This is a genomic window from Jeotgalibacillus proteolyticus (assembly GCF_002926065.1).
Taxonomy (GTDB): domain Bacteria; phylum Bacillota; class Bacilli; order Bacillales; family Jeotgalibacillaceae; genus Jeotgalibacillus; species Jeotgalibacillus proteolyticus.
Genome location: NZ_PREZ01000008.1, coordinates 1 through 57671 on the forward strand (window position 1 = coordinate 1; position 57671 = coordinate 57671).

Sequence of the window (57671 nt, forward strand, 5' to 3'; positions counted from 1 at the left end):
AGCCATCGGCCATTTCCTTAGAAAGGAGGTGATCCAGCCGCACCTTCCGATACGGCTACCTTGTTACGACTTCACCCCAATCATCTGTCCCACCTTAGGCGGCTGGCTCCATAAAGGTTACCTCACCGACTTCGGGTGTTACAAACTCTCGTGGTGTGACGGGCGGTGTGTACAAGGCCCGGGAACGTATTCACCGCGGCATGCTGATCCGCGATTACTAGCGATTCCAGCTTCATGTAGGCGAGTTGCAGCCTACAATCCGAACTGAGAACGATTTTATGGGATTAGCTCCACCTCGCGGTCTCGCTGCCCTTTGTATCGTCCATTGTAGCACGTGTGTAGCCCAGGTCATAAGGGGCATGATGATTTGACGTCATCCCCACCTTCCTCCGGTTTGTCACCGGCAGTCACCTTAGAGTGCCCAACTGAATGCTGGCAACTAAGATCAAGGGTTGCGCTCGTTGCGGGACTTAACCCAACATCTCACGACACGAGCTGACGACAACCATGCACCACCTGTCACCACTGTCCCCGAAGGGAAAAGTCTATCTCTAGACCGGGCAGTGGGATGTCAAGACCTGGTAAGGTTCTTCGCGTTGCTTCGAATTAAACCACATGCTCCACCGCTTGTGCGGGCCCCCGTCAATTCCTTTGAGTTTCAGCCTTGCGGCCGTACTCCCCAGGCGGAGTGCTTAATGCGTTAGCTGCAGCACTGAGGGGCGGAAACCCCCCAACACTTAGCACTCATCGTTTACGGCGTGGACTACCAGGGTATCTAATCCTGTTTGCTCCCCACGCTTTCGCGCCTCAGTGTCAGTTACAGGCCAGAAAGTCGCCTTCGCCACTGGTGTTCCTCCACATATCTACGCATTTCACCGCTACACGTGGAATTCCACTTTCCTCTCCTGCACTCAAGTTCCCCAGTTTCCAATGACCCTCCCCGGTTGAGCCGGGGGCTTTCACATCAGACTTAAGGAACCACCTGCGCGCGCTTTACGCCCAATAATTCCGGACAACGCTTGCCACCTACGTATTACCGCGGCTGCTGGCACGTAGTTAGCCGTGGCTTTCTGGTTAGGTACCGTCAAGGTACGAGCAGTTACTCTCGTACGTGTTCTTCCCTAACAACAGAGTTTTACGATCCGAAAACCTTCTTCACTCACGCGGCGTTGCTCCGTCAGACTTTCGTCCATTGCGGAAGATTCCCTACTGCTGCCTCCCGTAGGAGTCTGGGCCGTGTCTCAGTCCCAGTGTGGCCGATCACCCTCTCAGGTCGGCTACGCATCGTCGCCTTGGTGAGCCGTTACCTCACCAACTAGCTAATGCGCCGCGGGCTCATCCGTAAGTGATAGCCGAAACCATCTTTCAGCCGGCTCTCAGGAGAGAGCCGGAATTATCCGGTATTAGCCCCGGTTTCCCGGAGTTATCCCAGTCTTACGGGCAGATTGCCCACGTGTTACTCACCCGTCCGCCGCTAATCGTTTGGAGCAAGCTCCAAACGATCCGCTCGACTTGCATGTATTAGGCACGCCGCCAGCGTTCGTCCTGAGCCAGGATCAAACTCTCCGTAAAGTGTTTGAAAAGCTCATTTGTTTCATTTAAATCAAGAATTAACGTTGACGTTTTTGGTTGTTTAGTTTTCAAGGTTCAATTATTCGTTTGCCGCTCTTTTCGTTTGGGCGACTTTCTTATATTAACATAACTTTTAATTATGTGTCAATACTTTTTTTCGCCGCTGCACTTTCACTTCGAAGCTCTCTGCAGCGACGATTAATATCATAACAAGAATATTGATAAAGAGCAATAGTTTTTTAAACTTTTTTCACAGAATAATATCGGTGATAAATCCCTTTACCTTTTGTCTCTATTTCATTCGTGTAAATAACGTTTTTCTCTATTAGGAATTCAATCATAACCGACAAGTCCACAGAGTAAAATTGCAGCTCTTCATGAGATTGAAGTTCCTGAAAGCTCCATGTTTCTTTTTGTCCTATTATTTCTGTCAGATGGCTTGACCCTACCTGGATGCGTGAATGAATTAAAAACTCACTTGCAAGAAAAAGCAGCTCCAGCCTTTTTTCAAGGGTTTCTTCACTGTTAACCAATTCTTCGTAAAGCTTAAAGATCTCCGGCTCAATTTGCTTTACCTGATTCCATACCGTCACCTCAGGATGAAAACCATTTTCGATTACAGCAAGCCTGGCCAGGTGATGTAAAGAATGCACTACATGATTATAGGCATCAAGAAAATGACGCGATGCAAAGAATGCTTTACCGTCCATATACCGCCGGATCAGCTTTGCAAATTCAATCCCCATCTTGATCTTTCTGCCGTAGAAAGGAAAGTCCCTTAGCTCCGTTCTCATGTTATCCACATACTCGTTTCGATCAAAAATAATTCTTCCTGTTAACAGCCATTCCGTAATTTTACGGTTGCTCCCAAGCAGGAGCCAGTCTTTAATCTGGGCTTCCGTTACGATGTGCATAGCAGCTTTATTGCCTTGATATGTATAGTGTTTTATAAAAACCGGAAGCTCCGCCTGCTTAACGATGATGAGCAAAACAGTATCAAACGTATCTGTAAGAGGGCTTTTACGGTCTTTTTTTTCTACAATCAGAATGCCAAGTGTATTAGGCTGGCTTGCTCTTTCCTGATAGATCGGGCGTAAAATGTCTTCCATAATAGAGTGAACTCCTTCTCAATTTAATCTGCGTTTTTATAACATTCGACAAAGAATGTCATTTACCTTCTCAGATTTCGTAATTAATCCGTCACCATTTCTTTCTTTTACTGCTAAATTTCTATGATATAGTAAAAGCTCAGGGGGGACAATAATGGCTAAAACATATTCAAATAAAATTAATAAAATCAGATCTTTTGCGCTTGCTCTTATATTTATAGGGTTTGTCATCATGTATGGAGGAATCTTCTTTAGGGAGAGTCCGGTTATCATGTTGATTTTCATTGCACTTGGCATGATTGCCCTGCTCTTTAGCATGGTGGTGTATTTCTGGATCGGTATGCTTTCTACTAAAGCAGTCGTAGTTAACTGTCCAAATTGTGAAAAGCCAACAAAAATTCTCGGACGCGTTGATATGTGCATGCATTGCCGGGAGCCTCTGACCCTTGACCCTGATCTTGAAGGTGAAGAGTTCAATGAGGATTACAACAAGAAAAAGAAAATTTCTGCAGTTAAGTCTGATTAATTTTCTCCAAATAAAAAGAAGCCCTTAATGGGCTTCTTTTTTTTCTGAGCAGTCCTGACAGGAACCGTAGACTTCCATCCGGTGATTATTCACTTTAAAGCCTGTCACGTGGGAAGCAAGATGCTCTACCTCATCCAGTCCAGGATAGTGAAAATCGACAATCTTGCCGCAGTCCTGGCAAATCGCATGGTAATGATCAGTCGTCACAAAATCAAAGCGACTAGAAGAATCTCCATAGGTTAGTTCCTTCACCAGACCAACTTCTCTAAAAACACGCAAGTTGTTATATACTGTGGCCACACTCATATTAGGAAATTTCCCTTCAAGCGCTTTATAAATATCATCAGCTGTCGGGTGTGACATTGATCCTACCAGAAATTCTAAAATCGCATGACGTTGTGGAGTGATACGCACTCCAGTCCCTTTAAGTGAATCTAATGCGTCTCGCAGCTGCATTTCTGACACTGTCATGCACCTCTTTCTATAAAAAGTCTTTCTTTATAATCTTTATAAATAGTGTACTCGCCTTGGAATCATTTTGTCAAATAGTTGAATAATTCATGCTTAAATAAAAACTCCTGCCACTGATAGGCAGGAGTAGAGTCGTTATCTTGAATAAAACACATTCGCCCCAGGACCAAGGTCGATTCCTGTGTACATAAAGATAAGCAGCATGATCGTCCATACGATTGAAAAAACAATAGAGTATGGAATCATGGTAGAAATTAATGTACCAATACCAACTTTTTTATCATACTTCTGCGCAAAAGCTATAACGATGGCGAAGTATGGCATTAAAGGTGAAATAATATTTGTAGTGGAATCAGCGATTCGGTACAGCACTTGTGTGAGTTCCGGAGCATATCCCAGCTCCATCATAATAGGAACAAATACAGGAGCCATAAATGCCCACTTTGCTGATGAACTGCCAATGAATATATTAATCACACCTACCACAAACATAAAGCCAAGCACCAGCAGCATACCTTCAAGACCGGCATTACCTAGCCAGCCCGCTGCATTATAAGCAAAGATTTGTCCCAGATTGCTCGTATTAAAATACGCAACAAATTGCCCGGCAGCAAATGCCAAAACAATATACATCCCCATTGTCGCCATGGTATCAGACATTTGATTGGCAACATCTTTGTCGTTTCTTATTGTTTTCGTTACCAGGCCGTATACAAAGCCCGGGATTAAAAAGAAGATGAACAAGATCGGAACAAGGGTCTGGAAGAACGGCGCTGATAAAATTTCATCATTTGGGAGTCCCGCACGTAAAGGTCCCCAGCTTGGAACAACAAGCAGAGAAATAAGACCGCTTGTTACAATAATTGAAAGCAATGCCATCCAAAGACCTTTTTTCTCTGCAGGAGTAACTTCCTTCATGTTTTCTCCTTCAGCGTCACTTCCCTCCCCTTTATACGTTCCAAGACGAGGCTCTACAATTTTTTCGGTTACAAGGGTTCCTACAATGGTAAGAACAATAACAGAAGCAATCATAAAGTAGTAATTCATCAGGATATTCATACCTTCTGCATAAGAAGCATCATAAGTAGAAGCGGCTTCAATCGTTAATGCACCGAGCAATGGATCAAGTGAAGTTACCAGCAAGTTGGCACTAAAGCCGGCTGATACCCCTGCAAATGCTGCTGCAAGACCAGCAAGAGGGTGACGGCCGAGACCAGCGAATAATACAGCTCCAAGCGGGGTTAATACAACATAACCTGCATCAGCAGCCATGGAAGACATAATGCCTCCAAACACTAAAGCAGCTGTTAACAGCTGTTTAGGCACAGATGTTACCAGCGCTTTAAGCGCAGCCGAGATTAATCCTGAGCGCTCAGCGATCCCGATGCCAAGCATCGTAACAAGTACGGTTCCGAGCGGCGCGAACCCTGTAAAGTTTGTTACAGCGGATTCAAACATGTATAAAATACCTTCAGAGCTGAGAAGGTTAAATACACCAATCGTTTCTCCTTCAGCATTTTCAACAGACCAGCCTAACGCTGAACCTAAAGCTGAAGCCAGTACAACCATGGCAGCAAATAGGAAAAACAGCGTGACCGGGTGAGGAAGCTTGTTTCCAACGCGCTCGATTCCATCAAGTCCTTTGGAAAAAACTCCTCGCTTTTTTGTAGTGTCCATAAAATCCTCCTAAACTAAGATAATAGTAAATTTTCTAACAATTCTTTTACCCAGAGGTAGTGCAAGTATAATGATTTACTGATCTGAAAAAAAGGGGTTTTAAAAAATCCGAAATTTAGACAATTTTCGCATGATTAAAAAAATAAATGTATGCAGGTGATGAGCTGCATACATTTTATTTTCTGTTTAAGTTAAATGGTCCTGGATAAATTTGAGCGTTTCCTCTACGTGCCCTTTTACACGGACACCTCTCCACTCCTTGGCGATCCGTCCCTCTTTATCAATGGCAAAGGTTGATCTTTCGATTCCCATATACTCTTTGCCGAAGGTGTTTTTAAGCTTCCAAACGCCATATCTCTCTGCTGCTGCATGATTTTCATCTACCAGCAGTTCAAATGGCAGGTCATGCTTGTCAATAAATTTCACATGCTTTTCCTTCGGATCGGGACTAACGCCCAAAATAACCGCATCTACTCCTTCAAATGAAGAATGGTGATCGCGAAAATCGCAGGCTTGAGTTGTACAGCCCGGCGTCATATCTTTAGGATAAAAATACAAAACAACGTTCTTCTTTCCTTTGTAATCACTCAATGACACCTTTTCACCCGACTGAGTTTCAAGAGTGAACTCCGGTGCCTGATCTCCTGGATTAAATCCCATAAAAACGCCTCCGTAACTGAAGTTATGATAATAGCTTACTTAATTAAAAAGACAATATCAACGATAAACCTTCATTATTCAGAAGGCGGACGGTTGAAGATTAACGTCCAGACAACCGTTACAGGTAAAGCATGCCCTAAATAGCTTGCCATTAATGACACCCAGCGCCCCAACCCTAAAGGGATTATTTCCCCATTTCCAATAGAGAAAAGCATCATCCCGCTAAGATAAATAGAAGTGGAAAACAATGACCAGAAGGAATGATTTGTTGTGTCAATTTCCATTACCTCTACTCCCTCAAGTGTCATGACGGTATAAACGGTAGCAAACCCTGTTAATAAAACGCCGTATGTAACGGTTAAAAGAAGAAAATTCTTAAAAGAGAAGACTTGTCCCTCCCAGGAGGTGGTTAGAAGTCTTTTAATCCCATACCCTGTCATAATTACGATGCATACCAGCACCAGCCATCCCATAAGCCAGTCCTCCTTATTTGCGCATTAAAGTACATCATATTACAATACCTATGATGCCATGACTTGGAGGAGACATAATGAATTTTTCTAAATCTGAACAGCTACATACAGAAGCTCTTGAACATATTGTAGGCGGTGTAAATAGCCCATCCCGCTCATTTAAAGCCGTTGGGGGAGGCTCCCCTGTTGCAATGGAGCGGGCAAAGGGAGCATATTTTTGGGACGTGGACGGCAATCAGTATATTGATTACCTTGCTGCATACGGTCCCATCATCACCGGCCATGCCCACCCTCATATTACAAAAGCCATTCAGCACGCTGCTGAAACTGGAATATTATACGGGACACCTACTAAGCACGAAGTTACATTTGCAAAAATGCTTAAAGAGGCGATGCCTGCAATGGAAAAGGTACGGTTTACCAACTCAGGAACAGAAGCCGTTATGACAACCATCCGTGTTGCCCGGGCGTTTACCGGCAGAGATAAAATTATTAAATTTGCCGGCTGCTACCACGGTCACTCTGATCTGGTACTTGTTGCAGCAGGCTCCGGTCCGGCTACACTCGGCACACCTGATTCGGCAGGAGTAACGAAAAACATTGCAAGCGAGGTTATCACTGTTCCATTTAATGAAATTGAGCCATTTAAAGAGGCGCTAGCTAAATGGGGAGATGAAATTGCCGGGGTGCTTGTGGAGCCGATCGTAGGTAATTTCGGAATCGTTGAGCCCGTTCCTGGCTTCCTTGAAGAAATCAATAAGCATGCTCACGACGCCGGCGCTCTTGTTATTTACGATGAGGTTATTACTGCCTTCCGCTTTATGTATGGCGGAGCTCAGGACTTACTGAATGTTAAGCCTGACCTTACTGCAATGGGTAAAATCATTGGCGGCGGCCTGCCGATTGGCGCTTATGGCGGCCGCGTTGATATTATGGAGAAGATTGCGCCGCTTGGACCAGCTTACCAGGCCGGAACAATGGCCGGTAATCCAGCCTCCATCCAGGCAGGAATCGCCTGCTTAGAGGTTCTCAAAGAAGAAGGCGTTTATGACGAAATGGACCGCCTAGGTGAAATTCTTGAAAGAGGGATATTGGAAGCTGCCGCTAAACATGGCGTGACCATTACCATTAACCGCTTAAAAGGTGCTCTTACCATTTATTTTACAGATCAAAAGGTAGTTAACTATGATCAGGCTGAAGCCACCGACGGAGAAATCTTCGCAAAATTCTTTAAGCTGATGCTTGAGCAGGGAATTAATTTAGCTCCATCAAAATATGAGGCCTGGTTCCTGACAACCGCTCATACAGAGGATGATATAACAAAAACACTGGAAGCTGTCGATCACGCATTCAAGCAGCTATAAACCAGTTTCAAAGGGACAAAACCAATTAACTTGGTTTTGTCCCTTTTTTATTTGTTTATATTTTCAGGATATTTAAGACAGGAAGATTTCTTCTTCATTTCCCTTGCAGTCCCTATCCAACCAATGTATATTACTACTGTTGCCTAATTATTTTACCTATTAAAGGCAATGAATAACGTACTTAAAACGTCAAGAAAGGAAACCTTTTATTTATGAAACTCGGAGCCCGAGTTCTTAAAACAGGAATTGCCATTGTTTTAGCCTTGTATTTAGCTGAATTCCTGCAGCTCCCATCACCCATTTTTGCAGGTATTGCCGCTGCATTTGTGGTGCAGCCAACCATTTACCGGTCCTTTGTTTCTATTTTGGAGCATATTCAGGCAAATATAATTGGTGCTGTCGTAGCTGTGTTATTCGTATTAATATTTGGAAATCATGTAGTGGTTATTGGATTTGCTGCTGTCATTACGATAACGATCATACTAAAGCTTAAAATTGAATCGACCATTGGCTTAGCTCTTGTTACATTAATCGCCATTATGGAGGTTCAACAGGTAGAATTTGTCACTTTTGCTTTATTGCGTTTTACAACCATCATGCTTGGAGTCTTGTCCTCATTTGTTGTTAATCTGATTTTTCTTCCTCCAAAGTATGAAACGAAGCTTTATTACAAGATCTCCACTACTACCGATGATTTGGTTAAGTGGGTTCGCCTGAGCACACGTCATGCTACTGAGCATCAGCTGCTGAAAAAAGATATTGAGAAATTTAAAGAACGTCTAATTAAAATAGACCAAATCTATTTAATGTATAAAGAAGAGCGTGGATACCTGAAGCGTAACTCTGTTTCAAAAACAAGAAAGCTTGTTGTCTACCGCCAAATGATTTCAACTGCAAGAAGAAACTTTGAAATTTTAAAAAGACTTCACCGTTTTGAAAATGAACTTAATCATGTTCCTGAATCGCTCCAGCTCCTAATTCAGGAACAGCTTGACTGCTTAATGAGCTACCATGAGCAGCTGCTTTTACGGTTTGTCCGGAAAGTGAAAGCTACGAATGAGGACGAACAGCTGAATCATACATGCTTAAATCATAAAGAAGTCACAGACATCTTTATGAAGGAGGTAAATAAAGCGCGTGATGAAGAGGAAAACAATGCTTATCACCTGCTTCATGTACTCTCTGCAATGCTTGAATATGAAGAACATCTCAATCATCTAGATACATTAATTGCAAGCCTTCAGTCCTATCATAAAGAAGACAATGACATGTTTTTGCCAGACAGAGATTTTGATTAATGGATTAAAAAGAGCCTCCAGGGTTTATCCCCGGAGGCTCTTTTCATGTTAATCATCAAGCTGCTGAACCTGGAAAAGATTATAATAAAGACCCTTTTCCTTCATAAGCTGCTGATGGGATCCGCTTTCTGCAATATTACCGTGATCGATTACGACAATACGGTCTGCATGAGTAATCGTTGAAAGGCGGTGCGCGACAATAAAGGTCGTTCTCTCTTTTGCAAGGAGCTCGATTGATTCCTGAATTAAATGCTCGCTTTCAAGATCAAGAGCAGAAGTGGCTTCGTCTAGTATCAAGATAGGAGGATTTTTCAAGAAGACACGCGCAATGGCGACCCTCTGCTTTTGTCCGCCAGACAGCTTAACGCCTCTTTCCCCTACTTTTGTATCATAGCCCTCAGGAAGCTCCATGATAAAGTCATGTGCATTCGCTGCTTTTGCTGCAGCGATTGCCGCTTCATCAGAAGCCTCAGGATCACCCATTTTAATATTCATCATGACGGATTCACTAAATAAAATATTATCCTGCAGCACCATACCAATCTGGTTTCTTAAACTTCTCACTTTAAAGTCCCGCAGGTCTGTTCCATCCAGTGTAATTCTGCCTTTTGTCACATCATAAAATCTTGGAATTAAACTAACAATTGTTGATTTCCCACCGCCGCTCATCCCGACAAATGCAATCGTTTCTCCCTCTTTCACATGCAGATGGACATCATCGAGCACATTGGCTTCTTCTTCATCATACGAAAAAGAAACATGGTCAAAGACAATTTCTCCTCTAACGTTTTGCACATCCTTAGCTCCCGGCTTATCGTCTACATCGTACTTTTCATCCACCAGCTCAAACACCCGGTCCATGGAGGCGATTGACTGAGTTAGCGTGGTGGAGCTGTTAACAAGTCTTCTTAATGGATTGTAAAGCCGCTCGACATAAGCAATGAATGCAACCATGATCCCGAGGGAAAGATCATTTTCAATCACCCGGTACCCGGCATATCCAATAACCATAAGCGGCGCTATATCTGTGATCGTATTAACTACAGCAAAGGCTTTCGCATTCCATTTTGTCTGGTCAATGGCTTTTGTAAGGAAATTTCCGTTTTTCCCGTCAAATTGATTTTGTTCATGATCTTCAATAGCAAAGCTCTTAATCACACTCATCCCCTGAACCCGCTCATGCAAATAGCCCTGCACTTCTGCAAGCGCCTGAGAGCGATTTCGGGTAAGCATACGGAGACGGCCGAAGAAATAGCTCACAGAAAAAGCATATAATGGAAATACCGCGATCGCAACAAGGGTTAATTTAACATCATAAGTAAGCATAATAGCAATAGCGATTAGAATTGTTGCAACGTCCAGCCATAAATTCATAAGACCTGTCATAACAAAATTTTTCGTTTGTTCCACGTCATTAATCACCCGGGAAATGACTTCACCCGCTCTTGTATTCGCATAATACTTAAAGCTCAGCTTCTGCATATGCGAAAACAGCTGGTCACGTATGTCAAATAGAATTTTATTGCTCGTCCACTGGGCAAAATACTGGCGATAATACTCTACAGGCGGCCTGACGATCACAAAAAGAACCACCGCAATGCCTATTAACCAAAAAAGCTGGGACATCTGTTCAGCAGCACTCATATCACCGCCTATAATGTCATCAATTACATATTGAATTAACACCGGGATCAAAAGAGGAATAGCAAACTTAACAATCCCAATAAGCAGCGTCCAAATAATCTGCCACTTATACGGCTTAACAAACGACATATAACGCTTAATACTATCCAAAACCAATCAACTTCTTTCTATTTATTAAAAGCGGAAGCAGGCGTTTAGGGGCGACAAGCATAAGGCAGCCCGCACAGATAGGCGCTTTTTGCCTATTGGGCGGGATGACTTATGACTCGAGCCCCTGCCTGCTGCAGCTGGATACCATTAAAAGCGGAAGCAGGCGTTTAGGGGCGACAAGTTTAAGGCGCGCTGGCATAATGGCGCTTTTTGCCATTAAGTCAGCGTGACCTTAAAACCTCGAGCCCCTGCCCGCTGCAGCTGGATACCATTAAAAGCGGAAGCAGGCGTTTAGGGGCGACAAGCATAAGGCAGCCCGCACAGATAGGCGCTTTTTGCCTATTGGGCGGGATGACTTATGACTCGAGCCCCTGCCTGCTGCAGCTGGATACCATTAAAAGCGGAAGCAGGCGTTTAGGGGTGACAAGCATAAGACGCGGTGGCCAAGTGGATGCTCTTTATCCACTGAGGCAGCGTGGCTTATGACCTCGCGAGGCTATTTCTCTACCCCGTCCTGAACATGAAAAAACCTGTTGAAACACCAACAGGGAAAAAGAATAGACTATTCTTTTTGACGATATCGCTTCTGAAATAAATAACGGCTGTACCACACATCGATAAAGTCAGGGGCAAACGGACCTCTTCTCTGCTTGATCCACCGGATTAATTTGTCTACATTACGCTTCAGGATCTGATCGATTACATTCGGGTACCCCATCTGCCTTCGATGCTCTTCGTACTCATCCTCATCAAGAAGGGTATAAGACATATCAGGATATACTTTAATATCTAAATCATAATCGATGTATTTTAGTGCCTGCTCATCATAAACAAATGGTGAGCTCAAATTACAATAATAATAAACGCCATCTTCTCTTAGCATACAAATAATATTGAACCAGTGCTCAGCATGAAAATAACAAATAGCCGGCTCTCTCGTCAGCCAGGTTCTTCCGTCTGATTCAGTGACGATTGTTCGATCATTTCCGCCAATAACGATATTTCTTGTTCCTTTAAGAACAGTCGTTTCCTGCCAGACCCGATGAATCAAGCCATCATGCTTATAACTATGTATTTGTATACTCTGCCCTTCAACTGGTAGCGTCATTGACAATCGCCTGCCTTTATCATGCTTGATTAGACTTTTTTCATCAAATTTCATGTTCCGTTCCTGTGTGTATTTTACCATTATACCCTTTTATACGAAAAAGAGCCACCAAGAGACATGGCGGCTCAATCAATCGGCTATTGACATATATACCCTGCTTTACGAATGTTCATGCGTGAAAGGCTGCGATTACATCGGTCATCTGCTGATCAAACTGTTCCTGGACCGATTTTAAGCGCTCCTGTAGTTCTTCCAGCTGAAGAGCCAGCTGTTCTGCAGATTCTGATATTGCCAGTGTTTGCATGAGACTCTGCATTTTCTTCTTTTTCTCTACCTCAGCATGCAGCCAGAGCAATTCCTCAGCAATCTCCATCTGATCAAGCACTCGTCTTTTAAATCCATTCATGATGGAATCCCTCCTCACCTCTAATAAATTCCCCCTTTACCTAAAATGTCCTTTAAGTTTATTTGTCACATTCTATGTACTTTTAGCGAATTCAAAATTTCCTTTTTACATATTGAAAAAGCCGCCCCAAAAAGGAGCGGCTTTAAAAAATTAACGGTTTTGCTGGTTGTTTTTAGAAGCGTTGTTTTTGTTAGCTTCTGATTGTTGATTTTGACGCTTTACTTCGTTTACATCTGTTTCTTGAGCAAATTCATTAGCATACTGGTTTCCAGCTTGAGCATTTTGGTTTTTAACTTTTTGCACGTTAGTGCCAGAAGTTGTTTTATTGTTTTTCATTAGGGTCTCACCTCCACGCTAGTTAATGTAACCAGAGTGGAGAAAGTTTATTCACTTTTTTACACAAGCAAAGAACGGCCGCCATCTACAATAATGGTTTGTCCTCGTATCATCGAAGAGTCCTCTGAAACAAGGAATAACACGGTTTTAACCAGGTCTTCAATTTCAACCATTCTTCCAGCAGGCGTCTTGCTTCTCGCATCCTCAAGCAGCTCCTCGCGATTTGGAAAATGAGTCAAAGCATCGGTATCGATTGCTCCTCCAGATACAGCATTGACTGCAATATTTTTAGGAGAAAGCTCTACAGCCAGATAGCGGGTTAACGCTTCTAATGCCGCTTTTGAAACGCCTACAGTTGTGTAGTTGTCCAAATAGCGGATGGAGCCAAGCGAGGAAATGCTGACAATCTTTCCTCCCTCTTCAGGCATAAGCTTTGTGGCTTCCTGCGCACAGAAAAGGAGCGCTTTACTGTTAATATTCATCGTCCAGTTCCAGTGGGATTCTTCAAGCTCCATTGCAGGGCGCAAAACGCCTGATGCGGCATTATTAATAAAAACATCAAGCCGTCCAAACTGTTCGTTGATTTCCTGGAACATTTTTTTGATTTTCTCTACATCGCCAACATTCGCTCTGACGACGATGGCTTTTTGCCCCATCTTCTCAATCTCTGCTGCTGTATCAAGTGCAGCCTGCTTGCTTCTTGCGTAATTAACGACGATATCATATCCTTTTGAAGCTAATGCCAGCGCAATCGCTTTTCCTACACCTCTGCTGCTTCCTGTTACTAATGCTACTTTATTTGTCATGTTAGTCTCTCCTGTCTAAATAGAATCTCCACTTTATATTGGACGATTGAAATTATGTAGAAAGATAATGATTCCATATCTTTCTGTGGGACACCGGCAGTGCTACTCTTTCAATTGCTTCACGGTTCATCCAGGCGGCTCTATCGCCAATACTTGTTTGATCTTTTGTTTTTGCTTTAAAAATAACCATCTTCCAGGTTAGATGGGAAAACACGTGATCCTGTACCAATACAGGCTCGGCATCAACGACCGCCTCTACATTAAAATCCGTCTTTAAAAACTCCTGGATCTGAACGGCTGACTCCTGTTCCTGCTGTTTTTCGAAGCTTGGAAATTCCCACAGGTTAGCTAAAAGTCCCTGCGCTGGACGCTGATTCATCAGCCAATCACCATCTTGATTTTGTACCATTACAGTTAGAAGATCAATCACTTTTGTTGATTTCTTTTTAGTCTTTACAGGGAGATCGCGCTGAATTCCTTCTGAAAAAGCTAAGCAATGCTCCTGAACCGGACATAATAAACAAGAAGGAGACGTCGGTGTACAAATTAAAGCGCCTAATTCCATCATAGCCTGGTTAAAATAAGAAGGATTCTCTTTATTAATAAGATGACGCACTGCTTCTTCAAATATTTTTCTCGACGATGGTTTGGCTATATCATCCCAAAGAGAAAGTATTCTTGACAGAACACGCATAACATTTCCATCGACAGCAGGCTCCGGAATGTCATAGGCGATACTTAAAATAGCGCCCGCTGTATAGGGACCAACGCCTTTTAAAGCAGAAATTTCTTTTGGATCCTTAGGCACCTGACCTCCGTATTGTTCATGGACCTCTCTTACTGCACTCTGAAGATTGCGTGCACGTGAATAATAGCCCAGTCCTTCCCACGCCTTTAACACTTTTTCTTCAGGGGCAAAGGCGAGCGCTTCAATGGTAGGAAACTGTTCCATAAAACGATTATAGTATGGGATAACCGTATCGACTCTCGTCTGTTGGAGCATGATTTCAGACACCCATACTCTGTATGGGTCCTGGTTTTTTCTCCAGGGCAAATCGCGCATTTCTTTTTCAAACCATTGAATTAAATCTTTTTGAAATTCTTTTTCATTCATTTTTTCCAGCTGATTCTGAAGAGTTTCCTGCATCTTTATACCTCCATGATGTTACTACTTGCTGTAGATTGGGAATAAGTAAGAAGAGCTTTGTTTACGATGAATAGTAACAGACGGTTTAGGGTTGAAATATAAAAGATTACTGATCATACTAAATAAAAGCAAATGACAGTTACTAATGAAATAAGTCGGATTAGAAGGAGGGTTCCATTTGGACACAGGAACGCATATTGTTATGGGTTTTGCAATAGGCGGTCTGGCAGCGATCGACCCTGTGGTGGCAAATGACCCCGTCACCGCTCAAAGTGTTTTAATTGCAGCCGTTATCGGATCACAGGCACCTGACGCAGATACCGTTTTAAAGCTTAGAAATAACGCCGTTTATATACGCCATCATAGAGGGATCACCCATTCCATCCCCGCAGTTATGCTTTGGCCAATCTTAATTACCGCCGCTTTGTTTCCTTTTTACCCTGAAGCAAATGTGCTTCATCTTTGGCTTTGGACCTTTTTAGCTGTTTTCCTGCACGTATTTGTTGATATTTTCAACTCTTATGGCACCCAGGCACTGAGGCCATTTTCAAGGAAATGGGTCGCGCTTGGGGTAATTAATACGTTTGATCCAATCATCTTCGGCATTCATGTAATCGGACTATTGATTTGGGCATTCGGCGCTGATCCGGTCCCTACATTTTTAAGTATGTATGCCATTATTGTGGTTTACTACGTTGTTCGCTTTTTGCTCCAGCAGGCGGTTCGCCATTCAATTAAAAATACAATTCCGCAGGCGGACAGTGTTATTATCGCACCTACCATGCGTTTTTACCAATGGCGGATTGCTGCACAAACAAAAGAGCATTTTTATGTAGGGAGAGCTTACGGAAGATCAATTACCATTTATGATAAGTTCAAACGGATTTCTATACCGGATGATGAGATATTCAAAAAGGCCAAGAAAGATAAAAATGTCTCAGCTTTCTTATCCTTCTCGCCTATTTACAGATGGGAGCTTACAGAAACGGATGATCAGTATGAGGTGCGCTTTATTGACCTCCGCTACCGAAGCAACGATCACTATCCGTTTGTAGCCGTCGTACAAATGGACCAAGACCTGAATACGATCAGCTCCTATACAGGCTGGATCTTCAGTGAGGAAAAACTGAAGAAAAAACTGGATATAATTCCAAACGAATAATTAAAAAAGCTGGAGATCCTAAATAGGTCTCCAGTTTTTAATGCTTCGTATCCTCTTCATCGCTTAAAAGTCCTGCATATTTAGGATTCATCGCAGCCACTTCATGAAGTCTTTCTCCGTAGTTTTGAACCCACTGCCGCACAACACGCTCTGTTAGTTCCTTACCTTTATAATCATGTCCAGCCTTGGCATAAGTAGCTTCAAAATCCTCCCAAAGCAGCTCGACAAGCGTTAATGCTTTTTGATAAGGCAGTGACGAATTTTTTTCCTGAAGCAATTTTGCGAGCTGTTCTTTTTCATTGTTCACTTAAATCCCCGCCCTTTGTATCGTTTTCAAGCATGGCAATCGGCAATGCTTCGAGCTGTTTTTCCCCTTTTAGACGGTAGCCCCATGCAAAAACTCCGTTAATATAATCAATTTTAAAATAGCTTCCCGGAGTGGTTGTAATTCCATATATATTTCCAGGTTTGTATTGCTTTGGGTCGAGCAGATAGCTTTGAGCCATTACAGCCTTACGTTCCAAAACAGCAAACTCATTCACGTAGCCGAGCTGTTCTGCTTTACGGGCTTTTTCCTTAAGTGCAGCAATTTCCTGGTTTAACTCATGCCTTGACATCGTACTGTATCTATTTTCTGTTGACACGATCATCACCTCATCATTATTATACGAAATTCCCTTTAAAACGTCTTATAGAAGTCTTAGTTGACATTCCCTCTTTTACCTTTAACAATGGAAAAGATGAATCTAGATAAGGAGGATATTCGATGGATTTACCAATTGCTCTTATTACAGGCGCCGGCACGGGCCTTGGAAAAGAACTGGCACTGGAGCTCAGTAAAACTTATCATGTTGTTTTAGTAGGAAGAAGACAGAAGCCGATTATTCAGCTTGCAGAGCAGATTAACCATAGCGGCAGCGCTACAGAACTTCCATTTGATGTAACCGATGAAGAACAGATCAGGTCAGCAGTAAAAAAGCTTAAGGAGCTTTCCCTTTGGCCAGTCGATCTCGTTGTTAATAACGCCGGCGTTGGCCACTTTGGATCAGTTGACGCCATGGAGCCAAAGGAATGGCAGGATATGTTTCAGGTTAACACCTTCGCTCCCATGCTTCTGACAAGAGCCTTCGTGCCTGAAATGAAAAAAAGAAAAAGAGGAATCTTCCTCAATATTCTTTCAACTGCAGCGCTTCGCGGTAAGGTCAATGAATCAGGCTACGCTGCAAGCAAATTTGCATTAAAGGGTTTTTCAGAAAGCCTTTCCTTGGAGCTCGAGCCGGACGGCATTAGAGTCATCCGGGCTTATATGGGCGGGATGAATACTCCTTTTTGGGAGCAGTCCGACCATGTAAAGGACCCCACCCGCTTCCGGACTCCAAAGGAAGTTGCGCAAATCATTATTGAAAAAATGAAAACTGAAGACGAAATTGTCATTGAATCAAAAAAATAAAGGCTGCCGGCTATTCCTGCCGGCTTTCCTCTGTTTTTATATGCTCAATTGCCTGATCGATTTCTTCCATTGCAAAGCCTTTTCTAAAAAGCGTCTGCTTCATTCGCTGAATGTATTCATAGTCCTCATACTTTCTGGAAAGCTTTGAGTGAGCTTTTTTTGCCTGAGAGTAGATGGCTGCCCATTTTTCATCAACATCCCGCTCGATATGGAGCTCAGATAACACAGCATTCACGACAGGACCTTCATATCCTTTTCGCGACAAGGTATCCTGACCCTTCTTTTTAATCTGGAGCTTTGATTGCTTCGTATTCTTTTTAATAACCTTTTCCATCACCTGCTGAGCCCGTTCAAGCCATTCCTCTTCGCTTACAGCCTCCAGCGTTTCTTCAATGATAGATGGTGAAATGCCTTTTTCTCTCAGGGCATTGGAGAGATGTCTCGGACCCTTGTCTGAGGTTCTAAGCTGGGTATTAACAAATGCTTTAGCGAATTCGCTGTCGTTTACATAGCCATACTTACGAAGCTTATGCAGCACTTCTTCGATTGAAGCGTCCCCCATCTCCTGCTCTTTTAGATAAACTTGAATTTCATGCTCCGACCGCATTCTGTAGCTTAAATAAACGAGTGCTTTATTGAACCCTTTACGGATTTCATCATCGTATTCAATTTCACCTATATCAAAGTCTGTCAGTTCTTTATTTTTTCCAAGCTGATAGCGGGCTAAGACTTCTTCATCCACGCTAAAAGCGTATTTTCCGTCTAAAAAAATATTATAGCGTTCCTTATTCTTTTGCTGCTGGGTAATTTTTGTTATGATCGGCACATTTAACACCTCTTTCTCCACTCTAACACATTCGTTGCAGGTTTTATCCTATCAAAAGAGGAAATAGTAAGGATAACAAATGTGGAGGGATGTCATATGAACGTTCTTTTAAGCGGCGGAACAGGCTTTCTTGGACAGGCTGTCACCAATTTACTGACGGAAAATAATCACCATGTCTATATTTTAACAAGAAATCCGGACAAGTATAAGAATAAGCCTCTTGTCTCATATATTGAATGGCTTACCGATTCAGCTGCCCCGGAATCGGACCTGCCGGACTTGGATGCAGTAATAAATCTTGCGGGCGAATCTATTAATAACGGCCGCTGGAATGACACACAAAAAAAGAAAATTTATGATAGCCGGATGGAAGCAACTGAGGAGATTCTTCGCATCATCCGTTCGCTCGATTCCACGCCTTCTGTTCTGGTGAATGCCAGTGCAGTCGGCTATTACCCTCCTTCAGAGACGAAAATTTATACAGAACAATCAAGTGAGCGCGGCGAAGGATTTCTTGCGCAAACGTGCGTGGATTGGGAAAAGAAAGCACTTCTTGCCCAGGATGAGGGGGTACGGGTTACCTGTGCACGCTTTGGCATTATTTTAGGCAAGAAAGATGGAGCGCTGCCGAGCATGGCGCTGCCTTATAAGCTGATGGCCGGCGGAACGGTCGCTAGCGGCAGGCAATGGCTTTCCTGGATTCACCATAAGGATGCAGCAAAAGCGATCCTTTTTGCCATTGAAGAAGATTCGCTCGAAGGTCCATTTAACGTAACAGCACCTAACCCAATGAGGATGAAGGAGTTTGGCCAGACACTGGGGAAGGTGTTAAACCGCCCACACTGGATTCCTGCTCCGGGATTTGCCTTAAAGCTGGCGCTTGGTGATAAAAGCGCCCTCGTACTGGAGGGGCAGAAGGTGCTGCCAAAGGTGCTTCAGGAAAAAGGATTTGAGTTTGAGTACCCGGCACTTCATGATGCTTTGTATGCGATTTATTCTTAAGATAAACAGAGCATGGTGAACTATATACCATAGTAAGAATGAATTACCGCTTAGATATCGAAATTTTCTTCTTATACTAATCGGGTGGTGTTATCGGCATGAACGATGTAAAAGACCTGCTTCATTCAAGGGAACCAGGAGTAGATGAATCAGCTATTAAAGAAGCTGAAGAAAAGTTAGGTGCAGCATTCCCTGAACAATACAAAGAGCTTTTTAAGTTGTGTAATCATCCAGAGATCGGTGAGTGGACGCTTTATCCTATTAAAGACCGTGGCAATCTCAAGAAGACGTGGGATGATATTGTCCGGCAAAATACAGAAGTCAGATACGACTATATGGCTGAAGACCTGATTGCAATCGGCGACGATGGTACGGGAGATCAATTATGCTTTAAAGTAACCAACGGAGTAATGGGTAATACCATTTATCTTTGGTACCATGAAGATGCTGAGCTGGAGGAATATGCAACCAATCTGAAAGAATTTATTATTTTGATTTCTGAAGAAGATGATGATGAGGATTATGAGGAAGAATGATCTTTAATAAAAAAAGTGTGGGATACAATAATTTTAGAAACGTGAGGTGAACGGAGCGGAAGGTGGCGACTCCTGCGGGAAGTAGCGGGAGCTTGAGATCCACTTGCTGAAAGCAAGTTAGCTCAAGCCCCGCCCCGCGGAAAGCGTCCGCCTGAAGCGCAGTGAACCGGATAGAGGATGAGACACAGATTAGTCTCATCCTCTTTTATATGGACTATTTCAAGACTTTTTTAATCGTATTTACACTTGTTTTATAAGGAGGAAAGGCAAGTTTAAACTCTCCTTTTGTGCTTTTCTTCATCATGCTTTTCCGGTGTGAAAAAAGCTCAAAGCTGTGCTTTCCATGATAAGCATTAACGCCTGAATGCCCCACTCCCCCAAACGGAAGCTGGTCGTTTGCCACATGGCTTATCGTGTCATTTACACAGCCGCCTCCAAAGGACAGACGATCAAGCACCTTTTCCTCAGTTGCTTTATTTTCCGTAAAAACATAAAGCGCCAAAGGCTTCGGATGAGATTGAATCATAGCAATAGCTTCATCGAGATCATGGTAGGTCAGAATTGGCAGAATCGGACCGAAAATTTCATCCTGCATGGCTTCATTGCTCCACGAAATATTATCAAGAAGCGTCGGAGCGATAAACCGATCCTCGCGATCTCTTTCTCCCCCTGCCACAATATGTGCTTCGTCTTTTTCAAGAATTCCCGCTAACCGATCAAAATGCTTTTCATTTACGATCCGGCCAAACTGATCATTGTTTTGAATACTGTCGCCGTAAAATGACTTGATGGTCGTTTTCAGATGCTCAACAAGTTCATTTTTTACTGACTCATGGACAACCAGGTAATCAGGTGCAATACATGTTTGACCTGCGTTCATCAGTTTGCCCCATAAAATCCGCTGAGCCGCTTTTTTCAGATCAGCCGTTTCATCAACGATTGTAGGGCTTTTCCCGCCGAGCTCAAGCGTATGAGGAACGAGATTTTTTGATGCTGCTTCCATGACAATTTTTCCTACCGGGACACTGCCGGTAAAAAATAAGTAATCAAAAGGTGCATGAATTAAAAGAGAGGTTTCTTCCTTCTCCCCTTCAATCACCTTAATATAAGCAGGATCGTAGTTTTTTGAAATGATCTGGTTAATAACAGAAGCAACATTCGGCGTGCTTTCAGAAGGCTTTATAACAGAACAGTTTCCTGCTGCCATTGAACCAATCAAGGGTTCCATGACCAGCTGAAAGGGATAATTAAAAGGACCGATAATGAGAACACTGCCATAAGGTTCTTTGATAATAAAGCTTTTTGAAGGCATTTGAAAAAGAGGTGTTTTCACTTTTTCTGTTTTCGCCCACTGCTTTACATTTTGAATCATGCTCTGAATGCTTTTTAACACGATCCCGATCTCTGAAACATACGCTTCAAAGGGATTTTTACCAAGATCCTTTTTAAGGGCTGAGAGAATCTCATCCTCATGATCCTTTATAAGCTCCTTCAGCTTGCGAAGCTGCTTTATACGAAAATCAATATTTTTCGTTATTCCGCTATGAAAAAATTCCTTTTGATGCGAGATCACGTCTTTTACGTCTTGTTCTGTTTGAATGGACAATGGTGATCCTCCTTTTACCGGCTCTCCTCTTGTAGCTAAGAAAAGAGTATTAGGTTTTTCTATCCTTCATCTTAGCATTTTTAAACAAAAGATACTGTTCTAAAGGCTCCCTGACAGGCATTCCTAATTCAGGCTGTAAAAGTCTGATACGTTTAGGCAGAGCAGTCATGGGTAGTGATAACTAGAGAGGCTTTTATGACAGATAAAGGCTTCGAAGGTAAATCTTTACTACATAAGAAGGAGCTGAAGCAATGAAGGTAAAAACCCCCATCCCCCGCGCAAAAGGTATTGACAATTCTCTCTCACTAATAAAAGAAGGATTTCACTTTCTTCCTAACCAGCGAAAAGAGGTAGAATCAGATATTTTCAAAACCCGCATCCTTGGTCAAAAGGCAATCTGTATGTGCGGCGAAGAAGCTGCTGAGGTGTTTTATGACCCGGATAAATTCAAACGAAAGGGTGCGCTTCCTAAGCCGTTAAAGATGTCACTTTTTGGTGATGGCAGTTTGCATGCACTTGATGGAGAAGACCACAGAAACAGAAAACGTATGTTTTTGTCCATGTTTACACCAGAGCGTGTCGAGGACCTTAAGAAAATTGCACTTGAGCATTTGGCAGCAAAAGTAGATGTTTGGGAGAAATCAGATCAGGTTATTTTCTTTGGAGAAATGCAGGAAATTTTGACAAGAGCCGGCTGTGAGTGGGCCGGGTTTCCGCTTGAAGAAGAGGAGGTCCACCAAAGAACGGAAGAAATTGTTGCAATGATTGACTCGTTTGGGGGCTCACTTTCACGCTTTCGCGATGGAAAAAAAGCAAGAGACAGCCATGAGGAATGGCTTGAAGGCATCATTAAAGCTGTACGCAAAGGAAAAATGAATCCTCCTGCTTATACGGCTGCTTATATTGTCGCTCATCACCGCGAAAATAATGGCAAACGGCTTGATGTGAGAACGGCAGCCATTGAACTTAGCAATGCGTTTCGCCCGCTTATTGCAACGGCCTATTTCCTCACCTTTGGCGCAGCTGCCATGCATGAGCATCCTGAAACAGCTCATAAGCTTATGGAAAACAAAGATCACTATAGTCATATGTTTTCACAGGAAGTGCGCCGTTATTACCCATTTGTGCCCGCAATGGCAGCGAAGGTTAAAGAAGATTTCGTCTGGCAAGACCATAAATTTAAGAAGAATACACTTGTTATTCTCGACATTTTTGGAACGAATCGTCACCCTGACCTTTGGAGTGATGCTGATTCCTTTATCCCTGAAAGGTTTAGGGACTGGAAAGGCAGTCCGTTTTCTTTTATTCCACAAGGAGGCGGCGATCACCATATCGGCCACCGCTGTGCCGGCGAATGGCTGACCGTCTATGTGATGCGGTCATTCTTTCAATTCCTTGCACAAAACATAACCTATGATGTGCCTGAACAGGATCTTTCCTACAGCCTGGAGCGCATGCCGACATTTCCGGTCAGCGGACTTGTCATCACAAACGTACGCAAACAGGCTGATTTTAATGAAAAATTAAACGAACTTGATAAGAGCTATACCGCAATAAGATAAGAAATCTGGACCGGTCCCAGTTTTTAAGGTACCGGTCCAGATGTTTTTGAAGGCAGACATTCCTACTAGTTTTTGATTCTACTGAACAATCTTCTGATATAGGAGCGTCCATATTTTTGAGACGCTGAAGCTTCTTCTCCGGCATTCTCTTGAAATCCTGCAACGTGATCACAAAGATATTGCTGGCTGTTGACTTCCTCTTCCCCTTCATTTCTTTTTACATAATGATAGTCACCATTAGGATCCTGCTCTCTCGCCTTCACATTGTCCTTTAGCATTATTTTTAAGTTTTCATGAACTCTTTTCTTATGATGATTTTTTAAAAGCGGAAACAAGATTTCCACCCGGTTTTCCATATTCCTTGTCATTAAATCTGCAGAGGATAGATAGACCTTTTCTTTTCCATTATGGTGAAAGCAATAGATACGGGTATGTTCCAGGAAGGTTCCCACAATGCTTCGAACAGTAATATTTTCACTAACCCCTTCAATTCCCGGTCTTAAGCAGCAAATTCCTCTTATGATCAAATCAACCTTAATACCGGCGATCGAAGCTTCGAATAGCTTTTTAATGATTACTTTATCCGTTAAAGAATTCATTTTCAAAATGATCCTTCCATTGCCATTCTGCTTTTGAAAATGAATTTCCTGATCAATAAGTTCAATAAACTTGTCCCGTATTCCATAAGGCGAAACAGAAAGATGATGATAGGATGGCTTATCCATATAGCCGCTTAAGTAATTAAAAAAGTTCGTCGCATCAATGCCAATTTTGTTATCAGCTGTAAAAAGTCCCATATCCGTATAGATTTTTGCTGTCGCATCATTATAGTTGCCTGTTCCTAAATGCACATATCTTTGAATCTTTCTTTTTTCACGCCGGACGACAAGCGTTATTTTACTATGTGTTTTTAAGTAATTCATCCCATAGGTTACATGACAGCCTGCTCTTTCAAGCTCTCGCGCCCACTGCACATTGTTTTCTTCATCAAAACGGGCCTTCAGTTCAACAAGAACGGTGACCTGCTTGCCATTTTCAGCAGCTTTTTTCAGACTTTCAATGATTGGAGAATCGCCGCTTACACGGTATAACGTTTGCTTTATTGCGAGAACTGATTGATCTGCAGCTGCCTTTGAAATAAATTCAATAATAGGCTCAAATGATTCATAGGGATGATGAAGCAGAATATCTTTCTTTTTAATCTTTTCAAAAATATCTCCCTCCCCTTCCATTTCGGCTGCAGGCTTAGGAATGTTTTTTACAGCAGCTAAATGCTCATGCGTTGATTGAACCGTCTGGCAAAAAGAAAACAGAAAGGTCAAATCTAGCGGCGCCTGCACCGCGTAAACATCGCTATTCTGTATTTCAAGCTCTTCTTTCAAGTAGTTAACCACCCGTTCATCACTGAATTGCTGCTGGATTTCCAGTCTGACAGCCGCCCCCCTTTTACGATTTTTCAATTCCTCTTCAATTTCATGCAATAGATCGTCTGCTTCATCCTCATGAATCGTTAAGTCAGCATTACGTGTGATGCGGAATGGCGTAACTGATTTAACCTCGTAGCCAAATAGCAGTTTATCAATAAACCGTGAAATCACTTCCTCTAAAAGAACGAATTCCCGCTTTGCTCCTTCAGACGGCAATTCCACGAAACGGTCAATCACAGAAGGAACCTGTACAAGAACCAAATGTCCTTCAAAAGGGAAGTGCCTCTTCTTTTCTTTTTTCTTTTCCTCAATCACCACACCCAAATTAAGAGATTTATTTGAGATCATGGGAAAAGGTCGATAGGTATCCACCGCCATTGGGGTTAATACAGGAAACACCTGCTCTTCAAAAAAAGTTTCTAAATAAGCAAGTTCCTTAGGGGAAACCTCTTGGATGGATTTAAATGTAACGTTTTCTTTAGCCAGCATGGGAGTTAAATAATGCAAAAAGACTTTATCCTGCTGCTTAATAAGAGGATGGGTCAGATCTGCTATCGCTGTGAGCTGCTCTTTTGGGGTCAATCCCGCTTTATTTTCGGGTTTTGTGAAAGATGCCTTCACTTGATCCAGCAGGCCGGCAACACGCACCATAAAAAATTCATCCAGGTTAGAGCTGAAAATGGACAGGAACTTAAACCGATCCAATAAAGCATTTTGTTCATCCATCGCTTCTTCCAGCACTCTGTAATTGAAGCTAAGCCAGCTTAGCTCCCGATTATTGTAAAGAGAAGGATCATCTAAATTAACAGATAAAGTCTTTTTTTCCTCTGTCGGCACGGCTGCAACATCCCCCTTTTTCTATTCATCAATTCAAAATTACCCTTTAATTGTAAAGAAATGATGATAGTTACATTAAATTTATTTGAAGTTTTCAAAATCGGAAATTCAATAAATAATATAGGGTTAATGCTTCGAAATTCCCTCCCTATGTTATATCCTATTTAGAAGCGGTGAATACTAGTTTACTTAACAGGTGATTACCCATTGGATTAAACTTGATACGGTCACAATGACTATGAAGGAAGGGGTTTTGTAAAATGAAAGAGAAAACTGCAGCTCTTATTGATTTAGGATCCAATTCAATCCGGTTAGCTATTTATAAAATCGATTCAAATGGACAATTTGAAGAAATTAACAAAGATAAAACGGCTGCCAGATTAATCGGCTATTTGGATTCAAAAGGTAATTTATCCTCTGAAGGAATTGACCTGATTATTACGACATTAAAGAGGTTCCAGACGGTTATTAAAACGTATGAGAAGCCTGAAGTGATCGGGTTTGCGACGGCTGTCATCAGAGAAGCTGCCAATCGTTCTGAGGTACTGGACCTGATTAAAAAGAAAACATCTTTTACTATAGAGCTTTTGAGTGAATATGAAGAAGCCTATTATGGCTATCTTGGTGTGATTGATTCACTGTCGATTGATCATGGCGTAACCATTGATATTGGTGGAGGAAGCACGGAAATCACTCTGTTTGAAAATAGAAAACTGAAGGAAGTTCACAGCTTTCCTTTTGGTGCTGTTTCTCTTAATACGAAATTCACTTTTATGGATCCCTTTTCAAGCAAGCAATTAAAGGAGCTGCACTTATACCTTCTCTCCCAATTTAATCAGCTTCAATGGCTTTTAGATGTGCGCTGCCCTGTAATTGCGATCGGCGGTACCGCTCGAAATCTTGGAAGAGTTTATCAGGCGAAGCACAATACGCATGAATGTAAGATGGGCCATGCGGAAATTGAAGGGATTCTAAAAGACATTTCTTCTTTACCGATACAGGACCGGGGAAAAATCAAAGGACTTTCGAAGAAACGAAAGGATATTATCATTCCGGGAATTCAGGTGTTCTTGACACTGATGGAGTCAGTCCAGGCTACCTACTTTGAATTTAGTGAGCGGTCGGTTAGGGATGGGATTGTAATTGAGAAAGTTTTAGGTGTGAAAAATGATTCTTAAAAATCAGCGGAACGATCTTCTGTAGACCATTTAGTAGGATAACTTGCCCGTCTTCTTTTAAATAGCAAGACGGGTACTTTCAATATAGATAGTCTTCAAATCTCATTTTCATTCCCTCCACTTAAATCATTATCCACTATCTATTCTTTTATCTATCCCTTTTTCCCTTTTAAAAGGCAAACAATATATTAAAAAAAAGACAACCACCCAAAAGGGTTAGTTGTCTTCCTTCAAAACAAGCTGCGTGACACTCTCTACGTGTGAAGTCTGAGGGAACATGTCCAGCGGCTGAATGTATTCGATTTTATACTTTGATGAAAGTGCCATTAAGTCTTTAGCCAGGGTGGATGGATTGCAGGAAGCATATACAAACCGTTTTGGTTTTACAGTCAGAATGGTTTTAAGCAGTGACTCGTCACAGCCTGTACGCGGAGGATCGACTACAACGACATCCGGTTTGAAGCCTTCATCCTTCCATTTTAGCATCCATTCCTGGGCAGTACCTGTTTCGTACGTATAGTTTTTAAGCCCATGCTGTTTTGCATTCATTCGCGCATCCTGGATGGATTCCTTTATGACATCCATTCCCCGTATTTCACTGGCTCCCTGAGATAGCCATAGGCCAATCGTTCCTGAGCCACAGTAGGCATCTACAATCTTTTCTTTCCCTGTAAGCTCAGACGCCTTTTTAATTTCATCATAAAGCTTTTTTGTCTGAATCGGATTGAGCTGGAAAAAGGCTCTTGCAGATAAGTGATACGTATACTGCTCGATTTTATCCTCAATCGTTTTTTGACCGGAAAGTAAAATGGTTTTATTTCCGAAAATAACAGACGTTGATGCCGGATTAACATTTTGCATAATGGATTTTATTTCCGGCATTTTATTTTCAAGTGCACGGATCAGTTTGTCTTTTTGCGGCAGATCATCAGTAGCCGTTACGATGACAATTTGAACCTGCCCTGTCTCAATGCCAACGCGGGATACGATGGTACGGACGGTTCCTTTTTTCGTTCGTTCATTGTAAACAGGTATTTTAAGCTTATCAAGCTGCTTTCTTACAACCTGTGTTGCTTTGTTTGTTTCCTTGCGCTGTACAATGCATTCCTTAATATCGACTAGCTGGTGGGAATTCGTTCCATAAAGACCGGCAATTACCTTCTCGCCTTTTTTCCCTACCTGAAATTGGCTTTTATTGCGGTAGTACCATGGGTTGTCCATTCCAATGGTCTGGCGGATATCCATTTGCGCGATTGGCAGCTTCGTGTGCCGTTCAAGTGCCTGAATCAAAATGTCGCGTTTATGGACTAGCTGCTGGTTATACTCGAGATGCTGAAGCTGACAGCCTCCACATGCATCGTAAACCGGACACGGGGCAGTAACTCGGTGAGGGGATTCCTTCCGAATTGTTTTCACTGCTGCCTGAGCATATTTAGGATGAATTTTTGTCACCTGCACAACCGCTTCTTCACCCGGAAGTGCTCCAGGTACAAAAACAACCTGCTTTTTATAGTAGCCTACTCCTTCTCCATTAATGCCAAGACGTTTAATAGTTAAAGGAAATTCTTGATTTATCTCAACCACTGAATGATTTTTTTCACTCATCTGTTTCACTTCCCTGTCTCAATGCTTCTCCATAAATAAAGAGATGCATAGCTTAAATAAGGTCTCCAGGACTCAGTCCATTCCTCCATCTCCAAAATGGTGGGCTTTCGCTCCATGTTAAACTGTTTTTTAAGCGCATTTTGAATTCCGATGTCAGCAAACGGAAAGATATCCATTCGTCCAAGTCCAAATAATAGCACATTTTGTGCAGTCCATGGTCCTACTCCTCTTAATTTAACGAGTTCTTCAATAATTTCTTCATCACTCATCTCAGGGAATCTGTCCAATTCCAGTTCGCCGCTCAGGATTTTTTTGCCGACTCCAATCACATACTCCGCCTTTCTCTGGCTGAACTGCAGGGCTCTAAGCTCCTCAACGGTAATTTCTGCGACCGTTTGTGGTTCAGGGTAAAACCACACATCCTCAATATTTTCACCATAGGTCGTAACAAAACGTTCGGTCAATACAGCGGCAAAGGCCATATTTAATTGCTGGTGGATAATGCTTTTTAAAAGGCAGCTGTAAACAGAGGGCTCTCTCACAAGTGGCGTTCCTTTATGAACGTCAAAAATGTTTGAAAGCGTAGAGGAAGAAAAATGAAGGTCTACTTCGTTTAAAGAATGATTCCAATGAAATAAATCCTTAACGTGCCGAATAATTTCTTTCCTATCCTCTTCATATGTCCCCTCAACAATAAAAACAGGATCCTGAGTTGTACCGATCCCTGTAATCGTGACTGCCTGTTTTTTTGCACCTGTATAAGGCAGCTTCACCATCTGCTTTCCCTCGTCAATATGGTTTAACGGATCAATGGACATTCGTTGAAGGACACGATCAAACGCATAAGGTCCATCGACTGAGATCTGCTCTTTCCACATCATGCTCCCACCTTGTTTTTATCCTCATTATAGCATGTATGATGTTTATGGATAGCACACAGCCTTATGGGAATAGCTAAAGAAGAGCCTGTTTAGCTTCAAAAAGCAAGCGAACCTGGTTCAGGCTCACTTGCTTTTGGTTATCCCTGATTCTTCATTAAATGATCCAGGTCTTCAAATTTATAGCCCTGCTTTTTCATATCCTGAATGACCCGCTGGAGTGCTCCAGCATTATCAGGCGATACGGTATGAAGCAAGATAACAGCGCCTGGGTGAACCTGCTTCATGATTTCATTGTAGGCATAATCTGCACCCTTAGGCTTGTCTGCATGCCAGTCAACAAAAGCAATAGACCAGAACACATGGGTATAGCCTTCTTCCTTGGCTACACGAAGGGATTCCTCTGTGAATACACCTTCCGGCGGACGCGTATAAGGCATTTCCTTTTGACCGGTTAGTTCCTCTGTTTTCGACTTAAGCTTGCTCCACTCTTCTTTCATTTGATCCGGAGTAAGTCTTGAGAAGTTCGGATGTCCCCAGGAATGGTTGCCGATTTGATGCCCTTCAGCAGCCATCCGTTTTACAAGAGGAGCTGCACTTTCAAGATAATGACCGGTTAAGAAGAATGTGGCCGGGACCTTTTCTTCCTTTAAAACATCTAAAATTTTTGCAGTATATCCATTTTCAAATCCATTATCAAACGTAAAATAAGCGACTTTTTCTTTAGGTGAACCTTTATAAACCGAATCGTACTTTTTCAATAAATTATCAAGCTCGGCTCCTGCTTCAGGCTGCTCTCCATTTGTAGAGCGTTTAAATCCCCAGCCGTAGCTTTGTGCATGAGCAGAGAGGGGAACAGCTAAAAATAAGAGACAAGCTAAAAAGCCGAGTAAAAGTTTTTGATGCATGATACACTCCTCCTTTCTTTATTAAACTGCTCCTACTGGAGATGTGTATACATAGTAAAAACACCCACCTGAATTTTAAGATGGGTGTGGGGGAAGCTATAAAAAGGCGCTCGGACAATGGTTGATTTCCACTGCATGCGGAGGCTTTCCGCGGGGCGGGAGCTGAGCTAACTTGCTAGCGCAAGTGGATCTCAGCCTTCCCGCTTCCTCCCGCAGGAGTCCCCGGCTTCGACAAGCAACTCCTCGAGGTCATAAGTCACCTGTCAAAGCAGGCAAAAAGCGCCTGCTGTTGCCTGGCGCCTTATGCTTGTCGGAGCTAAACGCCTGTCTCAGCACTTAATTTATCCGGCTTCAGCGGCTAGGCCCTCGAGGTTTTAAGCTGACCTGTCCTGTTGGCATAGGGCGCCAACCTGCCAGGTCATCTTAAACTTGTCGGGCCTGAGCGAGCCGCTTCAGCACTTAGTTTATCCGGCTTCAGGCGCTAGCTCCTCGAGTCATAAGCCACCCTGCCCAGTAGGCAAAAAGCGCCTACTTGTGCAGATCGTCTTATGCTTGTCGGAGCTGAACGAGCGCCTTCAGCACTTAGTTAAATACTTTCTCTTTAAATTGCGATAGTTTTTCCAGGGAGGATTGGTCGACGTCGCGGTGGAGGCTGTTGCCGTGTGAGTCCATGGTGACGACGGCTGTGAAGCCTTTTACTCTAAGGTGCCACATGGCCTCCGGGATGCCGAACTGCGTCAGGTCCACGCCTTCTACTCCTTGAATACAGTCTGCATAATACTGAGCTGCTCCACCGATGGCGTTCAGGTACACGCCGCCATGCTCTTCTAAGGCTTTTAAGGTTTTAGGTCCCATGCCGCCTTTTCCGATGACTGCGCGGATTCCAAATCGCTTCATAATATCTCCCTGATATGGCTCCTCGCGGATGGAGGTTGTGGGACCGGCTGCTTTTACGTGCCAGTTGCCATCTTCATCCTTCAGCATAACAGGACCGCAATGGTAGATCACCTGCTCGTTTAAATCCACCGGAGAGTCGTTGTCGCTTAAATATTTATGAATCGCATCCCGGCCTGTATACATCATGCCATCGATCTGAACGACATCGCCTACTTTCAGCGAACGGATCTGTTCTTCTGAGATAGGAGCCTGAAGTGTAATAACTGCCGGTTTCTCGTCAGGAGTTTCTTCTGTTTCGTCTTCATCCTTAAAACTGATTTTTTCACCTTCCTGGTACATCCATTCCTGAATTTCACCGGTCGCGGCATCTACAGAAATTCCAAGTCTACGGAATGCCCAGCAATTGTAGGCAACAGAAACAAAGAAGCTGGCGGGGATGCGGTGCATGACACCAACCTTACAGCCAAGCAGTGTTGTTTCTCCTCCAAAGCCCATTGTACCGATTCCAAGCTCGTTAGCATGGTCCATCACATACTCTTCAAGCTTTCTAAGATCTTCATTTGGATTCACGTCATCGGAAGAGCGGAATAATTGCTCCTTTGCCAGGTCATAACCGGATGAACGGTCGCCGCCGATTCCAACACCGATAAATCCTGCGCTGCACCCCTGACCTTGTGCCTGATACACTGAATGCATAATACATTTACGGATGCCATCCAAATCACGACCAGCACGGCCAAGCCCATCAAGCTCACATGGAAGACTGTATTGAATATTTTTATTTTCACAGCCTCCGCCTTTTAAAATCAAACGGATGTCAATCGTGTCCTTTTCCCACTGTTCGAATTTGATTACAGGCAGACCAAGACCAAGATTGTCTCCGCTGTTTTCACCTGTTAGAGAATCAACTGAGTTAGGACGCATTTTCCCGTCCTTGGTAGCACGCACCATTGCCTTATAAGCTGCTTCTTTAATTTCAAGCTGATTAACGCCAACAGGGGTCTTTATTTTAAAGGTAGGCAGACCCGTATCCTGACAGATCGGTGATACTTTATCGTCTGCCATCTGAATATTTTGGGTGATCGTCGCAAGACTCATTGCAGCTCTTGTACCGGCGTTTTCCTGCTCCTTTGCCGCCCGTATCGCTCTTCTTACGTCCTTCGGTAAATTTGTTGATGTTTCTACAATTAAGTCATACAAGCTGTTTTCCAGTGCCGTGATGTTCATTCTTGTTTGTGCCCCTTCCCTAAGTAAAGCCACTTTTATGTATTTGTTGGTCAAAATCTATTATACCTATTTACCCTAGTGAAAAAAAGAAGAGTTGAAAACGGTTTCTGTATTTAATGATGAAACATTGAAAAAGAATCTTACTGCATTCAACTCCCATCTGAATCATATCCTTTTTAAAGGAGGGATTAGATGCACTTCAAAAAACTGATTATTGTAGTGGTACTCCTTACGCTGATTTCTTTACTTGGAAATATCCCTATTGATTACGTAAGGAACAGTCCTGCAGATGAAGAGAAAGCATGGTCGAACACGGAGGAAGAACGTTTGACCGTTTTAAGAAAACTAAGTGAAGATCTTCATCACACTTATGAAGGGTTTACCGTTGGAATGAATTCCAACCATGAAGTAGTGATCCAAATAGAAGGTGATCAGGAGTATGTCAATTCTTTAGAAAGAGAAATGAACACAATCGTTAAAAAAGCCATTCATTCCTCAGCATTTCAAAATTACAGCGTGGTAGTTAAAAGAATAGACCCATCCTACATAACGGATGAAGTAAAAAACATTCATAATGAACTTTCTCTTTTATCCTCAAGCTTACTTGAAGGATTAAAAGAAGAATTCGATGTAATTGGAGATATCAACATAGATGATCAGCAGTTGATCATTATTCAAACCTCATTAGAGAAGTCAAAAGATGATGCCCATAAGCTGGCAAGGACCATTGAAGATGCAGCAAAAATCATCTTAGCTTCAGCCCCAGATAGCTCGTTGTCACCAGAGAACCCGTTTGAAATAAAAGTTATTGATTCAAAAAATGAAATTTTAAATTAAAAAAGCGTCCTCAGGAGAAGGACGCTTTTTGATGCAATCTTTATTCAGATTTTTTAAACTGCTGAACCTTCAATTCCAAATCATCAACCATCTGGATCATACGATCAATATCTTCAAGATCGGTATCCTCAGGGTCCACTGACTCCAGCACTTCCAAAAACATATTTAAACGCTGCTTAAGATACAGCACCTGTGAGTCATTATCATAAATGGCGTTGCCCATTGTATCGCTCCTTTCAAACTCGGTACTATGGTAACGGATTTACTAACCGAGTGCAACTTTTTTATTGTGGGACCCATCTTATTTCTTGTTATAGTGGATTGACACCTCCCCTTATTATCCTGATAATGGGGCTTGATGCAAAAAGCGTAAGGAGAATCTGTTATGAATGGAATAGATCGAAAAATAACCCCTCAATACGACCCATGGGAAGCGTATGAAGATATAAAGCAGCACGGTAAACTGACCCTTTCAAATATAGAGCTGACGACAACGACGCTGTGTAATATGCGCTGTGCGCACTGTGCTGTCGGCTACACCTTATCTCCAAAGGATCCTCAGGCGCTGCCGCTGGATTTAATTTTAAGAAAACTTGATGGAATCGAGCATCTTCGCACGCTCAGTATCACCGGAGGCGAGCCGATGATGTCACGAAAATCGGTTCAAAACTATGTAGCCCCCATTTTAAAATACGCTCATGAGCGAGGAGTAAAAACACAAATCAACTCCAATCTTACGGTTGATTTAGATCGATATGATCCGATCATTCCTTATTTAGATGTGCTGCACATTTCTCATAACTGGGGAACGGTTGATGAATTCATCGATACAGGATTTGCGATGATGGAAAGAAAACCGACGAGAGAACAGCGCCAAAAGCTGTTTGACCGGATGATCGAAAATTCAAGAGCGCTAAGCGAGGCTGGCGTAATGGTATCAGCTGAGACCATGCTCAACAAAAAAACACTGCCCCACATTGAACGGATTCATAAAGAAATTGTTGAGGATATGAAATGTGCTCGGCATGAGATTCACCCTATGTACCCAAGCGACTTCGCTTCAGCTTTGGAGACTCTTTCATTAAAGGAAACAAGAGAAGCCATCTCTCACCTGCTTGATATCAGGGATAAGAACACCTGGATGCTTTTTGGCACCATTCCCTTTTACGCCTGCAACACAAGCAAAGAGGACCAGGAGCTTCTAACCCGTCTGCACACGACGAAAAATGTTACCGTACGAAATGATCCCGATGGCCGTTCCCGTTTGAATATCAGTATTTTCACCGGTGAAGTTATTGTCACAGATTTTGGTGATACACCGCCGCTTGGCAATATTCAAACCGACGAGCTTGAGCCCATTTTTGATAAATGGCTGCACTCAAAGGAAGCGCTAAAAATGAATTGCCACTGTCCCGCTGTTCAGTGCTTAGGTCCCAACCTGCTGGTACAGGATATGTATTACAAGGAAGAGGATTTTACAAAGCGCAGCTCCTTAATAAATTACTAAAACTGCCAATGCTGAAGGACTTTTCCCCTTCAGTATTTTTTTCATTCTAGTACCTTAGAATGAAATTAATAATAAATTAATTAAATATTTACACTATTCGGATTTCATGCTATACTTCGGTTAGATTAATTAAAGGAGGGTAGCGTCAAATCATCAACCAACCATCTTATTGAAAGGGGAGTGATGAGAAGCGCTGAATGAGTGCGATTATATGAATAAGACCTCAAAAAAATCTCAAATAACATAAAAACTCGGACAGTCTTTCATTGAAAGTACGTGTACCGAGTTTTTGTGCGTTGTTTATTCAATTATTTCAAAGGTTTCAATTACCTCAATACTTCCAAGAACAGATTGAACCATAGAGCAGTTTTTTCTTGTGAGCTCCATCGCCTTATGTACCTTTTTTTCTTCAAGGCTTTTTGCTTTGATGATGAAATGAACCCGAACTGTTTCTACGCGGTTGGCTTCCTTTTCATTCCGTTCTGCCTCTGCTTCGATTTGGATATCTTCAAAGGAAAGCCTCATTTTCTCAAGCACTTTTCTTAAAACCCCTCCGCTGCAAACGGCAATGGATGATACTAAAAGCTGATAAGGGCGAAATCCAAACTCTTCATTTCCTGATACCTCTAGCGTGCCAAAAGGAAGCTCCGTTTTAAATCCGCCTTCCTGCATTGAAAACTTCATCTGAATCCAACTCCTTCAACTAAATCAATTTGTATAGTAGAATTATATATGTTTGACAGTTGTTTTTCTAAAATTTTGCTTTACATAGGTTATTTTTAATAGGTCAGGAGCTTTGTTTATGGGCGTATCAGCAAAAGTCAGGTTTTGGATTTTAGTTTGCATTGTAGCGATATCAGGTTTTTCTCAAGGAATGCTTCTCCCTCTGATTGCGATCATTTTCGAGCAGGACGGTGTTTCCTCTGCGATGAACGGTATTCATGCTACAGGAATTTACATCGGTATTCTCATCGCTTCTCCTTTAATGGAGGCGCCTTTAAGAAAGTATGGATATAAGCCGTTAATTGTAGTTGGGGGCTTTATTGTCGGCTTGTCCCTTCTATTCTTTCCATTATGGCCGCATTTTTGGTTCTGGTTTGTTTTAAGGCTTTTAATCGGCGTTGGAGATCAGATGCTTCATTTTTCTACTCAAACCTGGATTACCTCCTCCTCTTCTGCTGAACGCAGAGGGCGTAATATTGCCATTTATGGTTTATTTTTTTCACTGGGCTTTGCCATGGGGCCGGCAATGAGTTCGCTTGTTGAAATTAACCGATCCCTCCCATTTATTGTATCAGGGGTACTGACCTTCATTACGTGGGGCTTTGTTTTCTTATTGAGAAATGATATCCCGGATCACGGCGAGGTTGGAACGGCCTCCTTATTTGGTACTCTAAAGCGCTTTAAGCAGGTTGGCAAGTATGCATGGGTCGCTTTCCTTCCACCTCTCAGCTACGGGTTTTTAGAGGCTTCCTTACACGGGAATTTCCCTATCTATGCCCTGAGGAGCGGAGTGGAAGCAAGTGCAGTTGCTTTTATACTCCCCGCTTTTTCGATCGGTGCGATTGTTTTTCAACTGCCCCTGGGTATATTAAGCGATAAATTTGGACGCCATCGTGTTCTGATGACAGTGCTATTTACTGGTGCAGTATGCTTTATCGGCTCCGGTCTTGCAGGAACCTCTGCATTATGGCTTTTTGTTACATTCTTTTTAGCAGGTATGGCAGTTGGCTCGACTTTTTCTTTAGGGATCAGCTATATGACCGATCTGTTGCCGAAGTCATTGCTTCCGGCAGGAAATATTATGTGCGGAATTGCCTTTAGTCTGGGCAGCATAAGCGGTCCGGCACTCGGCGGCATCATTATTCAGTTTTTTGCGGGTGGATTCTTTTATTTAATCAGCACGCTGCTTTTCGCTGTTTGTCTATGCTTAATGGTCTTTTCATTGGTGCAAAAAAATAAAGCAATGACTGCTGAAACGTAAAAAAGGATTGGCCGCATGGGCCAGTCCTTTTTTTAGTCTGTCTTTAGCTCTGCGGGTCTGTGTCTGCGTTTTGATGCCATTGTTGCATTAATTTGAGCACCTACCATCATGATAATTCCGGATAAATAAAGCCAGATCATCAAGACGATAATTCCCCCTACACTTCCATAAGTAGATGCATAGTTTCCGAAGCTGCTAACATAAAAGGCAAAGAGGAATGAAGTGACCATCCACCCTACTGCAGCAAACAACGCTCCAGGAATTACACTGACAAATCGGATTTTCACATTTGGAACAAAGGTGTAGAGACCGATAAATACCATCAGCAGAACAAACGGTGTTACTGCAAAACGTAAGACATTCCAAACGGTTAAAAACACATCAGATAATCCAAAAGCAGAAAAGAAAACTTCTCCAATCTGCTGACCGAATATCGGTAAAAGAAGTGCAATTACAACAACCGCTACCATAACAATCGTCCAAACAACTGCCATTCCTCGGGCAACGATAAAGCTGCGTGTTTCCTCCACTTCATAAGCAAGATTAAAGGAGCGCATTAAGGCATTCATGCCATTTGAAGCAGACCATAACGTACCAAGCAGACCTACTGATAAGATACCGGTATTTTGTCCTGTGGCAATCTCTGAAACGGTTGTCTCAATGATTGACATTGTTTCTCCAGGTGCGAACTCATTAAATAAATCCAGCAGCTGATCCTGTGTAATCGGTAAGTATGGAATAAGAGCCATTGCAAAGATTAATAGCGGAAAAAGTGATAGTAAAAAGAAATAGGCAAGCTGGGCTCCAAGCCCTGTAGTGTCACTTCTGTTGAACCTGCCTAAAACCTCTTTTATAAAACCGCCAAAGGTATCGTAGTTCCCTTTTCTTGCGCCTGTATGTACTGCATCTACCATATCTTCTAAATGGCGGTTTTTTTGTCCTTCTTTCCATTCACCCTCTGATTTATTTTGGCTGCTGTCTTGAGCATCCTCATTACGGTTAGCCACCTGAATCACTCCTGTATACAGTATTTACATCATTTGATTCCCATCCGGTCTGTTTCGTTCAAGAAAAAGATCAGAACGGTTTTCTTCATTTCCTATGCTGGTATCATCACTTAGCGCATGCTTATAGGCTTCACCCGATGACTCAAACGTTTCTTTTGTTTCAGTCAGAATGTTTTTTAGCTGAGGCGTCATTTCTTTTACTTCCTCAAGCTTTGAAGTTAAAAATTCATAATCATCCTGAATTTGCTCGACTGTCAGCTTAAGCTTTTCAATTCTATTTTTTGCCCGTTCCGTTAATTCTCTTGGATGCCCTGAATAATAAGAAATGTACTGCCGGCTTTTCTTTGCCGCTTCAAAGGTGGTCGTTCTAGTTTCTTTGTCTAATAAGGCCAGCGCACCTCCAATAAGTGCTCCCCACAAGATCCCTGCTGATAATTTGTTTCCTGCCATGACGATTCCTCCATTATTCATTTTTTAGTTTTTTTATTAATTCTTTACTGCCTTCAACAATTAGATTATATCCTTTCCTGCTGTCATCTGTATAATATGGATCTGAATTGCTAATTGTATGTGAATTAATAAATTCCAAAAATAAAAAAACGAATGGCTTGCCCGCTGAAGCCCTGAGCAGCTTTTGCACTTCCTGCCCTGTTTGCTGATCCATGCAAAGAATGTAATCAAAAGTCTCCAAATCTTCTCTTACCAGCTGTTTTGGATTCAGCCCTTCAGCTGATACACCATTCTCCCTTAAAAGCTCAAGCACTAACGGGTCTGGTTCTTTTCCTTGCATCCATTGATTGATCCCCGCAGACTCAGAGGAAATTTTTTCTCCAAGCTCCTGCTGTCTGATCAGGTCATTAAAAACCGCTTCTGCCATTAAAGAGCAGGATGTATTTTCCATTCCGGCAAATAAAACCCTTTTCATGTCACCCTCCATCCATCAAGTCAACCTCCTTATTCTTTTACCTAAAGAATCAAAACTAAAACCTATATTTTCCTCATTCAGAAAAAAGCCTTGACACTCATGTAGTATTTTCGGAATATTTACTTTAAGAGTCAGATATTGTATTGTTGAATGATGTCGACAATTGAAAAAGTGAGGGGGAATTAGATGGACGCATTTACGGATTTTTTAAACTACATAAGCGGATTGGTATGGGGTCCGCCGCTGCTGATCCTTTTGGTTGGTACGGGAATTTATTTAACTATACGCCTTGGCGGCCTTCAGTTCAGGCTCACAGGATATTCACTTAAGCTTGCATTCTCTAAAAGTCAGGATAGTAAATCAAAGGGCGATATCTCTCATTTTCAATCCTTAATGACTGCCATGGCAGCTACGGTAGGGACAGGAAATATTGTAGGAGTAGCGACAGCAGTTGTTCTTGGGGGTCCTGGAGCAATCTTCTGGATGTGGATTTCAGCGATCTTTGGAATGGCTACCAAATACGCTGAAGCTGTTCTTGCAGTAAAATACCGTGTTCAGGATGAAGACGGCGAAATGTCCGGTGGACCGATGTATTACCTTGAAAGAGGTTTGAAACAGAAATGGCTGGGTGTTCTATTTGCTCTATTTGGAGCTGTTGCAGCATTTGGAATCGGCAACATGGTTCAATCAAATTCTGTATCAGGCGTTGTAAACGATACGTTCGGCGTCAATCCATGGATTACAGGAATTATTTTAACCATCTTTACAGCGCTTGTTATCTTAGGCGGAATTAAAAGTATCGGGAAGGTTACTTCTCTATTTGTTCCAATAATGGTTGCTTTTTATTTATTAGCCGGATTAATTGTAATGATTTTGAACTTATCTCTTATTCCTGACGCAATTGCTACGATTTTCTCTTTGGCGTTTGGCAATGAAGCGATCGCAGGCGGTGTTATTGGCGCAATTATCCGTTATGGTGTGGCTAGAGGTGTATTTTCCAATGAAGCAGGTCTTGGATCCGCTCCGATTGCTGCAGCGGCTGCAAAAACAGATCTGCCTGGCCGTCAGGGCTTAGTATCAATGACTCAGGTCTTTCTTGACACATTAATCGTTTGTTCAATTACAGGTATAACGATTGTTATGGCTGGATTATATGAAAGCGGTGATCTAGAAGGCGGAGCCCTTACTTCTGCTTCTTTTGGCCAATTTCTGGGTGGAATCGGTCCGATTATTGTAACGGTTGGCCTTGTGTTTTTTGCCTCCTCCACCATAATCGGCTGGTCATATTATGGAGAAAAATGTTTTCAATACTTAATTGGTTCAAAAAAATTCAATATTATTTACAGAGCACTGTTTGTAGTTGCTGTAATGGTCGGCTCTGTAGCCTCTCTTGATGTTGTATGGCTGTTTTCAGACGTAATGAATGGTCTTATGGCCTTCCCTAACCTTATTGGTCTTCTGGGCTTGTCCGGGGTAGTCGTTTATGAGACGAAACGGATTCAGGCAAAGATTAAGGAAGAGAAAGCAGCAAAGGGCTAGAATAAGCACTTTTGTGCAGTTGACATGCTGTTCAAAACATGGAAAGATGAAGTAGGATCCACGGAAAGGACTGAACAAGCAAATGAACTTGTCTGTTAGATCAGCTGAAAATATTGAATATATGGTTACAGAAATAAAAGACAGGCTGCGTATCGTAAATGCAGGGGCTATTAAAGCTTCTCATTTTAACGACGAGATGTATGAGGAGCTTCACGACCTTTATACAATGGTTATGAAACGCGATAATTTCAGCCCAAGTGAGATGCAGGCGATCGCCGAGGAACTCGGAAGCCTACGAAAAGGATAAAATAATACTATTGACGGAATTCCATTCAAAAAGCCTGCTGAGAAAATTTTCTCAGCAGGCTTTTTACTTTATGATAATAGGTTCAATGCTTCTCTTGTAAATGCCGGAATATCGTCAGGCGTTCTGCTTGTTACAAGCTGATTGCCGCAAACGACAACTTCCTCGTCCTTATACGTAACACCTGCATACTCCATGTCTACTTTAATGGAAGTGTAGCCTGTTGCCGTTCGGCCTTCAAGTGCTTTAGCTGTGATTAGCAGCTGAGGACCGTGGCAGATTGAAAATACAGGTTTTTTATCATCCATAAAGGATTTTGCGAATTGCACAAAACGATCATCTTCTCGTAATAAATCCGGAGAAAAGCCGCCTGGGATAAATAAAGCATCAAAATCCTGCGGGGACACATCATCAATTGACTTATCAATTGTAATCGTTGCTTCCCCCTGCTTTCCTGTTACTTCCTTACCGGCCTCTTTTTCAATGGTCACAACTTCATGACCCGCTTCTTTAAAGGATTTTGCAGGATCGGTATATTCTACATCTTCAAAATAGCTTGTTAGTACTGTTGCGATCTTAGCCAATGAAAACATCTCCTTTTAAGTAAGTTTACAGTGGGTATTTCCCACAATATAACTTTTTTAAACATCCATTACGAAGTCTTTTTAAATTTCACAATGAACCATCCGCCTTCACGAATAAGTGCTGTTGGCTTTTCCATTGTAAAGCCGGCTTCGTTCGCAATCTCCTCGAGCTCATCCTCTGATGGGATCGGGTACAGGTTATCAAACGTCAGGAAGAAGCTGTTGAACGCGCTTGAAAATTGCTTTCCATGCCTTGCTTTTTGCAGTGGAGAGATAATCGTTGCAATACCGTTATCTGACATGACTTCATTAACTCGATTGAAAAAATCAAGTCTTTCATCAGGATCAACATAGTGAAGAAGATTATTAATCATAATATAATCAATCCTATTATCCGGCTGATAATCATCTATATCTGAATGAATAATTTCTATATTCTCAAATGATTCCGTTGCTTTTTGAGCTCTCTTAGCAACCTCTTCATTTATTTCAACACCCTTGAGCGTCAAATCGGGATGCTTTTTGGCCAGTCTTTTTAGATAACCCGCTTCACCGCATCCAATATCAAGGATTGATTGAATGCTGTGCTTTTTAACATTTCGTTGGATTAAATGAAATGCGAGTAATTCAAGCAGGGTGGAGGTTCTGGCAACTGTTGATCCATGCTCCTCATTATCAAAATGCTGCCGTTTCTTCTCCTTCATCAGCCCTGGATAAGAGAGCAGTGAGGGAATATGGAGCTCCATCATTTCCTTTAATAAATCACCGGAGGACGGGCTGTCTTTTTTGGCGCCTGGGAGCTTCCACTGTTTTTTTACACTGATTCTTCCCTTGTCATCCCTTTTCAGGTGCTTAAGAGCCACTCCTACCTCCGCCCATTGCTCTAAAAGCTCAAATTCCAAATCATAAGCATCTGCAACATCCTCAACCCGCATCGGCCGCTTAAAGGCTTCAAATAAGTTCAGATCAAAGCCGACATACGCATGCCAGCTGTATAAGAAAGGTACATTGGTTTTCATCCATATACGTGCTTTCCACATATTCTTTAATTCCGTTATCATCTAACATCCTCCTCTTTCAGGGACCATCTTCTATGAAACCGCCATCTTTCACTGAATAAGTTTTATGTAAAGCTGGTTAGCTTCTTTATCAGTCATCATTTATAAACGATACTAGCATGTTTGTTACGTTTTAAAGCAGTTCAGCCCTTTTTCCGGCTGTATACGCACCTCTTTTTTCATATCGAACTCACCGCCTTTTACTACTGTCTATCCTTTCCATCAAAAAAGAAAACAACTAAATGTGTTTTTTTTATAAAAAAAGCAGCCTGCTATAAAGCAGGCCGCTTACGTTGAATGAAGGATCGGAATCGTTATGAGGACTTTTGTTCCTTTATTTACTTCACTTTGAATATCCATTGTCCCCTTGTGGCTTTGCACAATTTTTCTGCAAACCAGAAGACCCAGTCCGGTGCCTTTTTCTTTCGTACTATAAAACGGCTCTCCAAGATTTTTAAGCCTTTCTTTATCAATGCCAGCACCGGTATCTTTAATAACAATCGCTGCGTTTTCCCCTTCTTTTTTCAGCGTTACTTCCAGCTGCCCCCCATTTGGCATTGCTTCAATCGCATTCATAAAGATATTTAAGAATACCTGTTTAATTTGGTTAAGCTCGCAGTCGCAATCTAGTTCTTCTATCTGAAAATCAATGTCAATATGGCTATTAAACGCTTCCATTTTTATAAATTCAATTGCATCATGAATGATCTTATTAAGAGAGGTACGCTTGAACTTGGTTGCCTGGGGTCTCGCAAGAGATAAAAACTCTCCTGTAATAAATTCGATCCGATCAAGCTCTTTTTGTAAAAGTTCGATATAGTTTGCGGCTTTATTGTCCTCAGCTAAAAGCTGCAGGAAGCCTTTTATTGTTGTCAGGGGATTTCTGATTTCATGCGCTACTCCAGCAGCCAGTTGGCCAATTAAAGATAGCTGTTCAGATTTTTTCAATAGATTCTCGGTTACTTTAATCGAAGTAAGATCCTGAATAAACAAGGCAATTCCTATAACCTCACCGTTTTCGGAATGAATTGAATTTATATTTATTGATACAGGGAGCGCTTTTCCGTTTTTCGTTTTCAGACATGTTTCCAGATGGTCAATGTCTTTTCCTTTAAACGCTTCTTCTATTTTTTCTTTGTCCTCATCAGGCTGCTCTTCATGAAACAAATCTGAAATTCTTCCTCTTATTAATTCATCTTTTTTCCATCCAAGCATTAGTTTAAACTGATCATTTATGGTTATAAAAGCACCGTCTTCTGACAGCAGGGAAGCGCCATCATTTGTATGGTTAAAATAAGCTTCTAAAATCGTAATCATTTGCTTTAACTTCTTATCAATTTCCACAAATTCAGTAATATCCCGGCCCACTCCATACACACCCTCTATATTTCCATCAATAAAAATAGGAATGAGTGTACAATGGATATGACTTTCTGTGAGATCATTGTTAACAATAACCGTGTCGTACGTCAGTGTTTCCCCTGCCAGAGCCCTTTGAAAATAACCTTTTGTGATTTCAAAACGTTCCTTCTGTACAAAGTTTCGATAGTCTTTTCCAATCATGGAGTCAGATGGCATCTTCATCCTTTTCTCAGCTGCATGATTAATTTCTTTTATAATAAAGTTTCGATCAATCAGAAATATATTGTCTGCATGATCATACATTAAGGACTGATACTTTTGCTGATTTCGATCAAGCTCCCGCTGTGTTTTTTTTATGGAGGAAATATCCGTCACGACGCTAAAAAGCTTCGTTGTTGTTCCATTTTCAACAATGGGAATAAAAGAGGCGATGAATTCAAATCCGTAAACAACCCCTTCACACGTCTCTTCAACCTGGTTTTCCCATACTCGTTCACATATAGGAATAAATTCAGCTGCATGCTCTTTTGAAAGTATCTCCTGAACACGTTTTTGTTCAACGTTCTCCTCATTTATTCCTAATAAAGAAAAAAGGCTGCCAGTTGCTGTTTCAATTTGAAAATCGTTTTCCGATTTAACCAGCTTAAACATAAGGATAGGATGAATAAATGAATTTTTCAATGAAGACTGTGTATGAATCAGCATTTTCTCCGTGTTATGAGGCTCAAAAATAATTTCAACCAGGCTCACTTCTTCATTCAATCGGGAAACAGCCACATTAAAATTCAGCACCTGTTCATTTAGAGCGAATTTCAATGGCGTTGTTTCGATAAAGTCTCTTTTAAAGCCGTTTAAAACCAGTGAAATAAATTCACCTTCCCGGAAAACAGGATAATCCATTAGACAGGGATCTTTAATCCTGTTATCCAGATGAAATGTTTTCTTTAAAGCAGCATTCATTCCAACAATTTGAAGCCTCTCATTTACCACCGCAACAGGAGCAGTGGTACGATTTATAAAGGATTTATATTTTACTGGAAAATCCTCCATATACAATCCTTCTCTCTTTTAAGTGCTTTTTACTTATTGTAACAATCTTGTAACACGAATAAAAGCGAAAGTGTTTAATTTCGACACTTTTATAATAAAAAACAGAGATCCTTGTAGAATCTCTGCTCTTAAACTGATTATTTAGTTTTTCCCTTATCCTTTAAATAATACTTTTCAGAGGTAAAGAACTCAGTCGTGAGCTCCTTCACCTTATTCCTTAGCAGTAAAATGGCGATAAGGTTAGGTATTAATATGGTTGCAAGCATAATGTCCAGGAAGCCCCACAGCACTTCTGCTGCTCCCACGGCACCAAAAACGATGGCAACGAGATAAACGACCTGTATAGCATAAGAGGCCTTAAGACCAAATAAGAATTCTGCCTGCTTTGCTCCGTAGAAGATAACAACGAGTATAGTTGAAATTACGAAGAAAATTAATGAAACTGTTACAAGAATACTTCCAACATTGCCGAAATAGCTCGCAAAAGCAATTGTCGTCAGACCGTTTGTATTTTCATAAGCATTTTCATTTGTCCATACGCCTGAGGAAAGAACCACAAAGGCTGTAGCTGTACAAATGATCATCGTATCTACGACAATTCCGCCGATTGCCCAAAATGCCTGGCGTACAGGATGGTCTGTTGTAGCAGCAGCGTGGGCCATTGGCGCGGTACCTAACCCTGCTTCATTAGAATAAAGCCCTCTGGCAAACCCCCACCTAATTACGTCTACAATAGCTGCACCTGCGAAACCTCCGATTACCGGAGCAGGTGAAAATGCATTAGAAAATATTAATGAGAAAAATTCAGGCAGCATGTTTAAATTCATAAACAAAATGACAAGCGCTCCGCCTACGTATATGAGCGCCATAAACGGAACAACTACCTGAGTAACCTGCCCAATTCTCTTGATCCCGCCAAAAACAACTATTCCAATTAATACAGCTACGGTAATTCCTGTCCACAGAGCTGGAATATTAAAGGATTCTTCAACAGTAGTGGCAATTGAGTTCCCCTGTACCATTATGCTAGGAATTAATTCGAGCATCAGCGCAAAAGAAAACCAAATGCCAAGCCACTTCATTCCAAGACCTTTTGTCATATAGTACATCGGACCGCCGACAAATTCACCCTGCTCATTTTTCTCACGATAATGTACTGCGAGCGCACTTTCTGAGAATTTAAGCGCCATGCCGATTAACGCAATGACCCACATCCAGAACACTGCCCCCGGTCCTCCAAACATGATTGCTGCCGGTACACCAACAATGTTTGCAGCTCCGACGGTAGAAGATAGTGCTGAAGTCAGCGCTTGAAAAGGGGTAACCGTCCCTTCGCCCTTTGGCTTTTTAAAGACGCTGCCGAAGGTTTGTTTAAAAATATAAATAGGATAGCGAAATTGAATAAAACCTAATTTGACTGTCATGAAAATACCTGAGAAAAGCAGAATACCGATCAGCGGGTATCCCCACAGCCTTTCAGAAAAGACAGCAACCCATTCTAAAAAACCATCCAACTGGTTCTCCTCCTTTGTAATGTATGTAATATTCTAATACGCTTTTCCCTAGTTGATAAAAAGTAAACAGAATTTCTTCCTTTTTCGTTCTTTATTGACAAACGATTCCTTATTAAAAATTAAAAAGGGGGTGGGACAAATGTGTCTCACCCTCTTAAACCCGGTTCACTGCGCTTCAGGGGGACGCTTTCCGCGGGGCGGTGCTTGAGCTAACTTGCTTTCAGCAAGTGGATCTCAAGCTCCCGCTTCCTCCCGCAGGAGTCGCCCCCTTCCGCTCCGTTCACCTCACGTTTATAAATTAATCGTTTTGTCCCAGCATCAACGTAAATTTGATTTAAACCCGGGGTAATATTAATATCTCCACACGCCTGTTTCTTGCTCTTCCGTCTTCAGAATCATTGGGGGCAATCGGTTGGAATTCCCCAAACCCCTTGGCACTGAACCATCTTGGATCAAGAGCAGGATTATCAATAACAAGCTTCATAAAATTGACTGCGCGCATAACACTAAGTTCCCAATTGGAAGAAAAGGCAGCATTTCCTATAGGTACATTATCTGTATGTCCTGAGATGATCACATTTCGCGGGGGATCAAATTCGAGCAGCCGGGCAACCTCTTCTGCTACAGATTTATACGATTCCTGAACAGACGCTGAGCCGGAAGAAAAAAGCACACTGTCACGAATCGTTAAAAGAAGCCCTTCATCTGTCAGTTTAGTGGCAAATTGGTCAGATAAATTATTCTGCTCTATATAAGCATCGATTGCCCGCTGAATCGCAAGCAGCTCTGCCTGATCCTGAGCGATCGCTGATTCTAAGTCCGCCTGTTCCTTCAAAAACTCCTCGATGATCCTTTGTTGTTCAGTCATATCCAATGTTTCAGCACTGGCGCCTTCGATTGGATTACTCTGATCTTCATTCTCATTTTTCGGAATTAAGCTTGCGTAATCAAGGACATTTTCTCCCCCGGAAAATATATCAGTAAATACCTGGGACATATTTTGGAATTTCACCTGATCTACACTGCTGCTTGCAAATAGGACGATAAATAGAGCTAAAAGCAATGTAAGAAGATCTGCGTAGGGCAAAAGCCAGGACTCATCTACATGCTCTTCGTGCTTTTTATGCCTCTTACGCCTCGGCATGACGACTCTCTCCCTCATCATTCAATAGCTTTTCACGTTCTTTAGACGGAAGATACGAAGCAAGCTTACTTTCAATCACTTTTGGTGATTCGCCTTCTAATACAGATAAGATTCCTTCAATCATCATGTTTTTTATCATAACTTCCTGTGTTGACTTACGTTTAAGCTTATTAGCAAACGGATGCCAAAGAACATAGCCTGTAAAAATTCCAAGCAGCGTGGCAATAAAGGCTGCAGAAATTGCATGTCCGAGTGCATCTGTGTCATTCATGTCGCCAAGTGCAGCGATAAGACCGACTACCGCTCCCAAAACACCTAGTGTCGGCGCATACGTCCCGGCCTGAGAAAAAATGGCCGCTCCGGATAAATGCCGGTCTTCCATTGCATTGACTTCTTCTGCCAGCACATCTCCAATATAGTCCGCATTTTGTCCATCAATCGCTAAACCAAGTCCATTTTTCAAAAAAGGATCCTCTATTTCAATTGTTTTTGATTCAAGAGCAAGCAAACCCTCTTTTCTAGCGATCTCAGCACATTCTCCAAACAGGCGAATAACTTCCTTTACATCGTTCGATTTTTTTTCTTTAAATAAAATACCAAAAAGTGCCGGTACACGTTTAAGCTCTGACATTGGAAATGCTATTGTTACGGAAGCCACTGTTCCTAAAACAATGATTAATAGAGCCGGTCCATTCAACAAAGCTCCTGGATCTACACCCTTCAACACAATTCCGATTCCGATAGCTAAAAATCCAAATACAATTCCAAAAACTGTGGATTTATCCAATCTGTTCACCTACATTCACAATATTCATGCTTACTTAGTTTATATCGGCTTCATTTCCTTTCGTTTTAGAACTTTGAGAGAAACAGCTCATTTTCATCTCAAAGGTGTGAAAATTTTAATTAATTGGTAAAATAAAAGGGTACCTATATACATAAAAAGGAGACTACAAAATGACACATAATGAACTCTTAGAAAAATATGCAGATCTCGCTGTTAAGGTTGGAGTAAATATTCAGCCAAACCAATGGCTTTACATCGGGGCCACAATTGATAATGCCCCATTCGTACGCCTGGTGACTAAAAAGGCCTATGAAGCTGGCGCAAAGCAGGTTTTTGTTGATTGGTCAGATGATGAAGTCAGCCGGATGCGCTACGACCTTGCCCCTGAAGATTCCTTTGGAGAGTTTCCTGATTGGAAGCGTGTTGAAAGAGAACAAATGGCAAAAGAAGGCGCTGCATTTATGAATATCGTATCTGCAAGCCCTGATTTGCTAAAAGGGGTAAACCCAGAGAAAATATCTGCATTTCAACGTGCAGCTGGAAAGGCTCTATCTCAATACCGCAAATATATTCAGTCAGATAAGGTGAGCTGGACAGTGATCGCAGCACCTTCAGTTGGCTGGGCAAAAAAAGTATTCCCTGAGAATAGCGACGAAGATGCTGTTGAGGCATTATGGAATGCGATCTTTAAAGCGGTTCGTGTGGATCAGGAAAATCCGGTTGAAGCATGGATTACTCATGATAAAACTCTTCATGAAAAGGCGGATTATCTTAATACCAAACGCTACAGCAAGCTGCACTACACGGCGCCTGGCACTGATTTAGTCATTGATCTGCCGGAAGGCCATCTTTGGGCTGGTGCAGGAAGCGTAAATGAAAAAGGACATACATTCATGGCCAATATGCCGACAGAAGAAGTATTCACAGTCCCTCATAAGGATGGAGTAAACGGCACAGTAACCAATACTAAGCCTTTAAGCTATGGTGGAAACATTATAGACGGTTTTACATTAACGTTTGAAAACGGGCGAATTGTTGATATAAAAGCAGATGAAGGCCAGGAAATTCTGACAAAATTGATTGAAACAGATGAAGGCTCTCACAGATTAGGAGAAGTCGCATTGGTACCGCATCAGTCACCAATCTCCCAATCAAATGTTCTGTTCTACAATACACTTTTTGACGAAAATGCCTCCAACCACCTTGCGATCGGCAGCGCTTATGCATTCTGTATCGAAGGCGGCAAAAATATGAACGAAGAAGAACTGGCAAACAGCGGCCTAAACAGCAGCATCACCCATGTCGACTTCATGATCGGCTCAGACCAAATGGACATCGACGGCATCACCAAAGACGGCCAAAGAGAACCAATCTTCCGAAACGGTGACTGGGCATTCTAAAAGCGGAAGCGGGCGGTTGGGGCGACAAGCATAAGGCAGCCTGCACAGATAGGCGCTTTTTGCCTATTGGGCAGGCTGCCTTATGACTCGAGCCCCTGCCCGGTGGAGCTGGATATTACTAAAAGCGGAAGCGGGCGTTTAGCTCCGACAGACGTAAGACGATCAGCCAATCAGACGCTTTTTGCCTGAATGGATGAGTGGCTTACGATCCGAGGAGCGTAACTTAAAACCTCTGTCCCTGCCATATTTACTCTTTAAGAGCTTTCTCTAAGAAATCATTTTACTAATAGGTGATGAATCATTTATACTTGAACTAATCAACCAGAGTTGTTTTTTTGAGAGGAGGCTATTAATTATGCTTCAGATGACTACTGTTTTACTTGGCTTTGTAGCAATGATCGGTCTTGTAGGGGGAGCTTTAATGTATTTCCTGCGCATTCCGCTTAATTCTAAAGACGCTGAAAAAGTAGATCCAAAACCAAAATCATAAAAAACATTGGCCCACGGCCAATGTTTTTTATTTACTAGCACAAACCTGAAGAGTGAGGAGAATCCACAATGCAAGATCAAAAATTCATGAGCGAAACGCGAACCATCCAAACGAGCCATGTACTCCCTCCTGATACCAATCATCATGGTACCTTATTTGGCGGGAAGCTAATGAGCTATATTGATAATGTGGCTTCAATTGCTGCTGTCAAATTAGCGCGTTCACCTGTAGTGACTGCCTCCACCGACTCTGTGGACTTTCTAAAGCCGATTACAGTTGGTGATGCAGTTACACTTGAAGCTTTTGTATCCTACACCGGCAGAAGCTCTATGGAGGTATTTGTCCGGGTTACAGCTGAAAAGCTATTAACAGGAGAGCAATCTGTCGCAGCTATTTCATTTTTAACCTTTGTAGCGATCAATGAGGAGGGAAAGCCCGTTCAGGTTCCTCAAGTTATTGCTCAGACTGAGGAAGAAAAGTGGCTTAACAAATCAGCAGAAGGCCGTGCCGCTCACAGAAAAGCAAGAAAACTGCATAGTCAGGAACTTGCAGCCTTTTTCACAAAAGAAAATAAAAATTAAAAACAAGAGAGGGAAAATCGAAACCCGCATACCCTTCTTTTTTCCCTCAAACTCTTGATTTTTGCTAACCCGAATCCCACAGAATTCATCCTGTTTTTCCCTAAATCCACAAAATCAGCCCATCTTCTCTATAGTATCGGGCTCCCTTACGTTACAGAAAGATTATTCTTTTATTACATCACCAGATCAAACTCTTAAACTGAAATCGCTTTATCCCCTCTAATATCACCTTTCTCTCTCTGTTGCTTTTTCGAATTACTAGGCAGTTTCTTGTAATATACAATTTCCCCAACATTCGACTCTCCACCTAACCCGGAAAATAGTCTATACTACACGGGAGAGTAAACTGGGCAACGCTTCATATCTCTTAGGGAATAGGCTTTAATTTAAGTGAACACAAGAACAACATAAAACGAAACAAAGAACACCAGCCTAATTTCCCGGCATTGTGAACGTGCCATTTAACCAAGACTATTACACTATAAAAAAATATCGGAGGAATTTTATATGTTATCGAACGCTGAAATCGGAATTGACTTAGGGACTGCAAATATCCTTGTTTATAGTAAAAATAAAGGAATAATTATGAATGAACCATCTGTGGTTGCCATTGATGTAAATACTAAAAAAGTTCTCGCAGTAGGACATGACGCTAAAAACATGATTGGTAAAACACCAGGCAATATCGTTGCCGTAAGACCTTTAAAGGATGGTGTAATTGCTGATTTTGATGTGACAACGGATATGCTGAAGCATATTATGGGAACTATCGGTAAGAAGCTCGGCTTTTCCCTTCGTAAACCAAGCGTGGTGGTTTGCACGCCATCCGGAGCAACCTCTGTAGAACGACGTGCGATTCATGATGCAGTAAAAAACAGCGGCGCGAAGAACGTTCACCTGATCGAGGAGCCGGTTGCAGCTGCAATTGGTGCAGATCTGCCAGTAGGCGAGCCTGTAGCAAATGTTATCGTTGATATTGGCGGCGGGACTACTGAAGTTGCCATTATTTCGTATGGCGGTGTTGTTTCCTGCAATACGATTCGTGTAGCCGGGGATAAAATGGATGAAGATATTATTCAATATATCCGTAAATCCTATAATCTTCTTATCGGTGAACGGACAGCTGAACAAATTAAAATGGAAATTGGCTATGCGCCAATTGAACATACAAGCATAGAAATGGATATCCGCGGCCGTGACCTTGTAACCGGTCTTCCAAAAACGATTTCGTTAACTTCAACAGAAGTACAGGTTGCGATTCAGGAGTCACTGCTTAGCGTTCTTGAAGCAATTCGCGCTACCCTTGAAAATTGCCCTCCGGAACTAAGTGGAGACATTGTAGACCGCGGGGTTATTCTTTCCGGCGGAGGAGCCCTTCTTAACGGACTTCAGGAATGGCTGAGTAAGGAAATCGTCGTTCCAGTTCATATTGCACCAAACCCGCTTGAATCTGTAGCAATCGGTACAGGCAAATCTCTTGCAGTAATTCATAAGCTTCAAAAAGCAACCAGATAATTTTCTGATTCCAAAAATATAGTAAAAAAACAGCGATTTCACTATGATTTCGCTGTTTTTTATGTTTAAATGCTTTGGGTTAGGGTAAGAACTTTTGTTTAAAAAACTGATCTATTTTCTCTATGTGCGCGTTAGCTTAATAGAAATTGTTATCTGAGAATGGTTCCAGTATGATAGTACTATCTTATTTCCCAACAAAGGAGTTTGCTATGACGGAACCTCGCGATCTTGATTTGTACCAAAATCTTGTCAATGGTGACAAAAAAGCGTTAGAAGCCTTATATGACCGGTATGAGAAGCTTGTTTATTCCTTTGCCTACCGGATGACAAAAGACCCGGAACTCGCTGAAGAGGTTGTACAGGAAGTGTTTATCAAGCTTTGGAACCCTCACTCCCCCTACAGCAGTGAAAAAGGAAAATTTTCTTCCTGGCTTCTTACCATGACCAGAAATACCGCCCTTGATTTCCTTCGAAAACAGGCGAATAAACCGACTGTTGAGTATGAGGAACGGGATTCTCCTCAGGAAGCAGCTGACAGCCCGGGAGAGCTTTTGGAAGTAAAAGAACAAAGCCAGCTTGTGCGAAGGGCAGTTCAAAGACTCAAGAAAGACCAGAAACAGATTATTGAGCTCTTTTATTTTCAAGGGCTTACACACGAAAAAATAGCTGTCCGAACCGGATTGCCTCTTGGGACAGTTAAAGGACGGATACGATTGGCACTTAAACATCTGCGAACCCATATCAACGAGGAAGGAGGAAAAGTTAATGGCTACTAACAGAGCTCACTGCGATCAGCTTATTGATTATTTTAACGGACATTTATCCGGAGAAGAAAAAAAGGCATTTGAAGAGCACTTAAACACTTGTACTGAATGCCAGGAAGAGCTTAATGAATGGAATGCGTTAATCGATGAATTGCCATACGATTCAGAGCCGGTCACACCGCCTGAAGGAATGAAAGAACGCACCCTTGCTGCAGTGTTTAAGGAAGATGAAACAAGCAAAGCTGAAAAAGATGATGAATCAAACCAGACTCAGGCAATTTCACCTTTTACACACGCAGAAAAAGCGCCTGTTAAGAAATTCCCATCTAAAAAATGGGTTTTGCCAGCAGCTGCTGCTTTTCTTCTTTCCCTCGGAGGGAATGTGTTTTTATTCAATCAGCTTCAGCAGCAATCAACGGAGCTGACACAATCACAGGAAACGATTGATGAATTAATGCAATTTGTCACACTTTCACCTGTTAACACCGAAGAGGCGGCTCCCGCCGGTACTGCTTCAATTGTCCGCCGCGGCTCTGAAGTAAGTGTCGTCATAAACGCCTCCTCCCTCGGGCCCCTTCGGGATAATGAGGTATACCAGGTCTGGCTGATAGAAGGAGACTCACCGGATACTCCTCAAAGAGCTGGTACATTTGTCTCAAGTGAAACGGGTGACGGAACAGTAGTCTTTACGATGGAGAATTTTAATCCCGAGCAGTGGAATACCATCGCAATTTCCCACGAGCCCGATGCAGACAGTCAAACACCTGAAGGAGAAGTTATTCTGGCTTCAGAATTATAAGGTATAAAATAAGAGACCCCGCGGGGTCTCTTATTTTCGGCTGAGAAATGGACAGCCGGATTCTTTTTTGGCTAAGTCGGATTTATAGAAAGACGGCTGGTAAAAGAAATTTGGCGAGTTCCACTTATTTTTATAACGCTTGTGAAAAATGTGGGAGGAAGCAGGCGAAACTGGCGGAATAAGCCATGTCCAGTCGCCTGTTACCTCTCTTCCCGCCTGCTTTTCTCTTTCTTCAAACAAGGCGAATTGACTGCCTGCCGTATGATGATCCGTAATGCTGACCCCCGCTTTTTTATAAGAATAAAGCACAGCCTGATTCAGTTCGATTAAAGCTCGGTCTTTCCAAAGAGATGATTGGTATTGATTGGATAAGCCCATCTTTTCTGCTACTGCCGGCAGCTGATTGTAGCGGTAATCATCAGCAAAATTACGTGCTCCGATTTCTGTTTCCATGTACCAGCCATTAAAAGGAGCAGCGATGTACTCAATTCCGCCGATCTCTAATTTCATTTCAGAAATAATGGGAACAGCATACCACTTCAACCCAAGTTCCTCTATACCCGTTATCTCAGGATGAGTGATTTTGACTTCCTTTACCATTGATGAAGGAATGTCAAAGTAAAAAGGCTCTTCTTCATTTAGCTGAACAACGATCGGCAGGACATCGAAATGTGTCCCCTCTCCTTTCCATCCTATTGATTCACAAAACTCCGTAAATTGAATGGAATGCGGGTCACCGACAACCGTGCCACCCTGCTGAGAGTATCCTGCGTAGCGAATTAATTGGTGGTTAAGGATACGCACAGGATCTCTTCCCTGCCCTCTTGGAGAAAAAACAGTCACTGTTGATCGGATTTTCCCATTGTTCGTAGCAAATTCAATATGCTTCAGCAGCATTTCTTTTACTTCTTCTTTTGAAGCTGCATCTCTTGCATCAATAACCTCTAAGCTGTTCCAAAAAAGACGGCCAATACAGCGATTACTGTTTCGCCACGCAGCACGTGCACCAAACGTAAGCTCCTCTAATGTGTGAGTATATATACCGTTATCCATGATTGAGTTTTTAATTTCTGTTTTGCGCTTCTGACATGCTTCATCACTCAAGCCGGACTCAGTGTAAAAAAGCTGAATAAATTCATCTGCCTTTTCAATAAGCGTTTCTCTATTCATGATAAACGACCCTTTTCAATAGTTTGATTTGACTTTCTTTATCATAGCATGCACAATCAAGCTATTTTGTTAAAGAATCGTTCAAAAAAGTGACAGCTTACCGGCTTTACGATATACGTTGGTACAGTCTGCTGTATTCTTCCTCTAATTGTGTCTTTTTGCCATAAAGCTGCTGAGTTTCTTCTAAATCTGTAGTCTCATTTAATTGTTTCTCCAGGCTTGAAATCGATTGTTCAAGCTCTTCAAGCTTTTTAAGCAAATCTTCCTCCGTTATTTCCTCGGAAATAGGCTGAATGATCTTCCGTACTCTTTTCTTTGGCGACTTTTGAACCGGAAAATTTAATTCTTCCTGCTTCTGTGCGCTTCTTTTTTCCTTTGCCCAATCGTAGGGGCCTTCAAAAAGAGTCAGCTGCCGATTTTCAAGCCATGCCGTCCGTGTGAATACATTATTAAGAAAATAACGATCATGGGATATCGCTAAAATGGTTCCCTCAAAGCCGGTTAAGGCTTCCTCTAGTACTTCCTGAGATTCAATATCCAGGTGATTGGTCGGTTCGTCAAGAAGCAGCAGGTTACATGGCTGATGCATGAGGACTGCAAGCCTTAACCTCATTCGTTCTCCCCCGCTTAGCCCTGAGATCCTGTTAAATACATTTGCACCGTAAAACAAGAAGGTCGCGAGCTTATGTCTAGCCTCTGCTTCGCTGACAGGTACATCCCTTCTAAACAAGTCGATTACCCTGTCTGACGGTTCGAATTCAAGAGCATCCTGGGACAGATAACCGATTTTACAGCTGCTTCCTCGTTTTATTTGACCTTTATCAGGTAAATTGCTGCCAAGGATCATTGAAAACAGCGTTGACTTACCCGAGCCATTGCTTCCTACAATCGCCATACGGTCTTTATAGTAAAGGGATAAATTGAGGTCTTTAAAAAGCAGCTCCTGATATCCCTTTTCAATCTCCTGAATAGTGAGAACATCCTTACCGCTGCGATCACCTGCCTGAAAAGAAAGATTCATTGTTTTTTGTTCAAGTACCGGTTTTTTAAGCACGTCAATCTTTGCCAGTGCTTTCTCCATCGATTTCGCTTTTCGAAAAAGCTTTTCACTCGGAGGACTTGATTCGTTCGCCCATTGTCTGAGACGTTTAATGGCTTCCTTCATTTTTTTAATTTTCTTCTGCTGTTCTTCGTAGGCATGGAATTCATGCATCAGCTTTTCTTCTTTTTGTTTTACATAAGCTGTATAGCTGCACGGATAAATTGTTATTTCCCCATCCTCCAGGTCAGCAATTTTGTTTACGGTATGATCCAGAAAATAACGGTCATGGGAAATGACGATAACTGCCCCCTTATATTGCTGAAGAAATTGCTCAAGCCATTCAATGGACTCAAGATCAAGATGATTCGTCGGTTCATCAAGCAGCAATAGATCCGGCTTTTGAAGAAGCAAAAGACTAAGACCGATCTTCGTTTTTTCACCGCCGCTCATTTGAGCTAATTCCCGGTTTTCAAGGTGTTCGATTTTAAGCCCCGTTATAACCGAATCTATTTTTGATTCGATTTCATATCCGCCTTTTTGTTCAAGCTCTTCCTGAAGAGCTCCATATTCGATCATCCTCCGGTTCAGTTTTTCCTCACTTTCAGCCTCTGTAAATCCTTTTTCAAGCTCTCTAAGTCTTTTTTGGATCGTAAAAATCTCTTCAAAAGCACTTTCAAGATAAGCTCTTCCCGTCTTATGCTCCTGAAAGTCAGGTATTTGAGATAAGATTCCGACTCTGCAGTTCTTTTGCAGGGTAATGGATCCCGCATCCGCTTCTTCTTCCCCGGTAATTAGCTTAAACAGAGTTGATTTCCCGCTTCCGTTCCGCCCTACCAGACCAACCCGGTCATTGTTTTTTATGACTAATGAGACTCCCTCAAAAACCGGGATCTCGTTGTATTGTTTTTTCACTTCATATAATTGGCATATAATCATGGTGAACCTCCCAAATATGGTTTGAGAGATCTCTTTCCAGACTAAAAAAATAGCTGCAGGAGCTTATCCCCTGCAGCTACGTAAATAGAATAGACTGACCAGTGTGCTTCGGACACACTGCTACACTATTTTCCTTCTTCTGAGGCAATAAGAGATCTCTGAATGAAATTGGTTTCGTGCATTTGTTTAAAAAAAGGCAGACTTATCCCTTTAAGAAAAAACGCATGAAAAATTCCACAGCAAATCGTAATAAATTCCAACACTGCCGCAGAAAACGCCAACTCATTCATCATCCCTCTTCACCTCACCTTCCGTACAATCTAATTTATGATCTTATTATAGTGAATATACAGCCAAAAAACAAACAAATCTGAAATAATTAATCCCTTTTAGCCTTAAAAACACAAAAAAACTGTCCTGCATTATGCAGCACAGTTTACTCGACAGAATATGACAAGTGCCTGTCACTTTGTCTTCGACAAGTGACAGGCACTTCGCAGTTTAAGCCAGACGTTTAAAGTTCTGGCCAAGTATTTCGTTCATGGTGTGGACGGTGATGAAGGCTTTGTCATCTTTTTTGCCGATGTATCGTTTTAATCTGGAGAGGTCTTTTCTTCCCAGGATGGTGGTGATGACTTCTTTGTCATCGTATTTGAAGGCCCCTTTTGCTGTGTGAATCGTAGCGCCGCAGCCAAGTTCACCTACGATAAAGGCTCTGATTAAAGCACTTTTTTCGCTGATGATGACGACTTCTTTGTTGGCATTGAATTGCTGCAAAGTATAATCGATCATCAGGCCATTTAAAATAACCCCGAAGAATGCATACATACCAATTTGCGGTCCAAACAACAGAACGGATGACAACGCAACAGCCAGGTCAGAAAACAGGACAGCACGCCCGATTTCAATCCGGAAATATTTATTAAGGATCATCGCAATAATATCTGTACCACCTGTTGATGCACGCTGATTGAACACAATTGCCATGCCAATTGCAGCGATACACTGGCCAATAATCAGCTGGATCAAGATATCCTCGCTTAATGGCCCTGAAAGAGGCGCAATCCATTCCAGCAGCCAAACATAACCGGAAAGTGCAAAGCTTGTATAAACCGTTTTGGCTCCAAACTGAAATCCTAAAAATGCAATTCCAATAGCAAACAAAATAATATTAACAAGTATCATAAATAACCCGATTGAAAGGTTAGGGAATAATGAGTTCAATACAATCGACATTCCGCTTACACCGCCTGTTGCTAAGCTGTTTGGTGAAAGAAAGAAATGTACATTTACTGCAACAAATAAAGCTCCCAAGTTCATTAAGAAAAAGCTCATTATCTTTTTCATACGAAATGCCTCCTTATGCTTATTTTTTAATCACAAGAACGCATTATACGCATGACCCGGCAGGCTGTAAAGAGTTAAAAAACCGCTGTAAAATCGTAAATTTATTCAGTAATTTTTCATTATGTATGGCTATGAGTATTCATACATAGCCTTATACTTGCTGCAGTGAATGAAGCA

General features: G+C 42.1%; 57 protein-coding genes and 1 rRNA gene (1 of these 58 running past the window's edge). 21 read left to right on the forward strand and 37 right to left on the reverse strand.

Annotated elements, in window-relative coordinates:
* Positions 1-21 precede the first annotated feature (21 nt).
* Positions 22-1572: ribosomal RNA gene (locus C4B60_RS18035) — 16S ribosomal RNA — on the reverse strand.
* Positions 1573-1811: 239 nt separating this feature from the next.
* Positions 1812-2681 (reverse strand): nucleotidyltransferase-like protein, encoded by an 870-nt coding sequence (locus C4B60_RS18040; RefSeq protein ID WP_104059437.1) that lies wholly within the window; start codon positions 2679-2681, stop codon positions 1812-1814.
* 154 nt (positions 2682-2835) lie between these two features.
* On the opposite strand from C4B60_RS18040, the gene C4B60_RS18045 reads away from it, so the two are divergent.
* Complete coding sequence (locus tag C4B60_RS18045; protein ID WP_104059438.1) at positions 2836-3207, forward strand: YgzB family protein; 372 nt, start codon at positions 2836-2838, stop codon at positions 3205-3207.
* 24 nt (positions 3208-3231) lie between these two features.
* Here C4B60_RS18045 and perR read toward each other — a convergent pair whose 3' ends face one another.
* From perR to C4B60_RS18065, 4 genes are all read right to left on the reverse strand, one after another.
* Positions 3232-3678 (reverse strand): peroxide-responsive transcriptional repressor PerR, encoded by a 447-nt coding sequence (perR, locus tag C4B60_RS18050; RefSeq protein WP_104059439.1) that lies wholly within the window; start codon positions 3676-3678, stop codon positions 3232-3234.
* 135 nt (positions 3679-3813) lie between these two features.
* Complete coding sequence (locus C4B60_RS18055) at positions 3814-5355, reverse strand: AbgT family transporter (protein WP_104059440.1); 1542 nt, start codon at positions 5353-5355, stop codon at positions 3814-3816.
* A gap of 186 nt (positions 5356-5541) precedes the next feature.
* Complete coding sequence (gene bcp, locus C4B60_RS18060) at positions 5542-6015, reverse strand: thioredoxin-dependent thiol peroxidase (protein WP_104059441.1); 474 nt, start codon at positions 6013-6015, stop codon at positions 5542-5544.
* 74 nt (positions 6016-6089) lie between these two features.
* Positions 6090-6488, reverse strand: a complete 399-nt coding sequence (locus C4B60_RS18065; protein WP_104059442.1) for a hypothetical protein — start codon at positions 6486-6488, stop codon at positions 6090-6092.
* Between the two features lie 77 nt (positions 6489-6565).
* Here C4B60_RS18065 and C4B60_RS18070 point away from each other — a divergent pair, with 77 nt between their 5' ends.
* Positions 6566-7852, forward strand: coding sequence for a glutamate-1-semialdehyde 2,1-aminomutase (locus C4B60_RS18070; protein ID WP_104059443.1), 1287 nt, complete (start codon positions 6566-6568; stop codon positions 7850-7852).
* A 212-nt stretch (positions 7853-8064) separates the two neighbouring features.
* Entirely contained in the window at positions 8065-9150 is a 1086-nt protein-coding gene (locus tag C4B60_RS18075; RefSeq protein WP_104059444.1) for an FUSC family protein, read from the forward strand.
* 48 nt (positions 9151-9198) lie between these two features.
* On the opposite strand, the gene C4B60_RS18080 is transcribed toward C4B60_RS18075, so the two are convergent.
* Positions 9199-10944 carry an ABC transporter ATP-binding protein gene (locus C4B60_RS18080; RefSeq protein ID WP_104059445.1) on the reverse strand — a complete coding sequence of 582 codons (1746 nt, stop codon included), beginning with the start codon at positions 10942-10944 and terminating at the stop codon, positions 9199-9201.
* A 210-nt stretch (positions 10945-11154) separates the two neighbouring features.
* On the opposite strand from C4B60_RS18080, the gene C4B60_RS21285 reads away from it, so the two are divergent.
* The gene (locus C4B60_RS21285) at positions 11155-11430 is read left to right on the forward strand and encodes a hypothetical protein (RefSeq protein ID WP_135122143.1); all 276 of its coding nucleotides are present in this window, start codon (positions 11155-11157) and stop codon (positions 11428-11430) included.
* Positions 11431-11506: 76 nt separating this feature from the next.
* Here the strand turns inward: C4B60_RS21285 and ntdP are convergent, their stop codons facing one another.
* The 5 genes from ntdP to mutY form a co-directional block, all read right to left on the reverse strand.
* A complete protein-coding gene (ntdP, locus tag C4B60_RS18085; RefSeq protein ID WP_104059617.1) occupies positions 11507-12052 on the reverse strand; it encodes a nucleoside tri-diphosphate phosphatase in 546 nt (181 codons plus the stop codon).
* 169 nt (positions 12053-12221) lie between these two features.
* On the reverse strand, positions 12222-12458 hold the full coding sequence (locus tag C4B60_RS18090; RefSeq protein ID WP_104059446.1) for a YgaB family protein: 237 nt from the start codon (positions 12456-12458) through the stop codon (positions 12222-12224).
* Between the two features lie 150 nt (positions 12459-12608).
* Positions 12609-12794, reverse strand: coding sequence for a gamma-type small acid-soluble spore protein (locus tag C4B60_RS18095; RefSeq protein WP_104059447.1), 186 nt, complete (start codon positions 12792-12794; stop codon positions 12609-12611).
* 59 nt (positions 12795-12853) lie between these two features.
* Positions 12854-13600 (reverse strand): enoyl-[acyl-carrier-protein] reductase FabL, encoded by a 747-nt coding sequence (fabL, locus tag C4B60_RS18100; RefSeq protein WP_104059448.1) that lies wholly within the window; start codon positions 13598-13600, stop codon positions 12854-12856.
* 52 nt (positions 13601-13652) lie between these two features.
* Entirely contained in the window at positions 13653-14747 is a 1095-nt protein-coding gene (gene mutY, locus C4B60_RS18105; RefSeq protein ID WP_104059449.1) for an A/G-specific adenine glycosylase, read from the reverse strand.
* Positions 14748-14925: 178 nt separating this feature from the next.
* Here mutY and C4B60_RS18110 point away from each other — a divergent pair, with 178 nt between their 5' ends.
* Positions 14926-15909 (forward strand): metal-dependent hydrolase, encoded by a 984-nt coding sequence (locus C4B60_RS18110; protein WP_104059450.1) that lies wholly within the window; start codon positions 14926-14928, stop codon positions 15907-15909.
* Positions 15910-15946: 37 nt separating this feature from the next.
* Here the strand turns inward: C4B60_RS18110 and C4B60_RS18115 are convergent, their stop codons facing one another.
* Positions 15947-16216, reverse strand: coding sequence for a YfhJ family protein (locus tag C4B60_RS18115; RefSeq protein ID WP_104059451.1), 270 nt, complete (start codon positions 16214-16216; stop codon positions 15947-15949).
* Positions 16206-16559, reverse strand: coding sequence for a YfhH family protein (locus C4B60_RS18120; protein WP_104059452.1), 354 nt, complete (start codon positions 16557-16559; stop codon positions 16206-16208). Before C4B60_RS18120 ends, C4B60_RS18115 begins: the two co-directional genes overlap by 11 nt.
* A gap of 116 nt (positions 16560-16675) precedes the next feature.
* Here C4B60_RS18120 and C4B60_RS18125 point away from each other — a divergent pair, with 116 nt between their 5' ends.
* On the forward strand, positions 16676-17359 hold the full coding sequence (locus C4B60_RS18125; RefSeq protein WP_104059453.1) for an SDR family NAD(P)-dependent oxidoreductase: 684 nt from the start codon (positions 16676-16678) through the stop codon (positions 17357-17359).
* A 10-nt stretch (positions 17360-17369) separates the two neighbouring features.
* Here C4B60_RS18125 and recX read toward each other — a convergent pair whose 3' ends face one another.
* Positions 17370-18185 carry a recombination regulator RecX gene (recX, locus tag C4B60_RS18130; RefSeq protein WP_167578699.1) on the reverse strand — a complete coding sequence of 272 codons (816 nt, stop codon included), beginning with the start codon at positions 18183-18185 and terminating at the stop codon, positions 17370-17372.
* A 96-nt stretch (positions 18186-18281) separates the two neighbouring features.
* Between recX and C4B60_RS18135 the strand changes: the two genes are divergently transcribed.
* A complete protein-coding gene (locus C4B60_RS18135) occupies positions 18282-19187 on the forward strand; it encodes a TIGR01777 family oxidoreductase (RefSeq protein ID WP_104059455.1) in 906 nt (301 codons plus the stop codon).
* A gap of 98 nt (positions 19188-19285) precedes the next feature.
* A complete protein-coding gene (locus C4B60_RS18140; RefSeq protein WP_104059456.1) occupies positions 19286-19723 on the forward strand; it encodes an SMI1/KNR4 family protein in 438 nt (145 codons plus the stop codon).
* 214 nt (positions 19724-19937) lie between these two features.
* Here the strand turns inward: C4B60_RS18140 and C4B60_RS18145 are convergent, their stop codons facing one another.
* A complete protein-coding gene (locus tag C4B60_RS18145) occupies positions 19938-21329 on the reverse strand; it encodes an aldehyde dehydrogenase (protein WP_104059457.1) in 1392 nt (463 codons plus the stop codon).
* Positions 21330-21580: 251 nt separating this feature from the next.
* On the opposite strand from C4B60_RS18145, the gene cypC reads away from it, so the two are divergent.
* Positions 21581-22891 carry a CYP152 family fatty-acid peroxygenase CypC gene (cypC, locus tag C4B60_RS18150; RefSeq protein WP_104059458.1) on the forward strand — a complete coding sequence of 437 codons (1311 nt, stop codon included), beginning with the start codon at positions 21581-21583 and terminating at the stop codon, positions 22889-22891.
* Positions 22892-22956: 65 nt separating this feature from the next.
* Here cypC and C4B60_RS18155 read toward each other — a convergent pair whose 3' ends face one another.
* The gene (locus C4B60_RS18155) at positions 22957-25155 is read right to left on the reverse strand and encodes an RNA degradosome polyphosphate kinase (protein WP_104059459.1); all 2199 of its coding nucleotides are present in this window, start codon (positions 25153-25155) and stop codon (positions 22957-22959) included.
* A gap of 260 nt (positions 25156-25415) precedes the next feature.
* Between C4B60_RS18155 and C4B60_RS18160 the strand changes: the two genes are divergently transcribed.
* Positions 25416-26333 carry a Ppx/GppA family phosphatase gene (locus C4B60_RS18160; RefSeq protein ID WP_104059460.1) on the forward strand — a complete coding sequence of 306 codons (918 nt, stop codon included), beginning with the start codon at positions 25416-25418 and terminating at the stop codon, positions 26331-26333.
* Between the two features lie 216 nt (positions 26334-26549).
* Here C4B60_RS18160 and rlmD read toward each other — a convergent pair whose 3' ends face one another.
* The 4 genes from rlmD to C4B60_RS18180 all read right to left on the reverse strand — a co-directional run bounded on the left by rlmD (position 26550) and on the right by C4B60_RS18180 (position 31848).
* Positions 26550-27947 (reverse strand): 23S rRNA (uracil(1939)-C(5))-methyltransferase RlmD, encoded by a 1398-nt coding sequence (gene rlmD / locus C4B60_RS18165; protein ID WP_425331179.1) that lies wholly within the window; start codon positions 27945-27947, stop codon positions 26550-26552.
* On the reverse strand, positions 27944-28816 hold the full coding sequence (locus tag C4B60_RS18170; RefSeq protein WP_104059462.1) for a DNA-3-methyladenine glycosylase family protein: 873 nt from the start codon (positions 28814-28816) through the stop codon (positions 27944-27946). The genes rlmD and C4B60_RS18170 overlap by 4 nt, the downstream gene beginning before the upstream one ends.
* Before the next feature lie 140 nt (positions 28817-28956).
* Positions 28957-29724 (reverse strand): delta-lactam-biosynthetic de-N-acetylase, encoded by a 768-nt coding sequence (gene pdaA / locus C4B60_RS18175; protein ID WP_104059463.1) that lies wholly within the window; start codon positions 29722-29724, stop codon positions 28957-28959.
* Between the two features lie 582 nt (positions 29725-30306).
* Positions 30307-31848 (reverse strand): fumarate hydratase, encoded by a 1542-nt coding sequence (locus tag C4B60_RS18180; RefSeq protein ID WP_104059464.1) that lies wholly within the window; start codon positions 31846-31848, stop codon positions 30307-30309.
* Positions 31849-32040: 192 nt separating this feature from the next.
* On the opposite strand from C4B60_RS18180, the gene C4B60_RS18185 reads away from it, so the two are divergent.
* The gene (locus C4B60_RS18185) at positions 32041-32685 is read left to right on the forward strand and encodes a hypothetical protein (RefSeq protein ID WP_104059465.1); all 645 of its coding nucleotides are present in this window, start codon (positions 32041-32043) and stop codon (positions 32683-32685) included.
* A 40-nt stretch (positions 32686-32725) separates the two neighbouring features.
* Here the strand turns inward: C4B60_RS18185 and C4B60_RS18190 are convergent, their stop codons facing one another.
* Positions 32726-32908, reverse strand: a complete 183-nt coding sequence (locus C4B60_RS18190; protein WP_104059466.1) for an SE1561 family protein — start codon at positions 32906-32908, stop codon at positions 32726-32728.
* Between the two features lie 162 nt (positions 32909-33070).
* Here C4B60_RS18190 and yfkAB point away from each other — a divergent pair, with 162 nt between their 5' ends.
* Complete coding sequence (gene yfkAB / locus C4B60_RS18195; protein WP_104059467.1) at positions 33071-34192, forward strand: radical SAM/CxCxxxxC motif protein YfkAB; 1122 nt, start codon at positions 33071-33073, stop codon at positions 34190-34192.
* Between the two features lie 300 nt (positions 34193-34492).
* Here yfkAB and C4B60_RS18200 read toward each other — a convergent pair whose 3' ends face one another.
* Entirely contained in the window at positions 34493-34876 is a 384-nt protein-coding gene (locus tag C4B60_RS18200) for an OsmC family protein (RefSeq protein WP_104059468.1), read from the reverse strand.
* Between the two features lie 118 nt (positions 34877-34994).
* On the opposite strand from C4B60_RS18200, the gene C4B60_RS18205 reads away from it, so the two are divergent.
* Entirely contained in the window at positions 34995-36176 is a 1182-nt protein-coding gene (locus C4B60_RS18205; protein WP_104059469.1) for an MFS transporter, read from the forward strand.
* A gap of 32 nt (positions 36177-36208) precedes the next feature.
* Here the strand turns inward: C4B60_RS18205 and C4B60_RS18210 are convergent, their stop codons facing one another.
* Genes C4B60_RS18210 through C4B60_RS18220 form a run of 3 tightly spaced genes read right to left on the reverse strand, consistent with a single transcriptional unit; the run spans position 36209 to position 38108 of the window.
* A complete protein-coding gene (locus C4B60_RS18210; protein ID WP_245154049.1) occupies positions 36209-37183 on the reverse strand; it encodes a YihY/virulence factor BrkB family protein in 975 nt (324 codons plus the stop codon).
* Between the two features lie 24 nt (positions 37184-37207).
* Positions 37208-37633, reverse strand: a complete 426-nt coding sequence (locus tag C4B60_RS18215) for a YtxH domain-containing protein (RefSeq protein WP_104059470.1) — start codon at positions 37631-37633, stop codon at positions 37208-37210.
* Between the two features lie 13 nt (positions 37634-37646).
* Positions 37647-38108 (reverse strand): arsenate reductase/protein-tyrosine-phosphatase family protein, encoded by a 462-nt coding sequence (locus tag C4B60_RS18220; RefSeq protein WP_167578700.1) that lies wholly within the window; start codon positions 38106-38108, stop codon positions 37647-37649.
* Between the two features lie 186 nt (positions 38109-38294).
* On the opposite strand from C4B60_RS18220, the gene C4B60_RS18225 reads away from it, so the two are divergent.
* Entirely contained in the window at positions 38295-39647 is a 1353-nt protein-coding gene (locus tag C4B60_RS18225) for an alanine/glycine:cation symporter family protein (RefSeq protein ID WP_104059472.1), read from the forward strand.
* Between the two features lie 82 nt (positions 39648-39729).
* Entirely contained in the window at positions 39730-39954 is a 225-nt protein-coding gene (locus tag C4B60_RS18230) for a DUF1128 domain-containing protein (protein ID WP_104059473.1), read from the forward strand.
* Positions 39955-40022: 68 nt separating this feature from the next.
* On the opposite strand, the gene C4B60_RS18235 is transcribed toward C4B60_RS18230, so the two are convergent.
* The 6 genes from C4B60_RS18235 to motA all read right to left on the reverse strand — a co-directional run bounded on the left by C4B60_RS18235 (position 40023) and on the right by motA (position 47450).
* Positions 40023-40544: a type 1 glutamine amidotransferase domain-containing protein gene (locus C4B60_RS18235; RefSeq protein ID WP_104059474.1), complete on the reverse strand. Its 522-nt coding sequence runs from the start codon at positions 40542-40544 to the stop codon at positions 40023-40025.
* Positions 40545-40603: 59 nt separating this feature from the next.
* Positions 40604-41596 (reverse strand): class I SAM-dependent methyltransferase, encoded by a 993-nt coding sequence (locus C4B60_RS18240; RefSeq protein WP_104059475.1) that lies wholly within the window; start codon positions 41594-41596, stop codon positions 40604-40606.
* 285 nt (positions 41597-41881) lie between these two features.
* A complete protein-coding gene (locus tag C4B60_RS18245; RefSeq protein WP_104059476.1) occupies positions 41882-44005 on the reverse strand; it encodes a PAS domain-containing sensor histidine kinase in 2124 nt (707 codons plus the stop codon).
* 137 nt (positions 44006-44142) lie between these two features.
* Positions 44143-45519: an alanine/glycine:cation symporter family protein gene (locus C4B60_RS18250; RefSeq protein ID WP_104059477.1), complete on the reverse strand. Its 1377-nt coding sequence runs from the start codon at positions 45517-45519 to the stop codon at positions 44143-44145.
* Between the two features lie 334 nt (positions 45520-45853).
* Positions 45854-46663, reverse strand: a complete 810-nt coding sequence (motB, locus tag C4B60_RS18255; RefSeq protein ID WP_104059478.1) for a flagellar motor protein MotB — start codon at positions 46661-46663, stop codon at positions 45854-45856.
* Positions 46650-47450 (reverse strand): flagellar motor stator protein MotA, encoded by an 801-nt coding sequence (gene motA, locus C4B60_RS18260; RefSeq protein WP_104059479.1) that lies wholly within the window; start codon positions 47448-47450, stop codon positions 46650-46652. Before motA ends, motB begins: the two co-directional genes overlap by 14 nt.
* 170 nt (positions 47451-47620) lie before the next feature.
* Here motA and C4B60_RS18265 point away from each other — a divergent pair, with 170 nt between their 5' ends.
* From C4B60_RS18265 to C4B60_RS18285, 6 genes are all read left to right on the forward strand, one after another.
* The gene (locus C4B60_RS18265; protein ID WP_104059480.1) at positions 47621-48850 is read left to right on the forward strand and encodes an aminopeptidase; all 1230 of its coding nucleotides are present in this window, start codon (positions 47621-47623) and stop codon (positions 48848-48850) included.
* Between the two features lie 355 nt (positions 48851-49205).
* Complete coding sequence (locus C4B60_RS21910) at positions 49206-49340, forward strand: hypothetical protein (RefSeq protein WP_280632286.1); 135 nt, start codon at positions 49206-49208, stop codon at positions 49338-49340.
* Positions 49341-49408: 68 nt separating this feature from the next.
* The gene (locus tag C4B60_RS18270; RefSeq protein ID WP_104059481.1) at positions 49409-49921 is read left to right on the forward strand and encodes an acyl-CoA thioesterase; all 513 of its coding nucleotides are present in this window, start codon (positions 49409-49411) and stop codon (positions 49919-49921) included.
* A 507-nt stretch (positions 49922-50428) separates the two neighbouring features.
* Positions 50429-51436, forward strand: coding sequence for a rod-share determining protein MreBH (mreBH, locus tag C4B60_RS18275; protein WP_104059482.1), 1008 nt, complete (start codon positions 50429-50431; stop codon positions 51434-51436).
* A 209-nt stretch (positions 51437-51645) separates the two neighbouring features.
* The gene (locus C4B60_RS18280) at positions 51646-52212 is read left to right on the forward strand and encodes an RNA polymerase sigma factor (RefSeq protein ID WP_104059483.1); all 567 of its coding nucleotides are present in this window, start codon (positions 51646-51648) and stop codon (positions 52210-52212) included.
* Entirely contained in the window at positions 52202-52999 is a 798-nt protein-coding gene (locus tag C4B60_RS18285) for an anti-sigma factor (protein WP_104059484.1), read from the forward strand. The genes C4B60_RS18280 and C4B60_RS18285 overlap by 11 nt, the downstream gene beginning before the upstream one ends.
* Before the next feature lie 30 nt (positions 53000-53029).
* Here the strand turns inward: C4B60_RS18285 and C4B60_RS18290 are convergent, their stop codons facing one another.
* The 5 genes from C4B60_RS18290 to C4B60_RS18305 form a co-directional block, all read right to left on the reverse strand.
* A complete protein-coding gene (locus tag C4B60_RS18290; protein ID WP_104059485.1) occupies positions 53030-54169 on the reverse strand; it encodes a nitric oxide synthase oxygenase in 1140 nt (379 codons plus the stop codon).
* A gap of 106 nt (positions 54170-54275) precedes the next feature.
* Entirely contained in the window at positions 54276-56147 is a 1872-nt protein-coding gene (abc-f, locus tag C4B60_RS18295) for a ribosomal protection-like ABC-F family protein (RefSeq protein ID WP_104059486.1), read from the reverse strand.
* 125 nt (positions 56148-56272) lie between these two features.
* Entirely contained in the window at positions 56273-56440 is a 168-nt protein-coding gene (locus tag C4B60_RS22005; protein ID WP_425331180.1) for an RAxF-45 family protein, read from the reverse strand.
* A 208-nt stretch (positions 56441-56648) separates the two neighbouring features.
* Positions 56649-57494 (reverse strand): YitT family protein, encoded by an 846-nt coding sequence (locus tag C4B60_RS18300; RefSeq protein ID WP_104059487.1) that lies wholly within the window; start codon positions 57492-57494, stop codon positions 56649-56651.
* Between the two features lie 151 nt (positions 57495-57645).
* A protein-coding gene (locus C4B60_RS18305; protein ID WP_104059488.1) for a DUF421 domain-containing protein crosses the window boundary here: on the reverse strand, positions 57646-57671 show its 3' portion. 826 nt of this gene lie beyond the right edge of the window; 26 of the gene's 852 nt are visible here — the last part of the coding sequence; the start codon falls outside the window, past its right edge; its stop codon occupies positions 57646-57648.

Coding starts and splice junctions, on each gene's coding strand:
- C4B60_RS18135 (WP_104059455.1), top strand. CDS start 18,282: ATGAACGTTCTTTTAAGCGGCGGAACAGGCTTTCTTGGACAGGCTGTC.
- C4B60_RS18290 (WP_104059485.1), bottom strand. CDS start 54,169: ATGAATAGAGAAACGCTTATTGAAAAGGCAGATGAATTTATTCAGCTT.
- C4B60_RS18285 (WP_104059484.1), top strand. CDS start 52,202: ATGGCTACTAACAGAGCTCACTGCGATCAGCTTATTGATTATTTTAAC.
- C4B60_RS18280 (WP_104059483.1), top strand. CDS start 51,646: ATGACGGAACCTCGCGATCTTGATTTGTACCAAAATCTTGTCAATGGT.
- C4B60_RS18070 (WP_104059443.1), top strand. CDS start 6,566: ATGAATTTTTCTAAATCTGAACAGCTACATACAGAAGCTCTTGAACAT.
- C4B60_RS18040 (WP_104059437.1), bottom strand. CDS start 2,681: ATGGAAGACATTTTACGCCCGATCTATCAGGAAAGAGCAAGCCAGCCT.
- C4B60_RS18235 (WP_104059474.1), bottom strand. CDS start 40,544: ATGTTTTCATTGGCTAAGATCGCAACAGTACTAACAAGCTATTTTGAA.
- C4B60_RS18300 (WP_104059487.1), bottom strand. CDS start 57,494: ATGAAAAAGATAATGAGCTTTTTCTTAATGAACTTGGGAGCTTTATTT.
- C4B60_RS18185 (WP_104059465.1), top strand. CDS start 32,041: ATGCACTTCAAAAAACTGATTATTGTAGTGGTACTCCTTACGCTGATT.
- C4B60_RS18265 (WP_104059480.1), top strand. CDS start 47,621: ATGACACATAATGAACTCTTAGAAAAATATGCAGATCTCGCTGTTAAG.
- pdaA (WP_104059463.1), bottom strand. CDS start 29,724: ATGCATCAAAAACTTTTACTCGGCTTTTTAGCTTGTCTCTTATTTTTA.
- fabL (WP_104059448.1), bottom strand. CDS start 13,600: ATGACAAATAAAGTAGCATTAGTAACAGGAAGCAGCAGAGGTGTAGGA.
- C4B60_RS18170 (WP_104059462.1), bottom strand. CDS start 28,816: ATGTGGAAAGAGCAGATCTCAGTCGATGGACCTTATGCGTTTGATCGT.
- C4B60_RS18245 (WP_104059476.1), bottom strand. CDS start 44,005: ATGGAGGATTTTCCAGTAAAATATAAATCCTTTATAAATCGTACCACT.
- C4B60_RS18090 (WP_104059446.1), bottom strand. CDS start 12,458: ATGAATGGATTTAAAAGACGAGTGCTTGATCAGATGGAGATTGCTGAG.
- C4B60_RS18045 (WP_104059438.1), top strand. CDS start 2,836: ATGGCTAAAACATATTCAAATAAAATTAATAAAATCAGATCTTTTGCG.
- C4B60_RS18220 (WP_167578700.1), bottom strand. CDS start 38,108: ATGAAAAGGGTTTTATTTGCCGGAATGGAAAATACATCCTGCTCTTTA.
- mutY (WP_104059449.1), bottom strand. CDS start 14,747: ATGCAGGAAACTCTTCAGAATCAGCTGGAAAAAATGAATGAAAAAGAA.
- bcp (WP_104059441.1), bottom strand. CDS start 6,015: ATGGGATTTAATCCAGGAGATCAGGCACCGGAGTTCACTCTTGAAACT.
- C4B60_RS18215 (WP_104059470.1), bottom strand. CDS start 37,633: ATGGCAGGAAACAAATTATCAGCAGGGATCTTGTGGGGAGCACTTATT.
- yfkAB (WP_104059467.1), top strand. CDS start 33,071: ATGAATGGAATAGATCGAAAAATAACCCCTCAATACGACCCATGGGAA.
- C4B60_RS18240 (WP_104059475.1), bottom strand. CDS start 41,596: ATGATAACGGAATTAAAGAATATGTGGAAAGCACGTATATGGATGAAA.
- C4B60_RS18065 (WP_104059442.1), bottom strand. CDS start 6,488: ATGGGATGGCTGGTGCTGGTATGCATCGTAATTATGACAGGGTATGGG.
- C4B60_RS18190 (WP_104059466.1), bottom strand. CDS start 32,908: ATGGGCAACGCCATTTATGATAATGACTCACAGGTGCTGTATCTTAAG.
- ntdP (WP_104059617.1), bottom strand. CDS start 12,052: ATGACGCTACCAGTTGAAGGGCAGAGTATACAAATACATAGTTATAAG.
- C4B60_RS18180 (WP_104059464.1), bottom strand. CDS start 31,848: ATGAACATCACGGCACTGGAAAACAGCTTGTATGACTTAATTGTAGAA.
- mreBH (WP_104059482.1), top strand. CDS start 50,429: ATGTTATCGAACGCTGAAATCGGAATTGACTTAGGGACTGCAAATATC.
- C4B60_RS18075 (WP_104059444.1), top strand. CDS start 8,065: ATGAAACTCGGAGCCCGAGTTCTTAAAACAGGAATTGCCATTGTTTTA.
- C4B60_RS18160 (WP_104059460.1), top strand. CDS start 25,416: ATGAAAGAGAAAACTGCAGCTCTTATTGATTTAGGATCCAATTCAATC.
- C4B60_RS21910 (WP_280632286.1), top strand. CDS start 49,206: ATGCTTCAGATGACTACTGTTTTACTTGGCTTTGTAGCAATGATCGGT.
- C4B60_RS18095 (WP_104059447.1), bottom strand. CDS start 12,794: ATGAAAAACAATAAAACAACTTCTGGCACTAACGTGCAAAAAGTTAAA.
- C4B60_RS18055 (WP_104059440.1), bottom strand. CDS start 5,355: ATGGACACTACAAAAAAGCGAGGAGTTTTTTCCAAAGGACTTGATGGA.
- C4B60_RS18125 (WP_104059453.1), top strand. CDS start 16,676: ATGGATTTACCAATTGCTCTTATTACAGGCGCCGGCACGGGCCTTGGA.
- C4B60_RS18270 (WP_104059481.1), top strand. CDS start 49,409: ATGCAAGATCAAAAATTCATGAGCGAAACGCGAACCATCCAAACGAGC.
- C4B60_RS18120 (WP_104059452.1), bottom strand. CDS start 16,559: ATGATCGTGTCAACAGAAAATAGATACAGTACGATGTCAAGGCATGAG.
- C4B60_RS18200 (WP_104059468.1), bottom strand. CDS start 34,876: ATGAAGTTTTCAATGCAGGAAGGCGGATTTAAAACGGAGCTTCCTTTT.
- C4B60_RS18140 (WP_104059456.1), top strand. CDS start 19,286: ATGAACGATGTAAAAGACCTGCTTCATTCAAGGGAACCAGGAGTAGAT.
- abc-f (WP_104059486.1), bottom strand. CDS start 56,147: ATGATTATATGCCAATTATATGAAGTGAAAAAACAATACAACGAGATC.
- C4B60_RS22005 (WP_425331180.1), bottom strand. CDS start 56,440: ATGATGAATGAGTTGGCGTTTTCTGCGGCAGTGTTGGAATTTATTACG.
- C4B60_RS18225 (WP_104059472.1), top strand. CDS start 38,295: ATGGACGCATTTACGGATTTTTTAAACTACATAAGCGGATTGGTATGG.
- C4B60_RS18205 (WP_104059469.1), top strand. CDS start 34,995: ATGGGCGTATCAGCAAAAGTCAGGTTTTGGATTTTAGTTTGCATTGTA.
- cypC (WP_104059458.1), top strand. CDS start 21,581: ATGAAGGTAAAAACCCCCATCCCCCGCGCAAAAGGTATTGACAATTCT.
- C4B60_RS18230 (WP_104059473.1), top strand. CDS start 39,730: ATGAACTTGTCTGTTAGATCAGCTGAAAATATTGAATATATGGTTACA.
- motB (WP_104059478.1), bottom strand. CDS start 46,663: ATGCCGAGGCGTAAGAGGCATAAAAAGCACGAAGAGCATGTAGATGAG.
- perR (WP_104059439.1), bottom strand. CDS start 3,678: ATGACAGTGTCAGAAATGCAGCTGCGAGACGCATTAGATTCACTTAAA.